Raw genomic sequence first — 53,441 nt, forward strand, 5'->3', positions numbered from 1 at the left:
CCTGCATGTACCGTTAGTCCCTTCCCATTCATCTCCGTCTTGATTTTCGGTTGTTTTCTTTCCTCGTTTTGTGCTATATTCTTCATTGAAAAGGTGAACCTCCTTTTAGGTGTTTTTATTCTCAAAACACCTTGAAATCCCTTGGAGATTCTACCATTTCTGGCCTAATCCTGCAACAAGGCTTCGCCTTGTTTGCAGGATTTAGGTTATATTTAATTTATTCACTATTTCCGAGGGGTATGATGGTGGAAATACTCAAAGCGTTTATATAACTGCTATAACTAAAGAAATCAAGAAAATTATGTTTCTTAAATATTTCTCAGTAAATAGAACCTCTACCGAGCCCTTTTTTTAACCTCTCTTAATAGGGTCTTGAGGTTTTTAATCTTGCGGTTGAGGATGTTTTATATCAATCTGCCAACACCGATAGCCTGTAATGAGATGATTTTTCGAACCGGTAATTAAAAGTCATTTAAAGAACAAATAAATTTAAAAATACATTCAAAGAATTACTGTTTTCTCCGTCCTCTTATTTCACTTACAATATCATACGAAATCTGGTGTCTTCCGGAATTGTTCTGGAATTTGTCCAAATTCCCTACTGAGATGCTTCTGTTATGCCCTTGATTATACCTCTCATTTCTGTTACATTACCGTTAATTTTCAGGATTTGCCGTATAATATACATGCACATAGGAGTAGTAAGTGCGTTATTATTTCGACTGGGACCCTAATAAGGCAAAAATAAACTTAAGAAAGCATAGGATCGGCTTTGAGCAGGCATCTGCTATTTTTCTTGATCCAAGAATGATAACCGTCTTCGACAGTGAGCATAGCGAATATGAAGACCGATGGGCTACAATTGGAATTGACAGGAATGGTATTTTGTTGGTTGTAGTACATACTTTCCAGCAGTTGGATGCCGACTGTTGCAAAATTAGAATTATTTCTGCCCGCAAGGCAACCAGAAAAGAATCAAAACAATATCAGGAGGAAAATAAATGAAAAAGGAATACGATTTTTCCAAAGGTGAGCGAGGTAAGTTTTATCGTCAAGATGCAGAATTGTATTTACCTATTTACATCGAGCCTGACATGATGGAAGTGTTAAGAAAATTCTCAAAAAAAAAAGGCGTCGAGGTTACAACAATAGTAAATGAATGGATAAAAAAAGACATATCCATAGTAGAAACAATAACAAAATAACATATGACTAATCACTCCACAAGATGCGGTGATACTGCCGCAGTATCTGTGAGTTCAATCGTCGTATTGAATCATGATGAAAGTTTTATCCTACTCAAGAAGGCAATTAAAATGAATACTCTGAGAAACGACCTTATTGTTGCCTTCCAAGAGGGCAATTTTCTTCAAGTCGTTTATGAAAAATCATTAAGCGAACATGAAAGTGGTAATGATCTAGCAGATGAACTGGTAAGAATGCATAATGATGAGCTGCTTGATGTCGTTGCAGCTTTTAAAGCCTTGCGGAATAAGTCAGACGCTGCGTATGACTTTTTTATGACCTGCAGCATTCTCGAAAAAGCTCTTCTACACCTCAATTCTCCTGTGCGACCGGTTATGGACTGTGTTCTTCATTTAGTGAAGGAGGCAGGCCAAAAGATGGCTGCGGATACACCCTTCGGCCCTTTTATTGACTTTTGTGCAACTGCGCCATCTCGCCCAAAAGAGTCTCTAAATCAGATCGAAGCATCCATTGATCAATTTGCTCATTTACTAACACCTACTATTGTTGCCGGGGCTCGCATTGACACTAAATACTATCTCAATGAGGCCATTAGACTTACAGGGCATAAGAATATCGAGATTCGCAAAAGGGCTATCTTTTCTTTAGGAAGAATTCAATATCCACAGGGCACCAATTTATGTGAACTTGCACTTACCTGTTTAGAATTGTCTGGGACAAAAGAGACAGACGATCACCTTTTGGGTAATCTCATAAAATCTGCGTTCAGTTTATATAAACACGACAAGTCACAAGAAGAGCGTATCATTAATCTTATCAACCGTGCTTTGTTACAAGAAGGCGACTACGTTCTGCGCGCGGCGGCAGAATTATTCGGCTTTGATTTTAATGAACTCCCCCAGGCCTTGCTGGATGTTCTCCTTGATCATCTACGGCGTGTTAGACCTCAGGACAAAGGCACACTGGATAACATTGACTATGGCTTAAAAAAATTAATTAAACGAGAAGATCCGACCAAAGGTATTGAGTTTTTAGAAGCCGTGCTAATAGCCAACCCCAATGACATACCAATGGGTATATTCGATAGCGTTATTCGAGAGCTTTGCAAGAACAACAATATACTTAACAAATTACTGACGAGGTGGTTTCTGCGGGGTGATAGGGTACTTTGCGAAGGTATACAGGAAGTAGTTAATAATGCCCATAACCAAATTATGCTATTGAAGATAGATCCGTCTGAACTGGTTCCTATAGACCTAGTGCATATTGTTTTCCTTGCAAGAAAAGCCTCGGCTATTTATTCTTAAAGCCAGTAAGTGTTGCAAGTATCATCATTTCTTTGATTCATCTTACCAACGATGCAGAAATACTGCAGCAGCTTGGCACTCTTTTGTTTGACCCCCTGCTCCTCAATTTCCCTGGCAAGATAAGAAATTTCCTAATCCAACAAGCGGAAAGTGAATCAGGGAAAACCAAAATAACAATTGAAAAGGCGCTTAAGATTTTTAATGAATATATGGATGATTTGAAATCAACCGGAGTAATTCCGGAGTTACATCCCTCGCAAGCACAGCGAGATGTACACAGACGGCACTTTTCTCGGCTTATGTCAGAGTCATTTAAGGAGGCGAAGAAAAAATCTGTTTTATTGTCAGTGACTTCAAAGTCTGTATTGCTTTACGGCAGAAAGTCGATCAATTACATTTACGGTACTGATGGTAAATCCAACAGAGTAGAAATTCCATTGCATAGCCACGGTACTGAAATGAAATTTCCACGATACGAAATTATTGATCCTTTCGACTTAGATTATATGCTGAGGCTTTTTCGAGCGGAGAAGATAAAGGCATGAAGCTTATTATCAGACAATACTTGGCCTCACTCAAAGAGCGTGATGAACTGGACGCGGTACTTCCAGACTTGTTGAGCCAGCTAGGGCTTAATGTCTATTCTCGTCCCAGAAGAGGAACCCGACAAGACGGAGTTGACGTAGCTGCTGTGGGCAGCCTTGATGGCGGAACAGAAAAGGTTTACTTGTTCTCAATCAAACCAGGGGATTTAACTCGTAGCTCTTGGGATGGAGATGCGGTTCAATCCCTTCGTCCATCTCTCAATGAGATATTGGATGCTTATACTCCTAACCGACTGCCAAATGAACACAGGGATAAAGATATTGTAGTTTGCCTCTGCTTTGGTGGAGATATTCAAGAGGAGGTAAGGCCTCTCGTCGAAGGATATATAAAACAGATCAACCGGGAAAATCTGACGTTTGAAGAATGGAACGGAGACAAACTTGCCTCACTTATTTTATCAAACTTTTTACGTGAAGACTTATTGCCACAAAACGCCCGCTCGCAACTGCGCAAGTCGCTCGCGTTACTGGATGAACCTGAAACATCCTATCAGCACTTTTCTGCCTTAATCAGATCACTTTCCAGTTCAGAAATTTCGGAAAGCACAAAGGACAAAGACCAGATCACAGCAATCCGTCAAATAAATATTTGTCTCTGGATACTGTTTGCCTGGGCTCGTGATGCTGGTAACTTGGAATCGGCCTATCTCTCCAGCGAACTTACATTACTGCATGCCTGGGAAATTACAAGAAAATACATTGCTAAAACTACTAAAACTGCAAAGTCAGTCCGATCAGCATTCTTTTCTATATTATCCATCTATTGGCAAATTAGCTACGAGTACCTTGGCAAGAAAATTCTGCCGCATACCCATAAACGACATGCTTTATCGGCTGCAGTTCAAGCCCCGTGTAATTTAGACGTTAATCTGAAGTTATTTGATGTATTAGGTCGATTAGCCATAGGCGGCATTTGGGCTTATTGGAAAACGCAGCAAATTGATATCAAAGAGACTGAAACTCTTGGAAAAATATGGAACGAGGTACACTCCTTTTCATGTGCGGTTAAACAACTAATTACGAATAATCCAACTTTATTCTCACCAATAAAAGATGACCAGGCCATAGACATATCAATTTGTGTGTTACTGCTAATTATCGACAAGAATAACCATGACTACATTAGAAAATGGCTTTCTGAACTCGTTGAGCGAGCAACCTTCTCTCACCAAATAAATAGCCAATATCCCTGCAATTTACGGAGCTATGCTGAGTTACTCGAACACCCACAACAAAATAGTGAAAATTATCATCAGGAAGTGACCGGTGGGAGCATCCTGTTCCCGATGATTGCCTTATATGCAGCACTGCTGGGTGATAATGAACTTTATAAACAAGTTCAGTCCATTAAAGAAAAACACCTAAGCCATTGCAACTTTCAGTTTTGGTATCCTGATGATAGTTCTGAAGAGTCCTTCTATACCAATAATAATGCACATGGCGCCACATTGTCCCATGCATGTATAGACCGCTGTATGGATGAGTTCAAAAGCCAGGCCTTTGTCGAATGTGAACACTCACCACACTTTGAAACACTGTCGGCCATTAAAACTGGTTTATGGCCAATTATTCTTGTGGCGTGTCGGCATTACCGTATCCCTTTACCCGTGCATTTGATGGGGTTTTCGTGAATCTGCACAAACATAACGGGGGCTTTCTGGTCAGGTTTTTGATGTTGCTGTTGAGGATGTTTTATATCAATCTACAAGCACCGATAGACTGTAATGAGATAGTTATTTCGAACCGGTAGTTAAAGGTCATTTAAGGAACACATAAATTCCCAACTCTCTCATTCCACGCAGGATTTTTCTTATAGGCAGGTTTACTGAATAAATATGGATAAAAGGATGGATTGTTACTATAATATTTACAAGAATTGATTTGTTTTAAAGGAATGAAATTGTTCCAAATTTTCATGTAATTTATATTAATATCTCATATCTGATTTCATTCGATATTTTATGCAAAGCAAACAGAACAAACATGAATGGCCATACTATGCACGCAGGGTTATTCAATTCCTCTCCTTTTCTATCTTTCTTTATTTACTCCTCTTTTTAGATCCCCTTACCGAAAGAGACCTTTCGGCCAATATATTTCTCCGGATGAGTCCCCTTTCTGCCATCGGGGCTATGATGGCCGCAAAGGCATTTATTTTGAAGTATTGGCCTGCCATGGTCGTGCTATTGCTAACAATTCCCTTTGGGCGTTTCTTTTGTGCATGGATTTGTCCATTGGGAACAACAATCGATATTACCGATCGCTGCCTTGCCGGTCTCAGGAGGAAATCTCAGAAGCATATTTATGACGGGCGTAAGTTTAAGTATTATCTCCTTGCATTCCTTTTGATAAGTCTCTTGTTTACCCGGCAGTATGCCGGATGGTTTGATCCTCTATCCATTGCTACCAGTGTATACGCAATAAGTATCCATCCCTATATTATAGATCTTATCGACGGTCTTTTTGGCTATTTTAGCGCTATTCCTCTTGCCGGGTATCTTTTCACCTTCATCCATAAATTTATCCAGGACGTACTTTTTGCCCATCATGCGCCCTTCTTCAGGGCACATGGAATCCTCCTCTCCGTATTTATTGTATTAATCTTTTTTGGCGTGATATTCCGGCGCTACTGGTGCAGGAACATTTGCCCTATGGGGGCCATTCTTGCGCTCTTTTCCGACTGGTCATTATTCAAAAGGAACGTTTCATCCTCTTGCACAAGCTGTGGTCTGTGCGTTGAGAAGTGCGGGATGGGTGCAATCAGCAGTGATGGACATGGAACGAAGGAAGGTGAATGTATCTTGTGTATGACCTGCCAGAAGGTATGCCCGGAGAACAGCATTACCTTTCGCTTGAAACAACCTGCTGAACAAAGATATGCTGTAAACCTCTCCAAGAGGTCATTTCTCGTGACTGGTTTAACCGGCGCTGTGATGGCACCTTTATTAAAATTAAACTATACAAAGAGGGTTAACAAGGGGAAGGTCTCTCTTATTCGTCCACCAGGTGCTGTGGACGAAGAGGAGTTTCTTGCACTCTGTGTACGGTGTGGAGAGTGCATGAAGGTCTGTAAGACCAACGGACTGCATCCTGCATTGTCGGAGGCTGGTGTTGAAGGTCTCTGGACACCCAAACTCATCCCCAGGATTGGCTACTGCGATTATGGTTGTGTGCTCTGTACGCGTGTTTGCCCGTCAGGCGCAATCAGACGTTTAGACTTAGAGGAAAAACGAGAAATCGCGTTGGGTAAGGCACGGATAGATCATAACCGGTGTATTCCATGGGTGGGTTACGCACGGCTACCAGAATTAGAAAAAAGATGGCAGGATTTCAATTGTGGTGTATGTGAGGAGGTGTGTCCTGTACCCACAAAGGCCATTCATTTTAACACCTATGTGGATGCGCAACAACGGGAGATCCGCAGGCCTTTTGTACGGGAGGATGTTTGCACAGGTTGTGGCTTTTGTGAAAAGGTCTGTCCTGTCCTGGGAACTTCGGCAATTGTTGTAGAAGGAATACAACCTCAAACGAAAATAAGAAGTCTAAAGGAAATTTTGATTATTAATAATTTTCTTCCCGTAGTTATTGGAGGGTGGAAAAGGGTATTTGGGCCAAACGTTTATGAAGGAAAGGATAAACTTTATGAATACATTAATGGAGGTGCGGAGCCTTATCTGTCATATTCTTTTATCCGCGTCTCGAATGCCGAATATCTAAAAGAAGCAGATAAGAAGGTGCTTGTCGATATCTGGGAGTTTGATTCATCAGACGATGCGTTTGGGGTTTTCACGAAAGACAGGGCAGGTGCTGATATAAAGTTGGGTGATGGAAGCGCTCTATTTCAGAACTGCCTCTATCTCTGGAGCGGGGTGTTCTTTATAAAGATTGAGCCGAGGGAGGGAGATGTTTTACCTGAGGAAGTTATTTTTATCGGCAAATCCATAGTTGATTTAATGCCTTATAAAAAGGTAGCTTTGCCCACGATAATGAATTATCTTCCTGGTCAATATCTTCTTCAGGAAAGTCCAAGATTCTTCCATAAAAAAATTATCCTTGATAATATATATATTTCTGACAATTTTATTGAGGAAAATGTGTTTTATTTAAGTGAAAAAACTGATGCTGTTATGGCAGAATATAAACCCAATGCCAACACAGATCCCCTGAAGCTCATGCTTATACGATATCCTGACGGAGATACAGCAAGGCGTGCCTTTGACGATGTGGTGAAACTATGGAGGTCGTGGGGTGAAAAGGAATTGTCGGAAGGAATGATTCATACCTTTCAGGACAAAGCGTTACGCTATACATCATGTGTGCAAAAAACAAATATTCTTGGCATGACATTCCTTTCTCCAGGCAAGGACGATGCAGAAACACTGCTTAAACTTATAGCAGAAAAACTATAACGAACTCTGCGAATAAGATAGTGTTCATTATAATAAGTAACTTCGGGCCAGAAGGGGGAGTATGGCGAAGAGAAATTTAAATAGATTGCCTGGTTATAAGGTTATAGAATGGTTTGATAAATTTTTTTGTTGCAAAAAATAGTGAAGCTTTGCTATATTTGTTAGCTAATAGAAAAATAAGAACATTAACTATATTTAAAGATAGTTGTATACGTGTTTTTAATCGGTGTTTTTGAATGGCCCATTTTTTGTAAGGAATTGGTGTAATGATAAGTAAAGAAGTAAAACAAAAGATTATTCAAGATATCAGGGTTCACGAAAATGATACAGGTTCTCCGGAGGTACAGGTAGCGTTGCTTACAGAGCGAATCAATCATTTAAGTGACCACTTAAAGGAACATAAAAAAGACCATACTTCCCGCAGGGGATTGTTTCAAATGGTTGGACATAGATCTGCACTACTGAAATATTTATCAAACAACGATAACGAAAGGTATAAGAAGCTCATCAGTAAGCTTGGTATAAGGAAATAAAACAAAATTTTAGGAGGAACCTATAGACCTATTGAAAATGTATAAAAATTTCAAAAAGATCATATCTATTGCTGGTCAAAAACAAGATATGAGAAACAAACGAGCATGAGGTGTTAAATGGCATATTGTAAAGTAGAAAGATTGATCGGCAAAAGAATACTCAGTATTGAAACGGGTAAAGTTGCAAAACAGGCCGATGGTGCAGCGTTAGTTCGGTATGGAGATACAATGGTGCTGGCTACGGCAGTATCTGCTCCAGAAGAAAATGAAGAAGCTGATTTTTTCCCTCTTACGGTCGATTATAGAGAAAAGACGTATGCAGCCGGTAAATTCCCCGGTGGTTTCTTTAAGAGAGAAGGTAGACCCACCTTAAAGGAAATATTAACCATGCGGTTAATAGATCGTCCTATCAGACCCCTCTTCCCAGAAACATATCTTCGCGAAGTTCAGGTCATGTCAATGGTTCTTTCGGCAGATAAAGAAAATGATCCCGATATTTTTGCCATGATAGGCGCGTCTGCGGCTTTATCTGTGTCAAGCATTCCTTTCTGTGGGCCTACTGGTTCTGTAAGGGTTGGCCAAATCGATGGAGAATTTGTTATCAACCCCACCCATTCTGAACTTGCTATGAGTACTATAGACCTTGTTGTTTCAGGAACAGAAGAAGCCGTTACGATGGTTGAGTCATCCAGCAAGGATGTCCCGGAGGATCGGATGGTGGATGCCATCATGTTTGGGCACGCCTTTATCAAAGAAATCGTACAACTTCAAAAGGAACTTTTGGCCAAATGCGGAAAAGAAAAACAGCCAATTCCCCCTGTAAAATTAGATAGGGTTCTTCTGGAAGAAATTAAAGAGAAATACTACTCACAGATATTAGAAAAGAATCAAACGCCAGGAAAAGAAGCAAGAAAACAGGCCTTAAACGAAATACTCAATCAGATTATCAATGAATTTTGTACGGAGAAAGAAGGAGCTCCTGCGAAAAAAACGATCAAGACGATCTTTGAAAGGATTGAAACAATTGCAGTTCGTGATCAAATAGTACAAGAGGGCAGGAGGCCAGATGGACGGGGGTTAAAAGATATCAGAGCTATTTCCTGCGAAGTAGGAATGCTGCCAAGAACCCATGGTTCAGCTTTATTTACCAGAGGTGAAACGCAGGCTATTGTGGTAACAACTCTGGGTACTACTATGGATGAACAAAAAGTAGACACCCTTGAGGAAGAATATTCAAAGAAATTTATGCTGGACTATAATTTTCCGCCTTTTTGCGTTGGTGAGGTGAAACCATTACGTGGACCAGGCAGAAGGGAGATCGGACATGGGGCTTTGGCAGAACGAGCATTGGAGGCAGTAGTCCCCCCCCCAGATAAGTTTCCCTATACCATTCGGGTGGTCTCTGATATTACGGAATCTAACGGGTCATCCTCTATGGCCACAGTTTGCGGTGGAACCCTTTCTATGATGGATGCAGGTATTCCTATCACTGCGCCAGTTGCTGGAATTGCTATGGGTTTAGTGAAAGAAGGGGAAAATGTGTGCATCCTATCGGATATCTTAGGGACAGAAGACCACCTGGGGGATATGGATTTTAAAGTTGCTGGGACATCAAAGGGTGTTACCGCACTGCAAATGGACATCAAAATTGCCGGGATTACAGAAAAAATTATGCGAGATGCTCTGGCGCAAGCCAAAGAAGGAAGGCTTCATATACTCCAGGAACTAGCAAAAGTTATTGAAAAACCAAAGACGGAAATTTCTGTATACGCGCCGAAATTAGTTCATATAAAGATTAATCCTGAAAAGATTGGCATGGTCATTGGTCCCGGTGGTAAAAATATTAAAAAAATACAGGAAGAGACTGGTGCAAAGATAGAGATCCAGGACGATGGTACTGTTATTATTTCTTCTATACTTGCCGAATCATCGCAGAAGGCTAAAGAATGGATTGAGCGTATGACTGAAGAAGTCTTGGTAGGTAAAATCTACAAGGGAAAAGTTCTTTCTCTAAAAGAGTATGGCGCTTTTGTGGAAATTATTCCCGGGCACGATGGCTTGGTACATATTTCTGAATTATCTGATGGCTATGTTGAAAAGGTGGAAGATGTCGTACAGGTAGGCCAGGAGATTATGATAAAAGTAATTGGAATAGATGATCAAAAAAGGGTTAAATTGAGCAGAAAAGCCGCCCTTAAAGAAAAAGGACAACCCCAACCTTCAAGTGTGTAAAGGGCTGAAACTTTACAGAACTACCAAAAGCCTTTTTAGTTAAGTGGAATGTTATTTGAAAATATTTACGAAAAGGAGGAGTTGAAGGGAAAAATTATAAAACTTTTGTCACTTATCTTTCGGTTCTTTTAGGGAGGATAAAGAAGGCATAAAGGATAAAAAACAAGTTTGAATGTTCATGTTTTAACTGTTTTAAGTTGTATTTATTCACATAGGAGAGCAATATATATGGCAATAGGTAAAGTTAAATGGTTTGACGCGAAAAAAGGGTTTGGTTTTATTGAACAAGAAGGTGGAGGGGATGTTTTTGTTCACTATTCAAATATCACAAGTGAAGGATTTAAAACACTGGAAGATGGAGAAAAGGTGGAGTTTGATATCGTTGAAGGGGCAAAAGGCTTGCAAGCTCAGAAAGTAACCCGCGTTAATTCCTAAAACATATATAAAAACATCATTGAGCCAGGAAGAAAGTGAACTAAACCGTCTTCCTGGCTTATTTTTTTGGTTACGAGGATTGTGAATCAGTATTTGGTTGGTGCGATAACAGCTGTTATCGTTCTTATTCCAATGGCTTTTTTCTCTCTACGAAGGGCTATAGATAAGACAAGAGAATTAGAGAAAAGAGCGATGCTCTCCGAAAGGTTAGCTTTTGTGGGGACACTGGCAGGAGGACTTGCCCATGAAATTAAAAATCCGTTAAGTACACTCAATATCAATCTCCAACTCCTGATGGAAGATGTTCAAAGTATGAAAGGAAAAAACAGCAAAAAGGTGCACGTAAAGATAGAGGCCTTGCAGAAAGAAGTACAACGGCTGGAGGAGATATTAAATGATTTTCTCAGATTTGCCAGGGGGCAAAAGCTGGAACTGGAAGATCGCGATGTCAACGAGGTTATAGACGAGGTGGTTGATTTTGTTACCCCAGAAATAAAACAGAAGAATATTGTAATACTAAAAAGTTACGATGCCCATCTCCCTTCCTGTCGTATAGACAGCAACCTCATAAAACAGGCGATTTTGAACGTCATCATCAATGCAGAGCAGGCTATAGAAAATGGCGGGGAACTCATGATTCGCACATCCAGAAATAAAAAATATATACAAATAGATATAACAGACACGGGGGTTGGTATTCCAAAAGATATTATCGATAAGATATTTCAGGTCTATTTTTCTACCAAAAAGACGGGTACCGGTCTTGGACTTCCGACAACAAAACGTATTGTCGAAGAACATAAAGGGATTATTTCCGTTCAGAGCGAAGAGGGTAAAGGAACCAATTTCTCTATAAAGTTGCCTATAAATTTAAATATTTATTAAGAGATGACAAACCATACCGTTATTCTGGTTATTGACGATAAGGAAGAACATGCAATCGCAACAGCAGAGACATTGCAGAAGGTGGGATATAAATGTCTCGTTGCTACCAGTGGAAAAGAGGGATTAAAGACCATAGAAACAGGCGCGGTGGATATTGTTGTAACTGATTTAATTATGCATGACATCGATGGACTGCAAATACTCAAAACAACAAAGGAAAGATTGCCTGAAGCCGAGGTCATTTTAATCACAGGGTATGGTACGGTTGAAACGGCGGTAGATGCCATGCAGAAGGGAGCTGCCACGTACCTTTTGAAACCTATTAATATTAACCATTTGCGTGCAGAAGTGGGTAAACTCGTTGAGAAACAAGGGCTTGTAAGAAGCAACAGGGAACTTCATAAACAACTTGACGAGAGGTTCGGACTCTCTGGCATTATTGGCAATAGCCCAAAGATGCAAAAGGTATTAAACATCGTCAAACAAATCTCCGGTACCACTGCTACTGTCCTGATAACCGGCGAAAGCGGTACCGGTAAAGAACTTATTGCGAAGACCATTCACAACAACAGTCCCCGGAAGAATCATCCAATGGTTGTTTTAAATTCTGCCGCCATTCCGGAAAATCTTCTTGAAAGTGAACTCTTCGGACACGAAAAAGGCGCTTTTACAGGAGCCCTGTACCAACGGAAAGGAAAATTCGAATGTGCTCATCACAGCACGTTATTTTTAGATGAAATTGGCGATATGCCACTCTCTACACAGGTTAAATTGTTACGTGTAATCGAAGACGGTGTGATTACCCGGATTGGTAGCAACGAATCGATCGAGGTTGATGTCCGTTTGATTGCTGCTACGAATCAAGACCTGGAAAAACTTATAAAAGAAGGAAAATTCAGGGAAGACCTGTACTTCAGACTGAATGTCGTTTCCATCAAATTACCACCCCTTCGGGAAAGGCTTGAGGATACTGCCTTGCTCATTGATGCATTTCTCCGGGATTATTCACAGATGCACAATAAAAAAATCTTGTACCTCTCACCCGAGGCAAGAAAAATTTTGTATAAATATTCCTGGCCAGGAAATGTACGGGAACTAAAAAATTGTATCGAAAGTATGGTAGTTGTAAGCACGAAAGATATTTTGGGCGTTGAAGACATACCTGACCACATACTTCAGCGAAGTAATGAAGTATCTCATTCCCCAACTTTAGTGGCGGGAATGACTGTGGAAGAGGCCGAAAGGGAGCTTATCAAAAACACCTTGACGACAGTCGGAGGGAATAGAGAGGAAGCGGCAAAGTTGCTTGGTATTGGTGAACGTACCCTTTACCGGAAGCTGGACCGATACGGACTCAAATAAAAATATGCGTTGCTCGTGGTGTGACAATTTAGCAGAAAGAGATTTATAAAATATTAAATAATTATGTTAGAAATCAAACTCTGTGCTAATTGCAAAAGAAGTCTATCGAAGAATGATATAGACTCTGGACGCGCGATATATCAGGAAGACGGAAAGCTTTTTTGCAGAGAATGTTTAACCCTGAAAACCAGAAAAGAAAAGGGATACGAAGAAAAAGATTTTGTCCTGGAGGCTTTGTTAAACGAAGTAAAAAACATAAACCGTACTTTAACCTATGAACCTGCTTCATGGTTAACTATTTTGGCTGCTGTTATTCAATGTTTTGTTTTCGGCTCGCTCATTTTTGCTTACCTCAATCGCAATAGTGATGTCCATGCGTACCTATTACTTGCTTTAGTCTTTCAGGTAATGGCGTTAACCTTCTTTGTTATAAAAAAATAAACAGAAAAGCAAACAAAAATATCTTGACAATAATTTGCTTGTTTTTATAATGAGGATTAATATTTATTTAACAATCATTACATATTAAAAGAAAGGAGTACGGCATGAGTGTAAAAGTAGGGCAAAATGCACCTGATTTTACCTTGCAAGGTCTTGTAGATGAAAAATTTCAGGATGTAAACTTAGATGATTATAAGGGCAAGTGGGTAGTCCTTTTTTTCTATCCGCTGGATTTCACATTTATCTGCCCTACAGAAATCACCGAATTTTCCAAGCGAGACAGTGAGTTTAAAACATTGAATGCGCAAGTAATCGGGGTAAGTGTTGACAGTGTATTTTCTCACAAGGCATGGTTAAAGGAACTTGGAAAGATTAATTTTCCCTGGCTCAGTGACATGACAAAAGAAGTTTCGAGAAAGTATGGTGTGCTCATCGAAGAGAAGGGTATTGCCTTAAGAGGCACATTCATCATTGATCCGGAAGGAAAACTCAAGTATCAATTAGTCCATGATTTGGGTGTTGGCCGAAGTGTCGAAGAAATTCTCAGGGTATTAAAAGCATTACAGACAGGGGAGCTTTGTCCGGTTGAATGGAAGCCCGGCAAAAAGACCCTAGGCAAGGCATAATGCTAATATTTAGGTTATAAATTTGCCCAAAAAAGTTTTACAAGGCAATGCCACAAAAGGTACAATCAATTTTTGACTTTGTTAGCAAAGGAGAGAATCCTGTGCAACAAGCTTGCTCCATAATAAAAAATTCTGGCAATGCAGACGAGCATCCAGCAGACGTCTCTAAGTTGGGTCATAAGCCGAAACTACTGGACTGTCTTCGTGAATCTCTTGGTTGATGTCCTCACTTATGTATGGCGCTGGGCTGCGCCTGATGGAATGTCCGCGCTTGCGGGTTCAGGACATTGACTTTTCCTGCAACGAGATTCTTGGCCACAAAGATGTCAGCACAACGATGATCTACACCCATGTCTTGAACAAAGGCGGTCATGGTGTCCGAAGTCCCGTCGACAGGTTGAAGGTCGGTTTATGCAGTCTGTATAAACCGGAACAGGCGATTAGAGAAACATACACAAAAGCTTTATAAAAAACAAGTTACAATGCGTTATAAGAAGGCACGACAACTTCTTATATATTGAAACAGTCTGTGTTTGCCGTTTTATATAGACTGTATAATCAATGTTAGCAGCCGCACTGGTGAGGGCCACAATGCCGGAAATTGGAAAGACCATCAGATTGGAAGTAGTTGCCGAAAACGTAGCGAACAGCGAGGACTTGAAAGTATTTCTTGATGGAAGTACACGATCCGAAACGAGACTTCATTCCGCAATAATAGGTATTGGCACCTACCAAGCAGGCTGGAGATGGTCACTGCACGCCGGGATGCAAACTGCTCGCCCCTCAGAAAATCATGTTGGGTACGTTCTTTCCGGTCGTATGTTGATTCAGGACGCTAATGGAATCGAACGCGAAGTCGGCCCCGGAGAGGCATTCGAAGTGGGTCCTGGGCACGATGCATGGGTAATTGGCAACGAGCCTTGTGTCGCGCTCGATTTCACCCATTGTGGAAACTAAACATCGTTGGTCGCTGGGTATGTCAGAACTCTCGAAGGCGCTAACAGTGCGACCAACACGGACGCTTGACCGCGTTGCGCCTTCGCTACCACTTCGACCCGCCGCCGTCAAGTGCCGGTTATCGCAACGTTATGCCGCTCTCTCGGAGTTAAACGTCCATGAGTTACACACCTCGCTCACTTTTCAGTCTTCTTGAAGGTATAGACGCTCATCGCCTGTTATTCCCATATATTCAACGTCCCTTTGTGTGGGAAAGGGAACAGGTAGGGTAGGCGTCGCCTACCATGTATTTCGGATGTATGCAGGTGATTTGTGGGATGTGGGGTGAATGAAATGAATGGGAATGGTTTGACGTTGAACGGATTATAGCAATGGTGGGGCCATGCTTGTCTTACATCATGTTGTTACATAAAAATTGAAAAAGAGGAAATTCCTTGTAACTTATTCCAGTTTCTTTAATTTGACATTTGAAAAAAGACACAGACCTTTTGTGAGACACAGTCTTCCCGTCCCCTGTAAAAATGGTCACTATCTTCTATTAATTCCAGGATCTTGGGCGGTGATAGAACTTCAAAACCTCTTATTGTATCCTCCACTGTTGCTGCAAAGTCATTCCGGCTATAAATAAATAATTTATTCTTTTTGCATCCCTGTAAAAAATTCAGGGTGTATCGGCCAAAAGGCGTCGATATGGAGGCGAATGCCCTCACGTTTTTACTTTCTACACCTACCCTCATGCCGGCGACAGCGCCGAATGAATATCCCGCTATAAAAATTCCATGCGTTACGCCAATTTGTGAAACCAAAAAATTAAGTGCCGCATGGGTATCCGCAACGGCATCAGTATAGTCTCCGCCATTCAAGGATATATCCCAGTACTGGAACTTCTGGGCTATATCCTTTACATGACACTCACTATTTCCCACTCCCCGATAGTTAAAACGAAGGGACGCAAATCCCATGTTGGCCGATATCCGCGCAATGCTCGCAATAATATTGTTGTCCATGTCCCCACCCAGATTGGGATGCGGTGCACATAAGAGGATCGCAGGGGATGACTGCATATCTTCGTTATATGACAGGACTCCTTCTAACTTCAGTTTACCTGAAAAAAAATGTACGCATTCCTCAATCATGATTTAAGAGTATTTGTGATAATCGGAAATTGTGTATACCATACGATTGAATCAGCCTTAAAGAATCTCGCGTAGTGTTATCATTTCCACAGAATTGTTTGATTTTGCTATCGAGCACTTCTTTCCATGCATCATACAATAATCCGTAATCCTGATTATGGCATTCTATACAATATTCCCGAACAGGTTTAAATGAATATCCGCCTGATTCCAACTTGTGACAATCTGTACAGGAAACTGCCTGAGACATCCAATCCGGTATCTTTATTCCGATGATTTGAATGTCTCCATTTATGTAATCCTTTACATCGGCATGGCAATGTAAACAATCCGTTTTACCCAAAAACCCCTCATCTCCCTTGGATTCCACTAAAGCCTTGTTTATAAAAGGTTTGCTAATCGGGAAATGAGATGCATTTTCCTTATCCTGCATGAAGAAAGGATTTGAAATTGTTTTGTTGTCTCTTTTATGATGGCAGACCCAGCAGTCCTTATTCTGTATAATAAGACCACCGTGTGTTTTTGTATGAACGGCATCATTATTGTGGCACTGACTGCACTCCAATCCCTGATTGGGGGAATGCGTCTTATGTTGGAATACCTTCCCCTGATATACCGTGTGATAGACCATGTAATTCACATGACACCTGTCAGTGCAGGAACCGGTAGAAAACGAGGATGTATCTGGTTTTATTGCATAAGTATCGTCTCCCCGGGCTAATGGTTGCAATAAAACAATGAAAATAGAAAAAATCAATCGCAAATATATCTTGAGCATAGTAAATAGTATCAGCGGAAATAATAAGGGAATTAATCCCTCTAAATCCCCCTTAGTCCCCCTTCCCTAAAGGGAGATTAATTTAATTGTATAAGAATTTTTATTTTATTTAAGCGGTATTTGAATTGGTGTTGGTAGGACAAGCGTCTCGCTTGTCCGGTATCAGTTTGTTTGCTTTTGATTTGGTTAACCGAGACGGTTGATTTACCAATTTCTTCCAGCTTAAATGTATGTTGAGAAATTTTCCGCTCGTTCCCAAACTCTGTTTGGGAACGCAATAGCTAAGAAACTCCGTTTCGAAAAGATATTTCACGTATTTAATATTTATGGACACCGTAGCTGCCATCTTCCCTGATAAGATTATAGTTTACTTCCGCCGCATGAACGACCTGGTTTGTGTTAACATTGTGCTGCCTTTTTGCTTTGTCAGCAAGCTCCTCAACAATCACCTGTGTTGTTACAGAACGCATCTGTTCATCCTATATTCTCTCAAATCCCTTCTCGTGGCAATCCTTTTGTTTAACTTCTTAGACTCCAGCAAATTATTTAAAGTTTATGGATCGTTTCTGACAATAAAATATTTCGGTCTTTCTGAAAGGATGTTCGGATCACAGTGGCCTTAATTATAGACGAATTCTCACTCCAACCAAAGCAAAAAGGAATGCATTTTTTCCCCTTGTACGGTAAAGCCGTTTTCAATTCAACGAACAGGCTTTCTTTTTTTAAATCTATAATACGGCCTGTTTTATCCAGCAGTTCGGTCGTTACAATAACCTCCCTGTATCCATAATCCCCTGTGGGTACGCTGTGAGGAATGTCTGTATTTTCTAATTCCAACACACCTTCAATCTTTCCTTCCGAACAGGTTACTTGTATGAAGGATAATTTTAACAGGTTCTCATTTCCATGAGATATAGCCAGAGATGCGAAAAGATGCTGTTTCCCCTCTCTTTTAGGATATATTTTCTGCCATGGGTCATCCTGAATAAGTTTTCGCTTTATTGCAGGCATATGGCAGTCCTGACAGGTCTTCCTACCCTCTGCAGTACCTGATTCCTGCCATGTCTTAAACGTACCTATATGACATTTACCACAGAACTCACTTGTCCTGAAAAATGGGTTCTTTTCTGCAATGGGGTGTGGTCCGTGTGCAGGTGCAGGACCACTTAATTTGCAGTCATTCAGGTGGCAACTGTTGCAATTTACGCCCTCCTCCCGGTTCACACCACGTGGTACAATCTTTTCATTCGTAAAAATGGTTTCAGGGGCGTGACATCCTATACAAAAGGTAAACTGATATTCATTGGTCTCTTCCCTAAATGCACTATTGGTGAAACTGCTGGCATGGGGTGAGTCCTTCCACTCGGTATAAATATCTCTATGACAATCTCCGCACCGTTCGGACCTGGGAGATTTTGACCCTTTTTCCACCAGCTCAGGATAGATGACGCAACTAACCGGAAGGAAACTGAAAATTAAAATGAAAATGGGCAGAAATCTTCTGTGCAGTGTTACTGGTTTAAAAAACATAACGTAATCACGAAAACAATAGTAGTAATAACGATCATAAATGGGATGGGCCTTTGCCACAGATTGCGGCGCTCTTTGGCATACCGGGCATAACTGCTATTTGTACCTTCCGTACTATTGAAAAATGATACACTATATCTCCTTTCACGTATCAGGAATGGCCAGGAAACAAATAGTAAGGCACATAAAACCAGGATAGAAATAAAAAGAGCCTCGTTCTGGATGAGTTGTTTTAGGTTATAAACCGGCAACAACGGCCAGGGTATGTGATCAGGTTTATTAACTAATTTAGGCAATGGGAAAAAGGCGGCAGCAACCAATTCGATTATAACAAGAAAACACGAAACTATGATATGCCTGAATAGTTCATTTGGAAAAAAAGGTTCGAGCATCTCTGGGCTTTTGCCTTTTGCATAGTCTTTCATTCGAAAATCCTTCCTGCGTTAACAAAAGAAGTTAAGGAGGTAAGTGAGAAAGTTCAATCTATTGCAACTTGCTGTTCTTCCAACTTTATTCTCAGTCTCGATAGTTATTATTTTAGAATATTTCATCTATCACAGTATCTCGTCCAAAGCTTCTACCACGCGGTCTATATCATCATGCGTGATCACCAAAGGAGGCTGGAAAGTAAGCACGTTCCGTGATACGCCCGTCTTCCCTGCTAAAATGCCACGATCTTTTAAATCTTCGAGGATATTGTCTATTTCTTCGGTTGCAGGAATCTTATTTTCTTTGACCAGTTCAACACCCAGCATTAGTCCTTTTCCGCGCACCTCCCCCATAAGTTTGTGCCTTTGTTGCAGTTCAATCAGTTTGCCTTTAAAATAGTTTCCAAGTTCTTTTGCCCTTTGCACGAGTTGATATCTTTCAATAACGTCAATCGTCGCCAACGCAGCCGTAGCTGATACGGGATTGCCGCCAGTCGTGGAAGCGCCGGGACGTGTGTAAGATGAAGCAATTTTATCATTCGTTATAAAGGCACCGATGGGAGTACCATTGGCCAGGGCCTTGGCCATAGTCATAATGTCAGGCACAACATTCCAATGTTCAATAGCAAACATCTCTCCCGTTCGGCCAAATCCTGTCTGCACTTCGTCTGCTATTAAGAGTACATTGTACTTGTCGAGAATTTTCCGAATTATCGTAAAATACTCCGGCGGGGGTGTAATAATGCCACCGTTGCCCTGAATAGGCTCAATAATAAAGGCTGCAAAATCGCCACTTTTAACAACGTCCTCAAGATACCTTGCGCATTGTAAATCACAGCGCGGATACATAAGTCCATAAGCACATCGGTAGCAATATGCCCCTGGAATATGAACAATATCACCAAGAGGATTGGGATCGGTTCTCCACATCGGAAGTCCTGTAAGATTCATGGTGAGCTTTGTACGGCCATGCAATCCCTGCCGGGTGGCGACAAATTTATTTTTTTTTGTATATAACTGGGCAAGAAGTGCTGCCCCATCATTGGCCTCTGACCCGCTGGCGCAAAAAAAAGAGCGTTTCAATGAACCAGGGGTAATCTGCGCCAATTTTTCTGCAAGGTCGACCATGGGCTGGGTGAGATAAATGGCGGTGGTATGCTGAAGCGTTCTGATCTGTTCACAGATCTTTTCCACAACCTCGGGGTTACAGTGTCCTGCGTTCATCACAGACACTCCACCATAAAAATCAAGATACTGCTTGCCCGTATGGTCAAACAGATACTGCATCTCCCCCCTGACGATCTGCATCGGCTTTTTATAAAAATGGTAAACGCATGGAATAAGATATTCCAGCTTCTTCTGAAGAATGGCATCAGGTCCGATATGGTTCGTTGTCATGGTTGATACAATATTCCTGCAGCGGAGCTGCAATCAGATAATGAAACCTATACAAAAATACGTTTAAAACGTTGACAGATATGTTTAAGCAATGCTATTGAGATTGTCAGTAAAATAATGTTTAAAAAGGAGGCAGCAAACAAATTGTTCATTAACCAGGGATACATGCCTGCTAATGCAAATCTTTCAATCCTGTCCTGGAGGTCTTCGTCTCTGTTAACAACGAGTATCTTTTCAGAAACACTGTCTTTTGTCACTCCTAAGACCAATGCATGATGGAAACAGCCGAATTTCTTTTCTTCAAGATGCGCTCCCCCTCCTCCGGTCACTAAGTATACGGTGTCTTTCCTGGTAATTCTTGCATATCCATGGTAATCACCTGCTATTACGTAGTCCGCATTCAGTTTTTCAATGAGAGAAACAAGCTCTTCAGAACCTTCAAACGATCTGGCATCGAAGTCTGATGATATTGGAGGCGGGATATGCATAAAAACAAATGTCTTCCTGTAATGGGATGAAGCCTTTTCTGAAATTAACTTTTCTAAAAACCGAAGAGTTTCCTTATTCGGGTAAGGGTTGTTCAGGATGCGGAGAACAACAAAGAGACACCCCTGATATTCAAATGAGAAAATACTGGGACCGTAGACTTCTTCGAATCTCGATATTGGGAAATTTTTGCTGTCAACGTCGTGATTTCCTACGACAAAAAACGATGGGAAAGGAAAAGAAAATTCGCTTATATACTCAGCTTGAAAATAGTTGTGCTCACCTTCGGTGCCTTTATGAACAAAATCACCCAAAAAAACGATGAAAGACAATGGCTCATTGCGCAATTCTTTAGCAATCTTTTCAAATGTCCCGGTGCCTTTAGTGTCTCCCACAATTGCAAAACTGAATTCGTCCCTCTGTTCCTCCTGGCACAATTTTTCTCTGTTCTGTGGAAAATTGCCGGATAAGTGATTTAAATCTCTCTTGCCTTCAAAATGGTGGACGAGCAAAACGTAGAATTCGAAACAAAAAAAAGACGCCAAAAGAAGAAGGATTATTATCCTCGTAAAAAATAATGAGAGAATTATTTTCTTATAGCTTAACATTCTATATTTCTCCTCCGGATATATTTAATTCGTTACTGTTTGATACTTTTCATTACCTCAGCAGTACTTTTTGAGTGGGTTATATCCTGTACATAGCCACCCAGATTAAATCCCCTTGGACTATTTTCAGTTAATATATCCCATTCACTCTCCTGTATCGGTAATGAAATACCGGGGTGTTCTGCATATATGCTTAAATATTTATGGTACATGCTAACCAGGGTTTTTACCAAGGAATCTTCATAATACTGTCCCTCAATCCGCAACACTTTTATGCCAGCCTGTACAAATGAATGAAGGTATGGCAATACACAGATATCTCTTGCTAACAGGAGATGAGTCCTGCAGTACTGATCATTTTCGATGGGCCGTACTTCTCCACGCTCGTCCTTGAGTGCGTATCCCATATATTGGCACACCTGTCTGCAATGATCTTTTTTGTGTGATTTAGAGGTCACCATAGCCGGGATACAGTGTTCGAGTATCATACCGGGAACTGGTCCATGAACGACACATTCCACGGGTAATGACGCTTTGCCAGAGAATTGTTTCAAATGTTTATATGAACATTCCAGGGCGGCTGTGATTCCGGAAACCCCTGATTCTTCCAGAAGGTTTAAAGCTTGTACGTTAAGGACGTTTAACGAATAGTCTCCCAGAATATTTAATCCGAATTTCCTTGCCAGACGTATTGCACCCAGACTATGAACAAGTACATAATCGGCATGGAATGATGCAGCCTGCTCAAATAGCCATGCCATATCAGCCATCTCACGGGAAGTAGTTATGCGGGGTGTGCCTATTCCAATAGTTTTTCCAGCATCATGGACCCTCTTGCATGCCTCCTTATACGATGTCTTTGTCCAAAACTCTTTTTTCAACGGTGAAACTTCTCCACTAATATAGATACGATCTGCACCCTCATCCAACGCCAACTTCAGGGCGTTCATAGAGCTTATTTTTACTGATAATAGTGGATTATCTCTATTTGAGTTTGCTGTTTGAAAGTTAATTGGTTTTTCTTTTCCGGTATCTTCTGCGATTTGCAATTCAAAGGGGTCATTATAAATATCCTCTTTTGTAAGAGACGTTTCTTTTGCTGCACGACTTAAGAAGAGGGGTTCTCGACTCCCTGAGATATCGACAAGAGATGCAGACGCCGGTGTGAATGCCATTGATGTAGTAAACTCACGTACCCGATGATTGTAAAGTTGTTCATACTCTGTAGAACCCATGTAATAAGCAGCAGGATTATCAAGATAGGTGTCTATTGCCTTACGATAGATGCCGACAACTTCTTTAAGAAAATCAGCATGTCTCATGCGCCCCTCAATTTTTAAGGAGCATACTCCCGCATGGATAAGGTCAGGGATATGTCTTAAGAGGCACATATCCTTCATAGCCAGTAAGTGACCCGAAGGCAGGTCTCCTATGGGTTGTCCCGAAACACTTTCTACAAGGGTATAATGCCAACGGCACGGTTTCATACACTCGCCGCGATTTGCGCTCTTACTAAAAAGCACGCCGCTGGCATAGCATTGCCCGCTCTGGCAAACACACAAGTCGCCATGCACAAAATACTCAACTTCAATTCCGGCCTTTTCCTGTATCTCCTTCACCTGGTCAAGGGAAATGTCCCGGGATGTAACAATACGGCTTGCTCCCAATTCTTTCAGTGTTAATGCGGATTCAATATTATGGATATTCATCATTGTACTGATATGGACAGGTGTGGGAATGCCCATCTTCCTGATCAGATTTAAAACACCCAGATCCTGGATGATAATGGCATCTACCTGAATTTCACTCAAAAAGTTAAGAAAATGCCCCGCTGCGTTCATCTCATCATTACAGAGAAGATTGTTTACGGTAATGTACAGTTTCGCGTTCTTTGAGTGGGTATATCGTACGGCCTCTACGATTTGTTCGTCTGTAAAATTGAAATCTGACCTGTGAAGCCGCATATTAAAGCGCTTACCGCCGATATATACTGCATCGGCACCGGCATCGATTACTGCAGTCAACGCCTCCCAGCGGCCTGCAGGTGCAAGAAGTTCAATGTTAGTTTCTGATAATTTCATAATATCCTTCTTCTAAAAAAATTTATTCATTTGCTGGTTAAATTGTCTTCGATTGAACCTAAATAGTTGGTACGTTTTTACAAAGTTTATCTTCCTTTGAATGCCTTTTCCCAACCCGAACGAGTCGGAAGTGAAAAATGCAAATTGCAAAGTTTATTTTGCATTTTTCAATTTACACTTTTCATTTTTCATTGAATTTTTGCTAAAAATGTCAAAATTATTTCTGGAAGATACTAATACACCCCTACCTTTGCATTTGCTTCTAATCCGTTTAACAGCGATGGATTTCTGACACCGTCCTGATAAATACCGAGGGACTGTGCATTTTTGGTGGGCGCAATCCGTATAGCCTCATCCCTTTCAAACATATTGGGGATGAAAAAGGACACGTCAAGCCGATGACACACTACCTGACCCTTTTCACCATAGTTAACCATATGGTCAAGACGATTCCGGTCAGGATGGATACCGTTTCTTGTTGAAACGATCTGTAACACCATGCGAGGTCCGGGAGGATAATAGTCCAGATTACCATTCAAAGATTCATCAATTTCCATACACAGGCCAAACAGGGTATTCCCATAACCAGCGATGTGGACAGCATATGGAAAAAGTTCACTTCGGAATCTTTTGAGTTGCTCCTGTTCAATGGGAACCCCGCCATAGTGAATACCGCGAATCTGCATTCTTTGTGCAAAATTCATTTCCTCAGCCAATCTGAGCAGCAGGGGAGGGGTCGAATAAATTACTTCGATGCGCTGTCGTTTCAGTATATCCAGCGCCTGCTCAAGAATGTGGTTAAGATATCTCTTATATCCCAGAGAATCAGGCTTTAGTTTCTTTACCCATCGCGGATCCATATCAATAGAAAATGGATCCATACTACCCATACTCTGTGCTACAGGACCAACGGCTTTGCCTATAATGTGAGGGCCACTGGGACCTACCCATAGCCAATGAGCGCCCCGGGGAAATCCCCTGTATTCTGCGATATACCGGAACCAATCCACGAATGTAACGTAAAACTCTCTCTTCAAATAGGCCGTTACTTTCGGAAGGCCGGTTGTTCCTGCCGTTTCCCCTAATATGAGTTGTTCCTTATTTTCAAGATGAATTTTTGGAATGAAACATTCTATCGGGTAACGCCGAAGGTCTTCTTCCTCCATCGGTCCCAGGATATGCAGATCTTCCAGAGAAGAGATATCCTTCCTCGCATTGATACCTAACTCCTTCTCCTTTTGAAGCCAGTAGAGCGAACCAATAACAGGGTCAAAGTGAATTGATACTATCCGTTTTACCCACTCATCTGCCGACACACCAAACCACTCTGCATCCTGAAGAATGGCTTGATCAGGTCGCCGGTCTAATCTGTTGAATTCACACTTGGTGAAAAGTCCAGGATTTATTGAAGTATTATTTTTATTGGTTTCTATTCCTGTTTGTATCATGGGAAAATTACCTTTTTTATAAAATTTGCAGGGGAAGGTTTGAAACCTCCCTTGCATTAGGTTAAAACTTCGGTTTAAACAGCATCAGGCAACTCGGAGATATAAATAAGTCGGATATGATTGCATTTAACATCGTTACACTTGTGAGTATGCCAAAATATTGCACAGGTTTAAAACTTGAAAAAGAAAAAACCATAAACCCAACGGCCGCTGATAAGGAAGTAAACAGGGCTGTTTTTCCAACCCCTTGTAATGTATGACAAATTGCCTTTGAAGCATTTCCGGAAACAGACACTTCTTTTTTAAAACGATAAAAAATGTGGATCGTGTTATCGACAGAAATCCCCAGCGCAATACTGGCAATCATGATCGTTGCCGCATCAAGTTTCATACCTGTAAGTCCCATCAAACCCAGTGTTATGGTACTGGGCAACAAATTTGGTATAACACTGATAAGCCCGATTTTTACAGATTTTAGAATGACTGCTGTTGAAATAAAGGTCAGCAAAAAGGCCAGGGAAAAGGACTGTATCTCACTCCGAAGGATGTTATCCTGAACACTGATCAAAAGGGGAACTATCCCTGTGATATGCCATGTCAGCGCAGTTGTATCAAGATGTCTGTGAATGTATTCTTTTATCGATTTTATAACTGCCTGATATCGGTTCGAGCCAACCTGCTTCATCCGGACTGATATCCTTGCATCAGTATTTCCTTTTGTATACAGACGATTGACATATTTATCACCATATACAGAAGCCAGTTTTACATAATCCATAGACTCTTTTTCTGTATCCGGGATAGAGTAATATTGTGGCTTATCATCATTCATGAATTGATGCGTTTTCTGGATGTAATTTGCCACAGATAGTGAACCAGTCACTTCAGGTATTCCGTGAAGATATTTTTGGAGATCTACCAGATTGTTCAATATGCCTGGCTGAAATATGCTGATACTATTCGTTGCTTCAGCAACGATTTCAACAGGCAGCAAGCCCATGAGATGACTTTCGATATAGGCATTATCTCTCGCAATCTGACTATTTTTTGGAAAGGAGGCCATAAGGTCGGATTCCACCTGAAGTTTTGAGATACCCCACACAAAGAATAAACCCACAACAAGACCACAGAGAAGGACATATCCCTTGTAATTTACGATAAAACGACCTAATCCAGATAGAAGCAGTCCAAAGCCCCGTTCTCTGTCATGCCTCTCTGCCAAAGAATTTTCAGATAATACTATATTTTCAGCATCAATAGACCTATACGATGGGACAAAGGAAAGGAGTATAGGTATAAGCGTCATGCCGATAATAAAGGTAAGCGCTGCACAACCTCCCATGAACAAACCCGTGATGAAAACGGGAGGAATGCTGCTGGTTGTCAGTGAAACGAACCCAATAGCCGTTGTGATGCTGGTCATAAGAATGGGAATACCAACGTGCCGTAAGGTATTACAAATAGCATCTTCTTTGTGGGTAAAAAATTTACTTTCCTGGTAATAATAACTGATCAGATGGATCGAGGCAGAAAGAGCAATAATAAAGGTCAGGGGGAGGAGCATATTTGAAATCATGTTCATTGTCTGGCCAAAGAGCACAAAACATCCGGTAATCCATGTGATACATACCCCAACGGTCAACATGGGAATTAATACCCCTGAAATTTTTCTAAACAGGCATCCTAATACAATGATCGACATCGCAAACATAAGCGGCGTAAATTTGGTCATGTCTTGCTTTGACATACGATCAAGTTCCGCATTTACAACGGAAGGACCGGCTAAATAATACTTCTGTTTTCTCTTCTCCGTGTCCGTCGGTCTGACAGTCGCTTCAGAAAGTACTTTTTTGACCTCAGACACTAATTGTTTTCTCGATTCCGGTCCTGCACATTTCACTGTGGCAATGATTGCTGTGGTCTTACCGTTTTGAGAAATAATGGTATTTTGATAGAGTGAATCCGTGAGTAGTTGCTGTTTAAAAATGTTCGTCAAAGGACGGCCATGTTGAACCCTGAGTATTTCTTTAAAAACAGGAGATGTAATTTTGTCTTTCAACACATCTGCTAACGAAATGACCCCTGCAATACCATCCAATCTTTTCAGCTTTTCTGCAAGGGTGTTAATATATCGGATACGGTTTTTGGTGAATATGTTAACTGCACTGAAGGCTACAACCAAAAACTCCTCATCTCCGAATTTCTTTAAAAATACCTTGTAATAATCCAGATCCCTGTCATTTTTTGAAAGCCAGATTTCGATAGAATTATCTGTTCTCATTTCTCTGGCATAGTAACCAAAAAATGCTGTTATAACCAGAATTACAACAAGCATTGCTATTCTATATTTGAGAAGGATTCGAACGTATCTTTTCAAGATTCATATCCTTTATTACAAAGGTCTCTTTGAACAAACTTTGAAAAAATCTTTCTGTGCATTATCAAGGTGCACCCGTTGTTTTGCTCTTAAGGCAAAAGAGCATCATGTTTTCATGACCGACTTTACGATTGAGAATCAATTCTCCCGAAAGAGGCTCTTTACCTTTAAGAAGAGTCATAAGATCCTGTTCACTAACAAGGTAATACCTTGCCTTATCATTGCATAAGGTTTTGGTTACAGAGGGGTCGTTTCGATTGATTTCACAGATTCTGTCATAGTCTCGTCCTACCCATGCCAGTACTTCCTTGGTACCAGATACACAGTATATACACGAATTTGGCTTAATCACTCCAAGGACTTCTTTTGCAAAAAATATTTTTGAGTTTTTGTATGGTTGCAGAAAAGGCTGAATAGCTACAAAGTAAATGGGAATTGACGCTATTGAAATTATTATGAGTATCCTTGCAGATCGCCGCACGATACGACTTGTTATCCCATGTCGAACGACTGTGGCGGCAATCCCTAGCGCCAGAAATGGGTCAAGTGGAAGAAGGTAATGCTGCCGTTTTTTGGAAATACATGAAATAACGATAAACATAGCCCCCGCAATTGCAAGGGGCGCAGAGTAACCATATCGCCGCAAATCAACAATAGCAAGAGGAAGGAAAATCGAAAGTGGTACCGTGAGTATGAGCACATACGGAACATACCAAAAAAACGATTTCACGCTTCCTTCCCTTGTTACATCAAGATCAGGCTGGAATATCACCCCACGGAGATATTCACCACCGTCACGAAGATAAGCAGGAATAGCCCAGATAGCAATGGCAGTGAGGAGTCCAAGCAAGAAACCAGTCCAACCGAGTCGAGGGCGTGTAAAGTTCAGGTTGCGGAATGGTGCAAAAACTACAAAAAAGATTGGGACGAGAATTCCGTAGGGACCCTTCGTTATCACTCCAACACCAGCAAATAGTCCTGCAAGCGTAAAGTAAAACGTTCTTGGAAAATGATTGTATTTTCGCATCCCGATTCCGAGGCAAAGGCACGAGAATAAAATCATGGCGCAAAAAATCATGTCGGGCCTGGCATGACGCGCCCAGAGACTATAACCAGGCATACCAAGTAATACAATTGCCCCAACCAGCGCCGAACGCCGGTCCAGAAGCAAAAGACCTATGCCATAGGTGGCTAGCACCCCCAGCATGCCGGCAATAGCAGATGGCATGCGTGCAATAGTCATGCTCGGTTTCCCCACTATGCGCGTAATGAATGCTGCAGGTGCGTGAATAACCGGTGGCTTGTCGTAGTATATCTTACCGAAGAGTCTCGGCACCAGGTAATCGCCCCGTTCGGCCATTTCGCGAATAATTTCTGCGTGCCGGATCTCGCGGCTCGCAAGATATCGCTCCTGCCCAAGGGCTGGAAATATAACCAAACCGGAAACGACAACCAATATGAGTATATCAAAGTAATATTTTTGCCGTTTCCTGGAATTTTCCTGCATACAGAAGTTCCTTTGTTAATTCAGTCTTTTTCTAATATGACATGCGTATTATTCTGACATACGGCATGCAACTTCTTTTTCTGAATCCATGCCCGCTTTTTCTGATAATCATTTCTACTCATAACGACATAAAGAGGGCATTCTTGATCAGAAAGAAGTTTTTTCAATCTAGTATCTGCATCTAATTCCAGCACATTTTTTCCACTATAAAAGACAAGGCTTGGCATAGGTTTTCCGCAACTCAAAAGCGTATAATTCTTCTTGTCTGAAAGATAGTTTTTCACAATATCCTTTGTGGACCGAACGGTTCCCAATGAATTCGCTGAATAGGCCATGGTGATGCCGAGGATTAAACAATTCGTGAAACAAAAGACCTTTATTATGTAGGAAAAATGCCTGTTCACGAAGAAAGTATAGAGCGATACCACTGTCCCGACGAAAAGAACAATAATGGGAACAACCATATGAATTGCGGATAAACCATGCACAGTTGGCGGCCATTCAAATATGATAAACATGAGCACCAGGGGCATTGTTGCAGACACGCATAGAACAGGCCACACGATCCATAAGTACCCTTTCCCTAAGAGGTCTTCTGTTTCCCATCGTGAAAGTGACGTGGTTAGCAGTGCAATGGAAGGAGAAACGGGAAGGATATAGGTCATCAATTTCGAGTGAGACAGAGAAAAAAAGGTCACGGTAAGGATGAACCAGGAACAGGAAAAATACACCTGTCTTTTTTCCTTTCCTGGCATACTTTGCCTTTGTTTTAGGGCATGAACAAAAGGAATAAATACAAACAGCGACCAGGGGAAAAATCCCATGAAAAATACCGGTGCATAATAATAAAAAGGTTGTGGGTGGGCATAACCGCTGACAAATCTGCCAGACATCTCTTGCGAAAGCAATGCAAAGATTTGTTTTGTGCCCAGGGACAGCCAGAAGGGAATACCCCACGAACAGATAATAGCAAGGAAAACCAGGAACCCCGGTAGATACCAAAGATTCCTGATATACCGAAAGTCACGTATCCATAAGAGGAATCCCATGGTAATCAGGATAAACAACAAGATACCTACCGGCCCTTTTATCAGAAAGACCATACTCAGGAGAAAGTAAAGGAATAACCGCCTGAGGTTGCTTTTATGAGCTTCCGTATATTCGATGAAGAAAAGGTAAAGGCTGGCACAGACAAAAAAGGTCAGGAGCATATCCGTAATACATAAACGGGAAATGAGAAAAAACAATGGATTGGACATCAGTATTAAACCAGCCCAAAAACCATTTTTGCAGTCTTCAAGCCTTTTCCCCCACAGATAGACGATCAATACTGTGCCCATAGCCGCCAGGGCTGAGGGTAATCGTGCACTGAATTCGTTTATCCCAAAAATTTTATAGGATATGGCAATGGTCCAATAGAAGAGAGGAGGTTTATTAATGCGTGGAGCGCCATTAAAGTGCGGCACGACCCAATGGTTGTTCAGCACCATATCGCTCGCTGTAGCGGCATAACGAGGTTCATCGGGATCAATGAGCGGCGTTGCCCAGGTATGCCAGAGAAATAGAGTCAGACCAATTAGGATTAAGCCAGAGAGAAAAGGAATGTCCTTCTTTGTTATCCTTTCCACAGAATGCTGATTAATATTTGTTTCCATGATACACCTGCTATGCCTTATGCTCCATGGTTTTGGTGTGTTTCCGTTCAGATACAAAATAGGATTCACTCAGCCCATTTATTCAACAGCAGTATTTAAGGAATTAATCCCTTTGCCGGTTGCCATGTCCAGGAGTCTTTTCTTTTTGTAAATTAACATAATATTGCGAGCATAGATAAAAATCCCTGCGGATTGTCCCATGATAAAAACAGGGTCACGTCTGAATATCGCATAGGTAAATAATATGACGCTGCCCGCCATGCTTAAATACCAGAATACCTCCGGAATAATGCTTTCGCCGCGTTTTTCCGAGACAATCCATTGTATAAAAAATCGGGAACCGAACAAAAGTTGTCCAATAAGACCAAACACAACCCAGAAATTAATATGTGTTATAAGATTTTTCATTTTCTACCTCATAATGAAGTTTCCTTTTTTTCATCCACCGTACAGCCAACAAATCTATAAATGCCCTGAATGCCCTGTTCGATATCCCGTATTTTGATTTTCCAAACTTCCGGGGATAGTGGTTTACAACAATCTCAGCAACGGTAAACCCCTCCATCTTAAACAGGGTGGGCAAAAACCGATGCATGCCGTTATATAACCTGATGTGTATGAGACATTCCCTGCGATATGCCTTGAGAGAGCATCCTGTATCCTTAATATCCTCACTTGAAAGCTTGTTTCTTATATAATTGGCTACTTGAGAAGAAATGCGTTTGATCCACGGGTCGTTCCTCTTCTGTCTCCACCCGCATACCATGTCATAAGAATTCAGTTTTTCAAGTAATTTTGGGATATCCAGAGGATCATTTTGCATATCGGCATCCATAGAAACAATATATTTCCCCGCAGCAGATTTAAAGCCGGCATCCATTGCCGCCGTTTGTCCTGCGTTCCTCTTGAAATGAATGGTACGGAAGTTTTCATGTTTGGTGCACCATGCATTCAGTTTTTCCGTACTGCCGTCTATACTGCCGTCATTCACGAAGATTACCTCGTAATTTTGTTTCTCCATGGCATGGAGAATAGAATGCCCGAGAGGTTCAATGTTATCTGCCTCGTTGTATAAGGGAATAACAAGAGAAATATCCGGATTTTTCATTGTTGGTAAATCTTTTGTTGATTTTTTTTATAAATAAGCGTTACCTGACGTTTTGTGGTGCAAACATCTAAGGTATTTAAGGTATCATCAAGTGCATCATCTTTTATTTTTTCAAAAATTTTCTTTCCAACGATGCAGAGTGGTTTGTGGTCAGGGGCATTCATAAAGGTCTTTAATTCCTGTATACTTTTGATCATCGGGACATGCATCTTCAGACTCAAATTTACAATATTCCATAAAGATTCCCCTAGTTCATAACCACATATATGGTATGTATTCAGGTCTCCCAAGTTTTTTTCTATCGCATAAGTCAGCTTTGTGCCAAAGGTTTCATTCCGTGAATGGATAGTAAGACAATGCACATATATTCCCCATCCTATGACGGTTATGAGCATACAGATAGCAAAATACACATTGACTAGTCCATTCTTCTGACGGAGAAAGAAAAACACTTTCATCACAATGAGAAGCATTATCAAGGAGACGAATATTCCAACCCAGGAATAGTTGAAAAAGTAGGCAGGCACAATAACAAGCAGGATTGCCGTCAGTCCGATCATTGTGAAAATAATCCAACGTACAGATGAGCGTAACCACGAAGGAAGTATGACCGACCCTTTTAATGTATCATCAATGAGAGCTGCCATTAAGATCGATAATGCTGGATAAAGGGGGAGCATATACCGCGGGTGTTTTGCCTTGGCTACACAGAGAATTGTAAAAACGAGTACGGCCCAGCAGAAAATGAATGTAATGTATTCATCTCCCAAGCGCCATTTTTTATAGGCATAGATGGCGGCTAATGGAATGAATAATGACCACGGGAGGAAATCTGCCCAAATATTCACAAAATAATAATAAAAAGGTTCGCCGTTATTTACAGGATTATTAATCCGAGTCAAAAATTCTCTCTTTATGGTAGCCATAAAAGGTTCAAGCCCTACCTTTAAGCAATATGCGATACAAATGCCGGCCATTATCATGATGAGGATACTACCCCATTGCCATTTCAGTTCTTTGAAGGCCTTTAAATCCCTTTGAAAAGCCAAAAAAGAGACAATAATACTGAGGATAAAGATAATTCCCAGCGGCCCCTTCGTTAAGATGGCAAAGAACATGGAGAGATGCATGCCGATATAAAATTCCTTGTTTTGTTTGTATCCGAGGTAAAAGGAAAAGAGGGCCAGTGTTATAAAGAGGGTAAAGAGCATATCGGGGAAGGCAGACCGACCGTACCAGAAATATCTTTGAGAAGTAGCAAGGATAATAGCTGCGATGAAGGCAGCGCGTTGATTAAAGAATTTTTGGGTAAAGTAATAAATCACAAGGATACTTGAAAAGCCGGCAATTGCACCAGGTAATCTGGCGGTAAGGGGGGTTACTTGATGCCCGATGGAAGAAAAAAGGGCAATCAACCACATCAGCATGGGGGGTTTGTTCAGATAGATTTCGCCATGTTTATGGAGTACTAGCCAGCTACCCCCTTGTATCATCTCTTGTGTAATCACTGCAAACCGACGAGCGTCCTTAATCTCAAAACTTCTGCTGCCTAACTCAAAAAAGAAAAGAAAGATACTTACACCCACAAGGATACAAAACAAATGATGTTGTTTTATGAATGCAAACAATCGATTCGTTTCCATCGATAAAGTTTCATCCCTTAATTTATTATTTCTTACCGAAACTCCATATAACAGACACCAATACGCAATTTCATTTACACTCAGCTTCTTTTAAGGCGCAGAAGATGTTTCTGCGGTGGTGGTATAAATATAATCATCAGTGGCGGCTCCGTCTCCGTTTGCTTCGCACCCTGCTGCATAAAATGTGATTGGATTAGCTGCGTCGCTGGGTGCCTTCCACTTAATCTTCCAACTTTTCTTTTTAATGCCGTTGAATGTTTGCTCTATATATTTACCCTTGTCCGCCTGCTCCAACCCACGGGAGTCATTTGGGAGAATAACCTGGGTAGTATTTCCTATTTTTTTAAATGTTCCAACCCTGTTGCCATTGGCATCCAGCGCTGTCAACTCAAATCCATGCTTTTTTCCGCTGGAACTACGAAAGGAAACCTTCAATTTTACTGTTTTGCCTGGAGTATAAGCGGTGGGGGCAGTGATTGAAAATATTGCGTTACCCGAATCAAGGCTAAAGGAGTTGTGACAACCATCCGTATTACATGTGCCGTGGTCATTTGGAGCGCCTGTAGAGTAAGCGACCGGACCTCCTGCTGATGCGAATAAGGTATTCGAGAGAAAACTATATAGGGCAACACTCAATCCAATACAAAGTACAGTTTTTTGTAAATATTTCATTGGACCAATCCTTTTTTTAAAATTGTGAAATGAAGTCACTTATCCTTTAGTGGCAGAAGTTACAACTCTCAGAACGTATGATCATTTTCTTGGCAACCAACTGACTATCCTTGGCGATAACATATACATCCACACTGACACCTGAACGCATATTATCAAACGAAATCGTTCTTCCACCCATGATAACACTCGGTAGATTTCCAGCATCTACCGGTTGACCCATAATGACAAAGGTATCTTTAGAGGTGTTCACCTTCTCCGTTTTTCCCGTGATTTTTCCGTCATATTTTTTATTTAGTTTTACAGGATCTTTAATACTTATTGCTTCGATGACACCTGAATCATCGGCACTGCCCGTAATCTTAATAATGTTACCTTCCTGAATATCCGATAGTGTTGCATTATTAACCCCCTTTACCTTTATCTTTGCATTACTGGCATCCACTTGCACAAGAGTATCTATTATCGTGATCGCTCCCGTATTTTCATCCAGGCTGCTTACTGCCCCCACGATCTTGTCTTTTGCGGATGCCGCTACCGGGAGGATAGCCCCCGTTGTAAATATACCAACAATTAAAGCCCCAGATACAAAACGTTTTTTCACCTGCGTAAACATACAACCTCCCTTAAAAGAACCAATATCCGTGCAATTTATCATCATTACAATGGTAAGAGATTTTCGTTGCTTGTAAAATAAGATGTACGAAAGGTGTATCCAAATGTGACATCAGAAAAGGTATTAGCCCTAATATATTTTCTAGGCAGTTTCCCGATCATATTCGTTTTCTCTGTCCTCTTCCTCATAATGGACATTATCATTGTCCCAGTGGTTATCACTTACAAAATAGCTATAGGAATATTCCTTACCCCGAATTGCACTGTTTTGAAAACTAAAATCATCAATAATTGTGAATGTTTTTAGAAAAAAGTTACCAACCGTCACTACCGATAATACCAATGAGGTAATTATGGATATTCTTTGCATGGATAAAGGGGTCTTGCCAAATAATAGTAATTTTTGTCTCATACGACACTCCTTTGCGTAATACATATTACAGGTAATTAACCAGGATATTCATCTTTAGTGCTAATAGAATGTCTCCTTTTATATCAACCGTTCCTTTGAAAAATGCCATTTGTGGGGTTATTTCACGCCTGAGAATAGAGAGAAATGTATTGCTGTTCAAGGTAAAGGTACACGTGGGTTTCTCCAGCACCTTCTTTGTTACTTCCTTTACGAAACCGTTTTCTATCACAATGTTCCAAATCCCGTTTCCATTATCCGTTATCTCGAATTGGATGATAGCATTAAGACTGGATATTTTGGGAATTGTGCAACTATTTACCCTATCTTTTAACAATCGGTTAAAGTATTCGATATGAGTGATATTTTCCGGGATTTCCGGTCTTTTACCCATTTTGTTTATAGTACTTTCTTGAAGAATTGTCATAGAACTTTGGAATTGTTAACTTGCAGACGGTTTGTTTTTTTTTACCCCAATTTGTATCAATAGCATACTGAATAAACAGGTTGATGAGTTCCTGGGTAATCAAAGGGCACTCGATCCCCGTACCGCTTAACATGATCCTTGTGTTTGTCGAATCAAAATAAGGTTCTCCAAACATATATGGTCGGAAGGCCTCAGTTCCCTGTAAAAATAATTTTTCCGGTAAGTTGTGTGGCCGAACCTGGAATTCATATATGGGCACAATCTTTATATGATGGATACCTGTTGCAATCGTCATCCACTCGGCAAGTTCACCGAGTGTGGGTGGGGACGGATTTACGATGTGAAATATCTTGTTTATACTATTTGCCTGTCCGGAGATGGCAACGATTGCATGTGTGGCGTAATCCACGGGTACAAGGTTTATCGTGGCATGTTTGTCACCGGGAATTCTCAAAGATGGAGGATGGCCGATATCGTTTCTGCTGCTACACTGTGTATCTTTGTGATTATTTCGCATTTCATAATTTTTAAGACGGTTCAATCCCTTGCCAAATACATAAATGCTGTCGTAATTACGTGTAAAACCGGTTTTGGAATCACCTACGATAATACTCGGTCGATAGATCGTCGTGGGGATATTATATTTGTTCGCAAATTGCCTCAACAATCTCTCGGCATCAAACTTTGATTTTTCGTAATTATTATTAAACGTCTGTTTTTTCTCCAGTTCATGCTCAAAAACTGTATCACGTCTTGTCCCCGCAACATAAGCCGTACTAATATAATGAAGCCTTTTTGGTTTGTTTGAGAGACAAAACCATACTATGTGTTCAGTGCCGTAAACATTGGTAGGTACCAGCGTGTTGTCTGATCCATTACAGAATTTTGTTGCTGCAGCACAGTGAAATACCTCATCAACGGTATCCGATAATCTTGAATAATCCTGTGCATTTAGTCCAAGGCATTTTTGAGAAACATCCCCATCAATTATTTCAATACGGCCGGATAGTGTGTCAAGCACAGATTCCGTGTTCCCAACCGGCGGGAACACTTCAGAAATCCTTTCTTTAGCCTGTCCATTCGCTGAATTTCTGATAAGAAGTTTGAGGTAAAAACCTGCCTCAAAAAGTTCTCTGGTCAGGTAATTTCCTAAAAATCCTGTTGCGCCTGTTATGAGTATCGTTTTTTGTTTCATTATCTATTATCCAGACTGTTCTGTACTTGATGAATGCTTCCGAGCTTTTCATAGCGAGATGTTAAATCAAACGTTGGACACAGCGCAACAGATGTACCGAATATTGTGAAAAAACGAAATAAAGATGGGAGTATGCTGTAAGTATTTGAAATGTAATGAGCTTATGGTCAAACAAGTATTTGTCTCTCTTGATGTAATACCAGCGATGTCTATAAATTTATGTAATATTTACATGTAATAATTGTAATTCTTACAAAAGTATCGATCTAGAAATGATGCCCGACCTGTGAATTGGTCAACACAGAAAGCTGCAACTCTTCCCTTGTGCTATCGGTGTATGGGTTTCCTTTGAACTTTGTCATAGGTGGGTTTGTTATGCCGAATTGTTTCATTTCTCCCGATGTATGAACCATGAGAATATTTTGGGGTTTACCTAATGAACACAATAAGTCACTCTTTAACTCTGTTATATCCCGTACCGTTCTCACGTCCCATTGAGGGGCATAATAATCAAAAAATCTTTTCTCGTTGCAACAGTAGATTCTTGTAGAAATATTATTAAATTGCCTTTCAATAAATTGGATTAATTGTATTGGCGCCGGGATATTATTACGATATTTGACAACTAATTTGAACGATATTACTGACATACTAACAATCAGTGTCAATGTAAAAAGCAGAAAAACACCCTTGTAATCCGTTTCCTGGGCTTTGCATAGTCCGCATGCGATCAGTATCAATATCATAGGTATGATTGGCATTATATGCCTCGGGTTTGCCACGTTTTGCCCAAGAATCACCCAAAGCAAATAAGGGAACACATATAATACTAAGAACCATCCTCGGCGGTCAAAGTGATAATACTTGAGGAAATAAAAAAGGGAGATTATGATAATCATGGAGGGGATTAATCTCAAAAACGAGGTATCATACCACCAGCCACCCAGCCCGCACACCCATATTGACTTCACAAGACAGGCGATCCGCGTTAATCCGCAAAAGGTGAATATCGAGCCGCCCCAATCGGTAAAATGCCCATAGGAAAATAAAAAGCCATTTTGAAAAAAAGAACTACAGCCTATGTGTCCGATTTGTGGGAAAAGCCAGAAAAAAATACCAGCAACGAGTCCCATGAATCCATACAAAATGACCTGTGTCTTATGGTTCATTCTTTGAACAGCTAAATAGAATAAGACGCCTATCAATAATGCAATGAATGGAAAATAAGAAAGTCGCACACCGAGTCCGAGACCTAGGGCCAGACCGCCCCAAAAAAGGCAGTTTTTGTTATTGAAATTCGTAAGCATCGGGTTAAATGCCCGATACAAGAAATCGGCAGATAATGTTACAAAAAATAAGCCCATAGCATCAGAGGTGGGTCTTTCGGCTTGTAACCAACACAATGGATTGATGAGATAAAGAATTGCCGTCAGTGTGGCAACCTTTTCAGAAAATAACTGTCTGGCAAGGGAGAAAAGCGGGTAGACCGTAAGACTACTAAAAAAAACACCGGGTAATACTAACGCCCAGGCCTCATCAGCGAAGAATCTGAAAAATAGTCGTGAGATAAATATATAAACAGGATAACCAGGAAAGTGTGGCTGAAGGAGGGAAAGGTCGTAATCTCTGATCCCCAGGGCAAAGTCTATGCTGTCACAGCAGTCAAGATATTTGCCTCTAAAACACAGACGTAATAAAAAACAAACAAAAAACAGAAGGCTTACCCTGCATCGAAAATTTATATATTGCACGCTTGTACTAATTTTATTTGTTTTGCCATTTTTTACAGGCAAAATTATATACGTTCGGTAGCGAAGTTATTCTGTAAAAGTCTTTCGTAATCCAAATCCCTTACCTGCAGCCGTAGCCAGTATTCTTTTCTTTTTGTAGATTAACATAATATTGCGTACATAGATAAAAAGCCCCGAACATTGTCCCATGATAAAAACAGGATCACGTCGATAAATTGCATACGTTAATAATATTGCACTTCCCGCCATGCTCAGATACCAGAACACCTCGGGGATGATACTTTCGCCGCGCTTTTCAGAAACAATCCATTGTACGAAAAACCTTGATCCAAACAAAAATTGTCCAATAAAACCCAGGATAATCCATGCGTTAATATGTGTTGCAAGATTAGTCATTATTTACCTCATAATTCAGTTTACGTTTTTTCATCCATCGTACGACCAGCAGATCTATAAATGCCCTGAATGCCCTGTTCGATATACCATACTTCGATTTTCCAAACTTCCTCGGATAGTGGTTTACCACAATTTCCGCAACCGTAAAACCTTCCATTTTAAACAGGGTTGGTAAAAACCGATGCATGCCATTATATAACTTGATTCGATTGAAACATTCCTTCCGATATGCCTTCAGGGAACACCCCGTATCTTTAATATCTTCCTGTGAAAGTTTGTTTCTGATAAAGTTCGCTACTTTGGAAGAGATGCGTTTGATCCACGGGTCGTTCCTCTTCTGTCTCCACCCGCATACCATATCATAAGTGTCGAGTTTTTCAAGCAATTTCGGAATATCCGCAGGGTCGTTCTGCATATCTGCATCCATGGAAACCACATATTTCCCTGCTGCATGTTTAAAGCCGGCGTCCATGGCTGCCGTTTGACCGGCATTCTTCTTGAAATGAATTGTACGGAAGTTTGTATGGCTAGCACACCACGCATTTAATTTCCCCGTACTACCATCAGTGCTGCCGTCATTCACAAAGATTACTTCATAGTTTTTACCCCGCATTTTATTGATGATAGAACGACCGAGAGGTTCAATGTTATCGACCTCGTTATATACGGGAATAACAATGGAAATATCCGGATTCACCGATTGTATTTTATAGTATTATCAAAAAAATTCATTACAAATCAATATTGTACACTTTTAATTTATTGTATAACGTTTTCAGAGATATACCAAGGGCTTCTGCGGCAAGGGTTTTATTCCACCGTTTTTCGTGTAGTACCTTAAGTATATACTTCTTCTCCACATCCGAAAGAGTTCCTTCTGTGCCCTCGATTGCGTTCCGGGAAGAGGATATTCCGCGAATATTTTCTGGTAAATCCTCAATGGCGATGTTCTCGCCTTCTGCCAGTACTACCAGACGTTCCATGGTGTTTTCTAATTCGCGCACGTTACCTGGCCAGGTGTATTGGGTCATTGCCGTTAATGCTTCGGGAAGTATTTTCTTTTTCGGCATATCCCGGCAAAAGTTTTCAAGAAAATAGTTGATTAAAAGGGGGATGTCTTCCCGCCTTTCTCTCAAGGAGGGAAGAGATAGAGTAATCACGTTTAACCTGAAATAGAGGTCTTCCCTGAATCTTCCATTTTTTACTTCTGTAGCCAGATTTTTATGGGTAGCAGCAATGATACGGGTATCTACAGTAATTGCTTTATTGTCACCAATGCGCCGGACCTCGCCTGATTGAACAACGCGAAGGAGCTTTGCCTGTGTGTTAACGGTGAGTTCTCCAATCTCGTCCAGAAACAGCGTACCTCCGTCTGCTGCTTCGAACAGTCCCATCCGTGATTCTGTGGCGCCGGTAAATGCCCCTTTCGTATGTCCAAAAAGTTCACTTTCTAATAAAGTTTCCTGCAAGGTGGCACAGTTAACAACCACGAATGGTTTATTTGCCCGTGTACTACGCAGATGGAGTGTCTGAGCAATGAGTTCCTTTCCTGTGCCACTTTCCCCCTGAATCAAAACAATGGAATCTGATGGAGCCACCTTGTCGATCATTTTATAAACAGCATTCATTGCGATGCTGTTTCCGATCATTACAGGGGTTTCCCGGACACTTTTTACCAATCTTCTGAGATGTGCATTCTCCCTGTTTAACTGTCTTTTTTCCAATGCTTTTTGCAATAATGCATCAAGTTCGCTCAAACGGCACTGTTTTGTGAGGTAATCGTACGCACCTAATTTTATAGCTTGAACGGCATTTTCAATAGAACCTTGCCCTGTCAAAACAATCACCTCTGTTGTAGACTCCATTTCCTTCACCTTTTTCAAGATCTCAATTCCGTTCATCATGGGCATATTCATGTCCAGTATAACCACGTCAAAATCACGCTCCTGCATATTCCTTAGAGTCTCTGGCCCGTTAGCACAGCAGGTCACGTTATATCCCATGCGGGTGAGTTCCTTTGCCATAATGTTCCGGAACGTGTCTTCATCGTCTGTAAATAGGATGTTAGGTCTTTTACTCATGATGTTCTTGTGTTCGAAATTGAATATAAAATTTTATATTACAATTACCGTCGGGGAATTTCAAAGGTTACCCCGCTTGTTCCCAAACTCTGTTTCATGGATATCTGCTTAACTGTCAGAAACTTTATCGATTGATTTCTCGAAACAGAGTTTCTTACCCATTGCGTTCCCAAACGGAGTTTGGGAACGAATTGCTATGTTGCTAAAGGCAATGTTATCGTAAAGCACGCACCCTTACCAGCCCCTTCACTAAAGGCTTCAATTCTTCCACTATGGACATCTATAATGCCATAACAGATAGCAAGCCCCAGTCCGGTACCCTTTCCGGTTGGTTTTGTGGTAAAGAAAGGGTCGAATATTTTATCAAGGTGTTCTGTCTCGATACCGGTACCAGAATCCTGGAAAACTATTTGTACAACGGTCTGTTTTTTACAGGTTGATACAGAGATGTCACCACCACCTTCAGTTGCATGCAGTGCATTAATAATTAAGTTGAGGAAGACCTGTTTTAACTGTTGCGGATCTCCAATTACAGAGCACGGTTCTTCGGAGAGATTGAGGTTGATGTTTTGACTCCTTGATTGGGACTGATACTGGACAACGGAAAGCGTATCATGAATAATACGATTTACCTCGACTTGCTCAAATTTTGGTTCTGTCTGCCTCGAAAAGTTAAGGAGATTCGAGATAATGGTTTTACACCGATAGGTTTCATCGCAGATAATCTTTAGATATTCAGTAAATATATCTGAATCTATTGTATTATACGGTAAAGACTGCTTTTCATCAGCAAGTTCTTTTAAGGGGATCAGGGGTCGGGGAACAGGGTTCGGGAGATGCGCTTCTGACCTCTGATCCCTGACCCCTGACCCCTGATCCCCATTTTGTGACTGGTTAAAGTTATGCTGGGCTAACCTGGGATGGTATTGTTCTTTGCGATCCAATATTATTTTAAGCCGTTCAATCAAGCCTTCGGCACAACTGGCTACAGAAGCTAGTGGATTATTAATCTCGTGGGCAAGCCCCGTAACGAGTGTGCCGATGCTTGCCAGTTTTTCGGATTGTATTAGTTTGCGTTGGGTGAGTTGTAATTTTTTATATGCTTCCCGAATTTCCTGAGTCCTTTCCTCTACTTTGAGTTCTAAGGTATAGCGGGCATCAATCAATTGTTTCGTCCTTATATTGATAATCCTTGCTGCCTTCATGACTATGAGGAAAAGGGCAAAAAATAAAACCCCCATTGCCGAACCTGTCATAACAAGCGCCTTCTCCCGTGCCTTTGCTATCTGCCTCTTTAATCCGGACATGTCCTGGTAAATCTCCAATACCCCTACCTGGTTTTTTTTGGATCCGTCCTTTTCCATTTCATAAAAGGGGTAATAACTTTCGAGTAAGGTTTCAACCACAGAGGAGCCTTTCGAATCAGTTGTACCTGCCAGCCTTAATGCAGATGCAGGTTTACCATGAATGGCAGAATCCAGTTTTTTATTTATGCCGCGATCGAGGGTGAACCCTATATGCTCCGGCACCGTACTGTAAATGATACGACCTTCCAGATCATATAAATACAGTTTCTTTACTTTTAACCCGTACAAATTCTCACGAACGGTCTTATCCAGCTGTTTAAGTTGTTTGTGGTTGTTTTCGAGATCGATTTCTTTTTCCTTCCGGAGGGTAGGGAAAAGAAAATCTTTATAGATCTCATAATTCAGATGAACGGTAAAGTATTGTGCGTATTCCTCACTTCGTTTGACTAATTCCTGGCTCTCCATACTTGGGAATATCCACCCCACCACCAGACTCAGGATTGCGGTGACTGCAAAGCTGGTGATAGTGTAGTACAATATCAAATTGAATTTTTCAGGGTGGAGAATTTTTTGGAATTTTGGCATTTTTAGCAAAAAATAAGTGAAAAATGGAAAATGGATCTCGCAATTTTCATTTTATACTTCAGGCTTGTTCTGGTCAGGAGTTGTAGAAATTATATGTCAGATACAAAACGTAACATATAATCATAGGTAAATGAAGCTTGGTTGTCAAATGTTGTTTAAACGTGGGTATTCATATCAGACTTGTAGAAGCGATAGGTATTTTTACCATGTTCCTTGGATAGGTACATAGCTATGTCAGCGTTTTTGACCAGGCTTTCCGTCTCCTCTGCATCCAGGGGATAAAGGCTAATACCTATGCTGGTGGTGATGTTGACTTCATGGCCTTCGAACTGAAAGGGTTGGTATAATGCATCAAGAAATTTCTGTGCAACAGTAGCAGCGTCCTCTACATGGACAAGATCATAAAGGATGACCGTAAATTCATCGCCGCCAGTACGGGCAACCGTATCACTCTCACGGACACATCGTATCAATCGTTCGGCAACAGCCCTGAGCAGTAAGTCGCCTACGTGGTGTCCCAGCGTGTCATTGATGGTTTTGAAGTTGTCCAGGTCAAGAACCATAACTGCCGCCATACTTTTATTTCGCTTTGCATGGACCACGGCCACTTGAAGTCGGTCTTTCAATAGATTGCGATTGGGCAAGCTGGTGAGGGTATCATGGTAAGCCATGTAAGTAATAAGAGCCTCCGACCGCTTACGTGCGATTGCGCTTCCTATGATCTCTGACATGATACGGAGCAGGGTTATATCTTCTTCATGCCATGGACCGGCTGTTACGACGTTGTCAAAACCAAGAAATCCAGCCAGGTCTGCATCAGCATATACGGGCAAGACCAACAGCGATTTGATACCCTGCTTTTCCAGGAATGCCTTATCAAAATCGCGCTCAGGCGGCATTTTCGAGACGTCGGGGATGTGAATTACATTACCAGCACGCAGGTTCTCCATGAACCAGGGAAACATTGAAGTGGGAAGATCCTGGAGATTCTGGATTTCGGGTGTGACCCCCTCATCGCACCACTCATGGGTGTTATCCATGATTTTCCCGTTATCGCGAAATTGAAAAAGATAGGCTCTCCCCGCTTTGCTTAATCGGCCTGCATCGGCCAGAGATTTATAAATAGTATTATTAAAATCTGAAAGAATAACAAACCTTGTGGATATACTGGCAATCGTCTTTTCAAGAAGTATTCTACGCTTGAGAGCATCCTCAATCCATTTTCGCTCAGTGATGTCTGTAAGAGAAACAACTACCCTTGCCCATGTTTGTTCAAACCCAGGTGATATGGACAATCTCAAAACCATGCAGTTCTTTGAGCCCATAAGCGTGCGGGTGAAAACTTCTGCCTCAAACGAAGTTTTACCTTCCGCAAGAGCGATAACTGCCTGCTTGTACACATCGAATAATTCTTTGTCGAAAGACTGAGATAAGCCACGAAGAATCTGTTTTTTATTTTTTGCTTTGTACATATTCAACGTAGCCTTATTTACATCAATAATCTTTACCTTTGCAGCACATGTATGAATTACTTCTGAATGATTATCAAAATATGTCCTGAAATCTGTGATTCCCGATTCTCGTAGACTATCAATGCAGGTTTTAACCTCTGACAAATCTTCTTCACAAAGAGAAACTGGAGAATTCTCAAAGAGGTCGCGGTATCGAGCCTCACTTGCATACAGTGCATCTTCTATCATTTTGCGTTCGGCGATTTTTACTTGTAGTTCTTCATTTGCCTTTACTAACTCCTTTGTTCGTTCCTCGATGCGCTTTTCCAAAGATTCGTTAAGCGCCTTCAGTTCTTCCTCTATTCGCTTGCGTTTAGTGATGTCGATCATAAATCCGCGTAAAATCTTTGGTCCAGCCTCATCACGGACGACATTGACTATGTCACGCAACCATACGATTTGCCCATCTGCCGTGAGTGTCCTGTATTCAAATTCATAGTTTTCATGCAGCATGCTCATCTCTGCACAATAATTGACTGCCCATTTGCGGTCTTCCGGGTGGATATGCTCGGCCCAGAAATTGGCTGTATACCAGGTTTCCGGCGCATAGCCAAGGATCTCTATAGCCTGGGGGCCTATATAAGTGAATTTCCATGTCCTGGCGTCTGCTTCCCAGGGGATTAGCCGTACCTTTTCTGCCAGTTTCCCGAATCGCTCTTCGCTCTCCCGAAGTGCTTCGTCCGCCATCTTGTGCTCAATGATTTTCTTTCTCAAGGCTTCATTGGATTGTGCCATAGCGGTGGTGCGTTCCCTGAGCTGCATTTCTAACTTTTCCTGCGCATGATGCAGAGCCTCTTCCGCCTGTTTTTGCTTGATGAACTGACCGATCTGGCTACCGATGGTGGTCAGGATCATGAGCAGGTCCTCGTCCATCTGTTGTATCTCGCGGCTCAGGAACACGAAGACGCCAAGTACTTCGTTTCCAGCCATAATTGGGAAACCCAGAGCCCCACGCAATCCCTCTTTGGCAGCGATTGCCGCACGATGGAAATTTACATCGTTGACAACATCTGTGATCCAGACAGGTTTCCGGCTGGCGTAAACACTTCCGGGTAATCCACTACCAGGCGAAAGGACGATCTGCCGTCTCAGTGTCTCAAATGCTGAAACCTTCACTGACGGCTTATGCCAGACTTCAATGAAACGCAGTTTATCTGTTTTGTTGTCCATGGTCCAAAACTCACCAAGGGTCCAATCCAGACTTTCGCATATTGTTTGGAGGATTTTTGGAATAGCTTCAAGAAGAGTAGTGGATTCAGCCAATATACGCATTGTGGCATGCACTCCACAACATCGTTCAAACCGTTTGAGCAATTCAACCCTCTCTACACTCTCCCTCACTGCCGCAGGAAGAAGGTGTAGATGTTTCTTATGGATAATATTGCTCAGACCAGACTTCATACCTTCCGCATCAATCTCCTTTCGTTCCGTATGAGTAACCATTATCACTGGTATGTAAGGAAACCGTTCCTTGATACTCTTGAGAATCCACAACCCATCAGTCCAGCTAAGACAATATTCGGTAATCACCATGTTAAAATCACGCCGGGTAATTGCTTCATCAAAATCCCTTTGTTCGATAACATTTGTAAATTTGGAACTATGGAATTCCTTCTGCAATAAACGCATGATGAGTTCTCTATCAGCAGGATTGTCGTCTATAATGAGAAATTTCATAACTTGACTCGATAATGGATTTATGTACTTCATAACTATAGTGACGACTCAAGTTAGGATGCTTTGGCATCGACTCTTTTACTCGTTCCCAAACTCTGTTTGGGAACGAGTCTGGTTAAGAAACTTTGTTTCGAGTAAAAATATGGGTGTCCTTGAGGTTTGAATACCACAACATAACGACACAGAGGGGTTTCGTAGCAATTGTGTTCCCAAACAGAGTTTGGGAACAAGCAAAATTAAACACAAACAAACAAGTTTGTTCGTGCCACCCCAAATATCGCTTAAATAAAACGAAATTCTTCACCCGAACAACTCGGAAAAGACAAAATCCGAAGCACGAAATTCGTGAGTTAACCCTGTCAGGGTTCAAAACCCTGACAGGGTTTAATTTTACTCATAATTTTTGCTAAAAATATCAAAATTATCTTTGGAAGATACCACGCCTATACAACTAAATTAATCCCCTTAAATCCTCCCAGCCTTAGCAAAAGGGATTAAGGGGGATTTGTTTTCTTGAGATGTTGCAACTATTCTACGTTAAAAGGGGCTCCGATTGCTGAAAATTGCTGTGATACTGAACGACTGGAGAAACAGATTATACACAAAAAATGTTTATATTTATCTTATTATATCGGTATTGTAAACCAATACTTTAGATAAATTTTCCCGAAATCTGTGGAATGGTAAGCACGTTTGGAAGGGTCAGCCGTAACAGTTCACCACCGAGGTCGCAGAGAACCTAGGGATGCAGAGAGATAAATAAGCACTTCGGCAGCTTTTTTATGGCGCACCAGAGCGAAGAGTCTCTTCGCTTTACAACCACTGCTTTGAAATTCCTTGTCAAGTTTTCCTTTTACACTTCCGGCTCATTCGGGTTAGAATTTTTACCACCTGAATATGGCCTGGGCAAAAGATTTGCTGTGTATTTCTTCCCCAGGCTCATTCTCAATCTCGTATTCGAATTTAAATTCCAGATGCTCATTAAGATAGTAATTTATACCCAGGGCAACCCGGTCTGCCTCCTCCCCATCGGTAACATTACGGTTAGGATCTACGGAATCAAACCTCACGACTCCCTCCAGATATCGTAAATAATCTAAATTAAATGGGTATTTATAGGATGTCTGGAGGTAATAACCATTCCGGGAGTAATCGTCGCCATGTATTGTTTTCTGTTCCACATGACTGGTTATATACTCGCCGCGTACTTCCAGATTCCCCCTTTTAAACTGAATATCAGCCCCCAGAAAATCGATATCCAGTTTATTGTCCTCATCATATTTTCCCCGTGAATATGAACCTCCTATTTCCAGCCCTGGCAGACACTCATAACCGAGCCTTCCACCAATGGCCTTGTTACGGTTATTATCCCAGAGTTGTTGTACATCTTTTGGATCCGGTCCTTCAAGACCATTTGTTACGGCTATTTCGTATCTCAGCTTTGTGTCGTAAGGTAACGGCACAGTACCATGAAACATACCACCGATATCGGAATATGTTCCCGGTATAATCCTGATCGAGGGAAGGGGGCGGTCTACTAATTTATTGAAAGTTCCGGCTTCCACAAACCGTTCTATTCCCAGCGGAAATTTGAACTTTCCTATGTGAAATACCAGGAGTTTATCTATGATCTCGTAATCAAACTTAAATATTTCCAGGTCGTATTCTGTAAATCCTTCTTTGATCTCGAGCTCGGAATCAAACGATAACTTTTTTGATATCCGTTTCCCTGCCCAGAGGGTGAGTTCGTTCTCATCGAGAAATCTTGAGGATGGTTGTTGTGAGTCGTCATCCCGGCCTTTAACCGGAGAAGTAACACCAAAAAACCCGTGGAAGTCAAATCTTTTCCAGTCTTTTGGTATTTCTGTTTCCATCGAAACAGACTCAATGTTGAAATAGTAATCTTCAGGTAAAGCAGGCGTTTCTGCTTCCGACACGTTGCTTGAATTGGCTCTATCAGTTGCGGCCTTATTGTCCTGATCCATTGCGTAACACATAAGTGGTAGGAAAAGGATTATATATAAGACAAGCAAATTATATTTCATCAGAAATTTATAGGGAGAAAAGCCCATGCCATATCATTGTGCTGGGTCTGCCTCTCCTGTTTCAAAATAGGGGAACGCCTTTAAGAGCAAACCTTCTATTTCCCTTGTCAACGTGTCAAATTCCTTTGCATCGGGTTTTACCGACCCTGCTCCTAAAAAGCCCGTGCTTCCCAAAGTGTCCCGTGCCTTTACAAACCTGTTGTAGATACTTTCATGGAAACTGGTTTTGTGCCGAACATCGTAATCCCTCACGTTTCCTGCGAGCAGGATGGTATAATATTCCTCAGCAATTCTCAGTCTTACTTTGGAACGGACGAAGATTTCTAATTTTTCTTTACGGTTGTAATAAAACTTTTCACGAATGGCCAGAAAGATAAGGTTAGCCATTTGATTGGCCAGGGTTTGAAAATCCTGTTGTTCAACGGCACGATCGATCCGGGGTTTCAGGTCTATTTTAAATATCCGGTAAATATCCGTGGTGCGATCACGAATGCTATTGACTTCAGCTGCAACTTTTGGCCAATCGGCCTGTCTTCCATGCAAGATAATTGCTTTAAATACCTTGATCAGAGGATCTTCTTCTTTTGCATATCCATAGCCGCAGGTAATATTTTGATTCAGGATCAAGAGACAAAAATAAAAAATCAGGCAAATACCCGTAATTTTTCTCATCCAGACTTCTTTCTAAATTGGGCACTTCGGCTACTTTTTTAGTAGATCGAAGAGACTCTTCGATCTACAAACGCGGATTTAAAATCCTTGTATAACAGGAGCCGTCTCCTGGCAGGAGTTGGCTCCTACCCGTAATATTGAAATTCTTTTATTTCATTATTAAAACGTTATCTATATCATAAATGAAATAAAAGTCAACAATCACCAATTATGTTTGTAAGCTTGACAATGCATGGTAACGCTGTAAAATGGATTCCCAATGTAATGATAACAGTTGAAAGCAAGATGAAGGGTTGCGCGGACAAACAAGTTTGTCCGTGCTTAACTTTTAACGTTTTGGGATTTCAAAGCAGTGGTTATAGAGCGAAGAGGCACTTCGCTCTACATTAAATAAAACGACATTTAAACCAAGAGAAGGCGTAATTTATGAAAATTTTGTTATGTTCCATGCCCGATACCGTTCCCCAGTTTTCTGCAAAGACGTGGAGGGCGCCAAACCTGGCTATCTCTTCCATAGCTGGAAATATTCCATCGCACCATGAAGTGGCCCTGGCGGATCTGATACTCAAAAGGAAGACCTTGCCCTCTTCGGTAAAAAAGGCTATTGAGGACTATCAGCCCGATGTGGTAGGGCTGAGCGCCATGACGTTTCAATTTGACACAGCCCGGAGGATTGCGGCATTCATAAAAAGCATGCATAAGGAGATCAAAATAGCCATTGGCGGTTACCATGCCACCCTCATGTATGAAGAAATTGCTTCCTCCGACGATGGTGATCCTTTTGATTATATCGTCCGCGGAGAGGGTGAAAAAACCTTTGGCGATATGCTGGAGGCCATTGAAGGAAAACGAGAATGGAAAGACATCCCTGGCCTGTCCTATCGGTGTAATGGCAAATTTTTTCATAATCCCCCAAGACCCCTGGAGCATCTGGATACCTTGCAGCTCCCGCGTCGTGATGCACGCATCTGGGACGGGTACCTTTTTTCCGGAAAAGGACTGGATATGGTCGAGACATCCCGCGGTTGTACGATGACGTGTAATTTTTGCAGTATGAACCGCATGTATGGACGTACGTTCAGAACCTACAATTTTGAAAGGATTATGCATGACCTTGCGAACGCCAAAAAAAATGGTGCACGATACATAGCCTTTGCAGATGATAATATAACCCTGAATGTAAAAAGGTTTGAGTCCCTATGTGACGCAATAGTAGCAGCGGGTCACAATGATCTGCGTTATATCGTGCAGGCAAGTACGACAGGCGTGGCATCTTCTCCAACATTGGCCAAAAAAATGGCACGTGCAGGCATCCAAATTGTATTCCTGGGGATTGAAAATGTATCCGAACGGAACTTGAAGTTGATGAATAAGGGGAACTTGTTGGAAAAGACAAAGTGGGCGATTGAATACCTGCACAATAATAACATATTAATTGTGGGTGGCATGATTCTCGGACATGCAGAAGACAAAGAAGAAGATATTGCCCAGAATTTTGAATTCTTTGATAAGGCCAATATTGATTTTTATGGCGAGCAGATTATCACACCTTACCCGAAAACCGGCATGCGGGATATTTTAATCAAAGAAGGGCTCGTTACAAATACTACTGATTACCGCAAGTACAATGGCTTTTGGGCAAACGTTAAGACAAGGTATCTTTCATCAGAGGACTTGCAATTTTTGAGATGGAAATACAAACGGAAGTATTCCACATTTTTTAAAACTACGCCTGTGTTTAAGGCCAATTTCGCCATGGTCAACCTTATGCGGGTATTCATTCTGAGACCGTATCACCGGATTAAGAATTTTATTATCTCAATCGGAAAGACAGAGCGTGACATATTCGAAAAAGATATGAAAAGATTTGCTGAGATGAATAAATTTTTTTGATCATGATTTCAGGTCAGATACTTCGTTTCGCTCGGCATCAACAATTTCATCACTACTAACACCTATACCCATACATAGTACAATACCATCGGCCTGCCTTGCAAACAAAGGTGTTATCTTTGTAACCGTGTACGGCTTTGGTGAAAAACCGCTGGAGGATTTCGCAGTAACCGTTCATAATGGTTTTGGAAAATAGTATTGGATCGTAATTTGACCCCCATTACCTTGAAAAGTTGTTACCTGATGACAATAATGATACGAAGGAAACACAATATTTAAGAAACGGAGTTTTTCGTGGAATACATTGTCATGAATGGAGGAAATCTTTCTCTCACCCAATTTATTCAGGGGGTGAGGGGTGGGTACCGGGTGATGCTGAGCGAGGAGGCCGAGGTAAGGGTGATTAAGGCACGCGAGACTGTACAGCGTGCCTTAAACTCTAAACGGGCTATCTATGGGCTAACTACCGGTTTTGGTGCCCTGAGTGATGTGGTGATTTCAAAAGAACAGACGAAACAATTGCAAAAGAATATATTGATGAGCCATGCAGCAGGTGTAGGAAATTACCTGGACGAGGAAACTGCAAGGGCTACTCTGCTTCTCAAGATTAATGATCTGGCGAAGGGTTACGCAGGGATTAAGCCGGAGACATTGAAGATTCTCGTAGAGATGTTTAACAAGGGTGTGTATCCTCTCATGCCCGAAAAGGGTTCTGTTGGTGCCAGTGGTGACCTTGCACCGCTTGCCCACATGGCTCTGGTTTTGGTTGGACAGGGACATGCCCTTTTTAAGGGCAGAATTTTCAGCGGGAAGGCTGCAATGGAAAAGGCGGGGATTCAATTAGTCGATCTTGATGCTGGGGAGGGATTGGCCCTCATAAACGGAACACAGGTCATGACGGCCATAGGTGCCATTACTGTCTGTGATGCCTTGAATTTACTCAGGACAGCAGATATTGCGGCAGGGATGAGTTTAGAGGTTCTGTTAGCATCGAATGTTGAGCTGGACAAGAAGATTCATGACGTGAGACCTCATCCAGGACAGATTATTAGTGCTGATAATCTTCGACGCATTATCCGGAACAGTGAGATTGTTTCGTCGCATAAAGACTGCTCCCGTGTGCAGGATGCCTATTCCATCCGGTGCTCTCCACAGGTACATGGGGCTTCTATCGATGCCCTTCATTATGCAAGGCGGGTTCTGGAAATTGAGATGAATGCGGCGACTGACAATCCTTTGATTTTTCCGGAGACAGACCAGATTATATCAGGAGGTAACTTTCACGGTCAGCCTGTGGCACTGGCGTTAGATTTTCTTGCCATTGCCCTGTCAGAGATAGCTAATATCTCTGAAAGACGCACCGAACGGCTGGTAAATCCTCAGTTGAGTGGTTTGCCGGCATTTCTTATAAAAGACGCCGGCCTCAATTCGGGTTTTATGATAGCACAATATACGGCGGCGGCCCTCGTTTCCGAGAACAAGGTGCTTGCCCATCCCGCCAGTGTTGATTCTATTCCTACGTCAGCCAATAAAGAAGACCATGTAAGCATGGGGACCATTGCCGCAAGAAAATGCCGTGAAGTGCTGAAAAATGCTGAACAGGTGATTTCCATAGAATTACTATGTGCGGCTCAGGCGATGGATCTGTTTACTAACCTTAAGGCAGGTATGGGAACTATGGAGGCATACCGTCTTATTCGAGAGCACATTACCCACATGGAACAGGACCGCATCGTGTCCGATGATGTAAATACAATGTACAAACTGATACATGAGGGCAAAATTCTCAATGCTGTTGAAAACAAGATTGGCCCGTTGAATTAAAGAGCAGAATGATTGAAATGGGACGCAGATGAACGTTGATTAGTTTTTTGAAAAATTGTAGCTGTGAGATATACAATGAAAATGTCAATTTTCATGCCCGAAGGGCTTTCAGTATATAACGGCGGGGGTGAAGCCCCATAAGCGCTAACTTGTTTTGAAGAACTCGAAGCATTTTGAGATCTGCATCTTTCGGGTTCTTGGATTTTCCGATAAAGAACAAGCAATGTCATTCCAGTACTTAAGAACTTCCTGGAATGATAACGCTGGTTCTATAGCCCGTTTTACTTGATGAAGCATAAAAGCAAATTTACGCCATTGGCTTTGAGTCTTCTGGCTGGACCATGATGTATCCCCAGGGGGAAAAAGACTTGGCAAAATCTATGAGTTTTTCTGTTAAAAGAGCAACAAATAATTTGCCATAAAGCCAAGCTTTTGAGCTATCATCGTCGTATTTAGGTAAGTGTCCAAATTGTGCTATTTGTTTAAATCTCTTAAAGACCAGTTCAATTTGCCATCGAATTCGATACCATTCTAAGATATCAAAAGCGGTAAATCGATTTTCAGGAAACGTTGTGAATACAATTACGTACTTGGCATAAATAAGGGTCTCCGGTTTCAGTTCAATGCCCTTTTTGCTTGCATGTCTTCTGAGTTTTTTATGAGCTATTTTAATAGCTTCTTCTGTTTTGCGTATTACACAAAGGCGCCCTCTGACATATTCGGTATTATCGACGTTTGGAATAAAAACGTTCCATGATTTTATAGCAAGAGGTCTTTTTAGATGTTGGATTTCTTTCGATAAAGCAAAGGAATTGTTTTCTCCATCGAATATTCGTAGAGATTGCGAATTAACTCTAACGCTAAGATAAGCGCCTTTCCTTGTGGCATAATGAATTCCTTGACCAGTACAGTAACCTCTGTCAGCTATAATATAATCATCTTTTTTTATCGGAAACTGAAAAAAAGATTCTCCTGAACCTTCGCCTTCAGTTTCCGTAAGTTTAAAGAAATCGCAAGATAACGAAGGAACCACAATACTATAGTGAATGCGCCAAAGACTTCCTGTTCTTCCAGGTTCCTTTACTGTTGTTGCATCAAATAAGCGAAGATGGAAATTTTTCCGTTCATCAATTTGGAGGCCACGCTCACGGAATAAAGATAAACACAATTTATATAACCATTCTTTGCTCTTTTTTAATC

General features: G+C 41.3%; 44 protein-coding genes and 1 pseudogene. 17 read left to right on the top strand and 28 right to left on the bottom strand.

All coding sequences use genetic code 11. The annotated features are described in order from the left end of the window. Positions 1–705: 705 nt before the first annotated feature. The 15 genes and pseudogenes from E3K36_14735 (at position 706) to E3K36_14805 (ending at position 14,998) form a co-directional block, all read left to right on the top strand. A complete protein-coding gene (locus E3K36_14735; GenBank protein MCF6156458.1) occupies positions 706–1,005 on the top strand; it encodes a BrnT family toxin in 300 nt (99 codons plus the stop codon). Next, positions 1,002–1,205 (top strand): hypothetical protein, encoded by a 204-nt coding sequence (locus E3K36_14740; protein ID MCF6156459.1) that lies wholly within the window; start codon positions 1,002–1,004, stop codon positions 1,203–1,205. Before E3K36_14735 ends, E3K36_14740 begins: the two co-directional genes overlap by 4 nt. A gap of 111 nt (positions 1,206–1,316) precedes the next feature. Further along, positions 1,317–2,513, top strand: coding sequence for a hypothetical protein (locus E3K36_14745; GenBank protein MCF6156460.1), 1,197 nt, complete (start codon positions 1,317–1,319; stop codon positions 2,511–2,513). Between the two features lie 32 nt (positions 2,514–2,545). Next, positions 2,546–3,058 (top strand): hypothetical protein, encoded by a 513-nt coding sequence (locus tag E3K36_14750; protein ID MCF6156461.1) that lies wholly within the window; start codon positions 2,546–2,548, stop codon positions 3,056–3,058. Then, a complete protein-coding gene (locus E3K36_14755; GenBank protein MCF6156462.1) occupies positions 3,055–4,749 on the top strand; it encodes a hypothetical protein in 1,695 nt (564 codons plus the stop codon). The genes E3K36_14750 and E3K36_14755 overlap by 4 nt, the downstream gene beginning before the upstream one ends. A gap of 330 nt (positions 4,750–5,079) precedes the next feature. Further along, positions 5,080–7,527: a 4Fe-4S dicluster domain-containing protein gene (locus tag E3K36_14760; GenBank protein MCF6156463.1), complete on the top strand. Its 2,448-nt coding sequence runs from the start codon at positions 5,080–5,082 to the stop codon at positions 7,525–7,527. Positions 7,528–7,793: 266 nt separating this feature from the next. Next, the gene (gene rpsO, locus E3K36_14765) at positions 7,794–8,060 is read left to right on the top strand and encodes a 30S ribosomal protein S15 (GenBank protein MCF6156464.1); all 267 of its coding nucleotides are present in this window, start codon (positions 7,794–7,796) and stop codon (positions 8,058–8,060) included. A 117-nt stretch (positions 8,061–8,177) separates the two neighbouring features. Continuing rightward, positions 8,178–10,292, top strand: coding sequence for a polyribonucleotide nucleotidyltransferase (pnp, locus tag E3K36_14770; GenBank protein MCF6156465.1), 2,115 nt, complete (start codon positions 8,178–8,180; stop codon positions 10,290–10,292). 228 nt (positions 10,293–10,520) lie between these two features. Continuing rightward, positions 10,521–10,727: a cold shock domain-containing protein gene (locus E3K36_14775; GenBank protein ID MCF6156466.1), complete on the top strand. Its 207-nt coding sequence runs from the start codon at positions 10,521–10,523 to the stop codon at positions 10,725–10,727. Positions 10,728–10,808: 81 nt separating this feature from the next. Next, on the top strand, positions 10,809–11,612 hold the full coding sequence (locus tag E3K36_14780) for a two-component sensor histidine kinase (GenBank protein ID MCF6156467.1): 804 nt from the start codon (positions 10,809–10,811) through the stop codon (positions 11,610–11,612). A 3-nt stretch (positions 11,613–11,615) separates the two neighbouring features. Then, positions 11,616–12,974: a sigma-54-dependent Fis family transcriptional regulator gene (locus E3K36_14785; GenBank protein MCF6156468.1), complete on the top strand. Its 1,359-nt coding sequence runs from the start codon at positions 11,616–11,618 to the stop codon at positions 12,972–12,974. 63 nt (positions 12,975–13,037) lie between these two features. Beyond that, complete coding sequence (locus tag E3K36_14790; protein MCF6156469.1) at positions 13,038–13,415, top strand: hypothetical protein; 378 nt, start codon at positions 13,038–13,040, stop codon at positions 13,413–13,415. Between the two features lie 104 nt (positions 13,416–13,519). After that, entirely contained in the window at positions 13,520–14,041 is a 522-nt protein-coding gene (locus tag E3K36_14795; GenBank protein MCF6156470.1) for a peroxiredoxin, read from the top strand. A gap of 208 nt (positions 14,042–14,249) precedes the next feature. Beyond that, a pseudogene (locus E3K36_14800) lies at positions 14,250–14,351 on the top strand (integron integrase). Positions 14,352–14,653: 302 nt separating this feature from the next. Beyond that, positions 14,654–14,998, top strand: coding sequence for a cupin (locus E3K36_14805; protein MCF6156471.1), 345 nt, complete (start codon positions 14,654–14,656; stop codon positions 14,996–14,998). Positions 14,999–15,453: 455 nt separating this feature from the next. Here the strand turns inward: E3K36_14805 and E3K36_14810 are convergent, their stop codons facing one another. From E3K36_14810 to E3K36_14940, 27 genes are all read right to left on the bottom strand, one after another. Then, positions 15,454–16,134: a hypothetical protein gene (locus E3K36_14810; protein ID MCF6156472.1), complete on the bottom strand. Its 681-nt coding sequence runs from the start codon at positions 16,132–16,134 to the stop codon at positions 15,454–15,456. Continuing rightward, positions 16,127–16,912, bottom strand: a complete 786-nt coding sequence (locus E3K36_14815) for a hypothetical protein (GenBank protein ID MCF6156473.1) — start codon at positions 16,910–16,912, stop codon at positions 16,127–16,129. Before E3K36_14815 ends, E3K36_14810 begins: the two co-directional genes overlap by 8 nt. Before the next feature lie 546 nt (positions 16,913–17,458). Next, entirely contained in the window at positions 17,459–18,442 is a 984-nt protein-coding gene (locus E3K36_14820; GenBank protein ID MCF6156474.1) for a hypothetical protein, read from the bottom strand. Next, positions 18,424–18,867, bottom strand: a complete 444-nt coding sequence (locus tag E3K36_14825) for a hypothetical protein (protein MCF6156475.1) — start codon at positions 18,865–18,867, stop codon at positions 18,424–18,426. Before E3K36_14825 ends, E3K36_14820 begins: the two co-directional genes overlap by 19 nt. Positions 18,868–18,996: 129 nt before the next feature. Next, the gene (locus E3K36_14830) at positions 18,997–20,268 is read right to left on the bottom strand and encodes an aspartate aminotransferase family protein (protein MCF6156476.1); all 1,272 of its coding nucleotides are present in this window, start codon (positions 20,266–20,268) and stop codon (positions 18,997–18,999) included. Positions 20,269–20,315: 47 nt separating this feature from the next. Beyond that, on the bottom strand, positions 20,316–21,362 hold the full coding sequence (locus E3K36_14835) for a metallophosphoesterase (protein MCF6156477.1): 1,047 nt from the start codon (positions 21,360–21,362) through the stop codon (positions 20,316–20,318). A gap of 32 nt (positions 21,363–21,394) precedes the next feature. Beyond that, the gene (locus tag E3K36_14840; GenBank protein MCF6156478.1) at positions 21,395–23,443 is read right to left on the bottom strand and encodes a U32 family peptidase; all 2,049 of its coding nucleotides are present in this window, start codon (positions 23,441–23,443) and stop codon (positions 21,395–21,397) included. 233 nt (positions 23,444–23,676) lie between these two features. Beyond that, complete coding sequence (locus tag E3K36_14845; protein MCF6156479.1) at positions 23,677–24,891, bottom strand: hypothetical protein; 1,215 nt, start codon at positions 24,889–24,891, stop codon at positions 23,677–23,679. Positions 24,892–24,952: 61 nt separating this feature from the next. Further along, complete coding sequence (locus tag E3K36_14850; protein ID MCF6156480.1) at positions 24,953–27,268, bottom strand: hypothetical protein; 2,316 nt, start codon at positions 27,266–27,268, stop codon at positions 24,953–24,955. A gap of 64 nt (positions 27,269–27,332) precedes the next feature. Beyond that, the gene (locus E3K36_14855; GenBank protein MCF6156481.1) at positions 27,333–28,775 is read right to left on the bottom strand and encodes a phospholipid carrier-dependent glycosyltransferase; all 1,443 of its coding nucleotides are present in this window, start codon (positions 28,773–28,775) and stop codon (positions 27,333–27,335) included. Positions 28,776–28,795: 20 nt separating this feature from the next. Then, entirely contained in the window at positions 28,796–30,430 is a 1,635-nt protein-coding gene (locus tag E3K36_14860) for a glycosyltransferase family 39 protein (protein MCF6156482.1), read from the bottom strand. Between the two features lie 78 nt (positions 30,431–30,508). Further along, positions 30,509–30,838, bottom strand: coding sequence for a lipid A biosynthesis protein (locus tag E3K36_14865; protein MCF6156483.1), 330 nt, complete (start codon positions 30,836–30,838; stop codon positions 30,509–30,511). Continuing rightward, complete coding sequence (locus tag E3K36_14870; GenBank protein MCF6156484.1) at positions 30,813–31,538, bottom strand: glycosyltransferase; 726 nt, start codon at positions 31,536–31,538, stop codon at positions 30,813–30,815. The genes E3K36_14865 and E3K36_14870 overlap by 26 nt, the downstream gene beginning before the upstream one ends. Next, positions 31,535–33,181: a glycosyltransferase family 39 protein gene (locus E3K36_14875; protein MCF6156485.1), complete on the bottom strand. Its 1,647-nt coding sequence runs from the start codon at positions 33,179–33,181 to the stop codon at positions 31,535–31,537. Before E3K36_14875 ends, E3K36_14870 begins: the two co-directional genes overlap by 4 nt. A 90-nt stretch (positions 33,182–33,271) precedes the next feature. Continuing rightward, entirely contained in the window at positions 33,272–33,853 is a 582-nt protein-coding gene (locus E3K36_14880; protein ID MCF6156486.1) for a hypothetical protein, read from the bottom strand. Positions 33,854–33,899: 46 nt separating this feature from the next. After that, complete coding sequence (locus E3K36_14885) at positions 33,900–34,469, bottom strand: hypothetical protein (GenBank protein MCF6156487.1); 570 nt, start codon at positions 34,467–34,469, stop codon at positions 33,900–33,902. Between the two features lie 141 nt (positions 34,470–34,610). Further along, on the bottom strand, positions 34,611–34,880 hold the full coding sequence (locus E3K36_14890) for a hypothetical protein (GenBank protein MCF6156488.1): 270 nt from the start codon (positions 34,878–34,880) through the stop codon (positions 34,611–34,613). A gap of 25 nt (positions 34,881–34,905) precedes the next feature. Beyond that, entirely contained in the window at positions 34,906–35,304 is a 399-nt protein-coding gene (locus tag E3K36_14895) for an SCP2 sterol-binding domain-containing protein (GenBank protein ID MCF6156489.1), read from the bottom strand. Further along, a complete protein-coding gene (locus tag E3K36_14900; protein ID MCF6156490.1) occupies positions 35,264–36,499 on the bottom strand; it encodes an NAD-dependent epimerase/dehydratase family protein in 1,236 nt (411 codons plus the stop codon). The genes E3K36_14895 and E3K36_14900 overlap by 41 nt, the downstream gene beginning before the upstream one ends. A 266-nt stretch (positions 36,500–36,765) precedes the next feature. Beyond that, entirely contained in the window at positions 36,766–38,298 is a 1,533-nt protein-coding gene (locus tag E3K36_14905; protein MCF6156491.1) for a DUF2723 domain-containing protein, read from the bottom strand. An 18-nt stretch (positions 38,299–38,316) separates the two neighbouring features. Then, positions 38,317–38,646: a lipid A biosynthesis protein gene (locus E3K36_14910; GenBank protein ID MCF6156492.1), complete on the bottom strand. Its 330-nt coding sequence runs from the start codon at positions 38,644–38,646 to the stop codon at positions 38,317–38,319. Beyond that, positions 38,639–39,343 carry a glycosyltransferase gene (locus tag E3K36_14915; GenBank protein MCF6156493.1) on the bottom strand — a complete coding sequence of 235 codons (705 nt, stop codon included), beginning with the start codon at positions 39,341–39,343 and terminating at the stop codon, positions 38,639–38,641. The genes E3K36_14910 and E3K36_14915 overlap by 8 nt, the downstream gene beginning before the upstream one ends. Positions 39,344–39,377: 34 nt before the next feature. Beyond that, positions 39,378–40,727, bottom strand: a complete 1,350-nt coding sequence (locus E3K36_14920; GenBank protein ID MCF6156494.1) for a sigma-54-dependent Fis family transcriptional regulator — start codon at positions 40,725–40,727, stop codon at positions 39,378–39,380. 194 nt (positions 40,728–40,921) lie between these two features. Beyond that, positions 40,922–42,571 carry a hypothetical protein gene (locus E3K36_14925; GenBank protein ID MCF6156495.1) on the bottom strand — a complete coding sequence of 550 codons (1,650 nt, stop codon included), beginning with the start codon at positions 42,569–42,571 and terminating at the stop codon, positions 40,922–40,924. Between the two features lie 203 nt (positions 42,572–42,774). Then, complete coding sequence (locus E3K36_14930; protein ID MCF6156496.1) at positions 42,775–45,840, bottom strand: diguanylate cyclase; 3,066 nt, start codon at positions 45,838–45,840, stop codon at positions 42,775–42,777. A gap of 851 nt (positions 45,841–46,691) precedes the next feature. Beyond that, on the bottom strand, positions 46,692–47,879 hold the full coding sequence (locus tag E3K36_14935) for a hypothetical protein (protein ID MCF6156497.1): 1,188 nt from the start codon (positions 47,877–47,879) through the stop codon (positions 46,692–46,694). Between the two features lie 6 nt (positions 47,880–47,885). Then, positions 47,886–48,524, bottom strand: a complete 639-nt coding sequence (locus tag E3K36_14940) for a hypothetical protein (protein ID MCF6156498.1) — start codon at positions 48,522–48,524, stop codon at positions 47,886–47,888. Positions 48,525–48,950: 426 nt separating this feature from the next. Between E3K36_14940 and E3K36_14945 the strand changes: the two genes are divergently transcribed. Together E3K36_14945 and hutH are read left to right on the top strand one after the other, a co-directional pair. After that, entirely contained in the window at positions 48,951–50,417 is a 1,467-nt protein-coding gene (locus E3K36_14945; protein MCF6156499.1) for a B12-binding domain-containing radical SAM protein, read from the top strand. 309 nt (positions 50,418–50,726) lie between these two features. Next, positions 50,727–52,241: a histidine ammonia-lyase gene (gene hutH, locus E3K36_14950; protein MCF6156500.1), complete on the top strand. Its 1,515-nt coding sequence runs from the start codon at positions 50,727–50,729 to the stop codon at positions 52,239–52,241. A 307-nt stretch (positions 52,242–52,548) separates the two neighbouring features. On the opposite strand, the gene E3K36_14955 is transcribed toward hutH, so the two are convergent. Next, the coding region (locus tag E3K36_14955; GenBank protein MCF6156501.1) for an IS4 family transposase at positions 52,549–53,441 on the bottom strand (893 nt) is incomplete at its 5' end.

Source organism: Candidatus Brocadia sp. (assembly GCA_021646415.1).
GTDB lineage: Bacteria > Planctomycetota > Brocadiia > Brocadiales > Brocadiaceae > Brocadia.

Coding starts and splice junctions, on each gene's coding strand:
- E3K36_14740 (MCF6156459.1), top strand. CDS start 1,002: ATGAAAAAGGAATACGATTTTTCCAAAGGTGAGCGAGGTAAGTTTTAT.
- E3K36_14745 (MCF6156460.1), top strand. CDS start 1,317: ATGAATACTCTGAGAAACGACCTTATTGTTGCCTTCCAAGAGGGCAAT.
- E3K36_14755 (MCF6156462.1), top strand. CDS start 3,055: ATGAAGCTTATTATCAGACAATACTTGGCCTCACTCAAAGAGCGTGAT.
- E3K36_14760 (MCF6156463.1), top strand. CDS start 5,080: ATGCAAAGCAAACAGAACAAACATGAATGGCCATACTATGCACGCAGG.
- rpsO (MCF6156464.1), top strand. CDS start 7,794: ATGATAAGTAAAGAAGTAAAACAAAAGATTATTCAAGATATCAGGGTT.
- pnp (MCF6156465.1), top strand. CDS start 8,178: ATGGCATATTGTAAAGTAGAAAGATTGATCGGCAAAAGAATACTCAGT.
- E3K36_14775 (MCF6156466.1), top strand. CDS start 10,521: ATGGCAATAGGTAAAGTTAAATGGTTTGACGCGAAAAAAGGGTTTGGT.
- E3K36_14785 (MCF6156468.1), top strand. CDS start 11,616: ATGACAAACCATACCGTTATTCTGGTTATTGACGATAAGGAAGAACAT.
- E3K36_14790 (MCF6156469.1), top strand. CDS start 13,038: ATGTTAGAAATCAAACTCTGTGCTAATTGCAAAAGAAGTCTATCGAAG.
- E3K36_14795 (MCF6156470.1), top strand. CDS start 13,520: ATGAGTGTAAAAGTAGGGCAAAATGCACCTGATTTTACCTTGCAAGGT.
- E3K36_14810 (MCF6156472.1), bottom strand. CDS start 16,134: ATGATTGAGGAATGCGTACATTTTTTTTCAGGTAAACTGAAGTTAGAA.
- E3K36_14815 (MCF6156473.1), bottom strand. CDS start 16,912: ATGCTCAAGATATATTTGCGATTGATTTTTTCTATTTTCATTGTTTTA.
- E3K36_14820 (MCF6156474.1), bottom strand. CDS start 18,442: ATGTTTTTTAAACCAGTAACACTGCACAGAAGATTTCTGCCCATTTTC.
- E3K36_14825 (MCF6156475.1), bottom strand. CDS start 18,867: ATGAAAGACTATGCAAAAGGCAAAAGCCCAGAGATGCTCGAACCTTTT.
- E3K36_14830 (MCF6156476.1), bottom strand. CDS start 20,268: ATGACAACGAACCATATCGGACCTGATGCCATTCTTCAGAAGAAGCTG.
- E3K36_14835 (MCF6156477.1), bottom strand. CDS start 21,362: ATGTTAAGCTATAAGAAAATAATTCTCTCATTATTTTTTACGAGGATA.
- E3K36_14840 (MCF6156478.1), bottom strand. CDS start 23,443: ATGAAATTATCAGAAACTAACATTGAACTTCTTGCACCTGCAGGCCGC.
- E3K36_14845 (MCF6156479.1), bottom strand. CDS start 24,891: ATGATACAAACAGGAATAGAAACCAATAAAAATAATACTTCAATAAAT.
- E3K36_14855 (MCF6156481.1), bottom strand. CDS start 28,775: ATGCAGGAAAATTCCAGGAAACGGCAAAAATATTACTTTGATATACTC.
- E3K36_14860 (MCF6156482.1), bottom strand. CDS start 30,430: ATGGAAACAAATATTAATCAGCATTCTGTGGAAAGGATAACAAAGAAG.
- E3K36_14865 (MCF6156483.1), bottom strand. CDS start 30,838: ATGAAAAATCTTATAACACATATTAATTTCTGGGTTGTGTTTGGTCTT.
- E3K36_14870 (MCF6156484.1), bottom strand. CDS start 31,538: ATGAAAAATCCGGATATTTCTCTTGTTATTCCCTTATACAACGAGGCA.
- E3K36_14875 (MCF6156485.1), bottom strand. CDS start 33,181: ATGGAAACGAATCGATTGTTTGCATTCATAAAACAACATCATTTGTTT.
- E3K36_14880 (MCF6156486.1), bottom strand. CDS start 33,853: ATGAAATATTTACAAAAAACTGTACTTTGTATTGGATTGAGTGTTGCC.
- E3K36_14885 (MCF6156487.1), bottom strand. CDS start 34,469: ATGTTTACGCAGGTGAAAAAACGTTTTGTATCTGGGGCTTTAATTGTT.
- E3K36_14890 (MCF6156488.1), bottom strand. CDS start 34,880: ATGAGACAAAAATTACTATTATTTGGCAAGACCCCTTTATCCATGCAA.
- E3K36_14895 (MCF6156489.1), bottom strand. CDS start 35,304: ATGACAATTCTTCAAGAAAGTACTATAAACAAAATGGGTAAAAGACCG.
- E3K36_14900 (MCF6156490.1), bottom strand. CDS start 36,499: ATGAAACAAAAAACGATACTCATAACAGGCGCAACAGGATTTTTAGGA.
- E3K36_14910 (MCF6156492.1), bottom strand. CDS start 38,646: ATGACTAATCTTGCAACACATATTAACGCATGGATTATCCTGGGTTTT.
- E3K36_14920 (MCF6156494.1), bottom strand. CDS start 40,727: ATGAGTAAAAGACCTAACATCCTATTTACAGACGATGAAGACACGTTC.
- E3K36_14930 (MCF6156496.1), bottom strand. CDS start 45,840: ATGAAGTACATAAATCCATTATCGAGTCAAGTTATGAAATTTCTCATT.
- E3K36_14935 (MCF6156497.1), bottom strand. CDS start 47,879: ATGGGCTTTTCTCCCTATAAATTTCTGATGAAATATAATTTGCTTGTC.
- E3K36_14940 (MCF6156498.1), bottom strand. CDS start 48,524: ATGAGAAAAATTACGGGTATTTGCCTGATTTTTTATTTTTGTCTCTTG.
- E3K36_14945 (MCF6156499.1), top strand. CDS start 48,951: ATGAAAATTTTGTTATGTTCCATGCCCGATACCGTTCCCCAGTTTTCT.
- hutH (MCF6156500.1), top strand. CDS start 50,727: ATGAATGGAGGAAATCTTTCTCTCACCCAATTTATTCAGGGGGTGAGG.